43 protein-coding genes and 1 tRNA gene (2 of these 44 only partly in view) are annotated in these 57,671 nt (G+C 58.0%); 29 read left to right on the forward strand and 15 right to left on the reverse strand.

Annotated features, from left to right (window positions below; translation table 11 throughout):
* The 7 genes in view from NQ519_RS08095 to NQ519_RS08125 are tightly spaced (at most 31 nt apart) and all read left to right on the forward strand, a layout consistent with a single transcriptional unit that may run on beyond the window.
* Positions 1-442, forward strand: partial view of an AraC family transcriptional regulator gene (locus tag NQ519_RS08095; RefSeq protein ID WP_019151664.1) — the 3' portion only. It extends 452 nt beyond the left edge of the window; only the last 442 of its 894 coding nucleotides appear in the window; the start codon falls outside the window, past its left edge; the stop codon is at positions 440-442.
* A 31-nt stretch (positions 443-473) separates the two neighbouring features.
* A complete protein-coding gene (locus NQ519_RS08100) occupies positions 474-1,580 on the forward strand; it encodes a glycoside hydrolase family 26 protein (protein WP_026076710.1) in 1,107 nt (368 codons plus the stop codon).
* 26 nt (positions 1,581-1,606) lie between these two features.
* Positions 1,607-2,728, forward strand: a complete 1,122-nt coding sequence (locus NQ519_RS08105; RefSeq protein ID WP_019151662.1) for a glycoside hydrolase family 26 protein — start codon at positions 1,607-1,609, stop codon at positions 2,726-2,728.
* 12 nt (positions 2,729-2,740) lie between these two features.
* On the forward strand, positions 2,741-4,081 hold the full coding sequence (locus NQ519_RS08110) for a trehalase family glycosidase (protein ID WP_026076709.1): 1,341 nt from the start codon (positions 2,741-2,743) through the stop codon (positions 4,079-4,081).
* A 12-nt stretch (positions 4,082-4,093) separates the two neighbouring features.
* Complete coding sequence (locus NQ519_RS08115; RefSeq protein WP_019151660.1) at positions 4,094-7,165, forward strand: SusC/RagA family TonB-linked outer membrane protein; 3,072 nt, start codon at positions 4,094-4,096, stop codon at positions 7,163-7,165.
* A 10-nt stretch (positions 7,166-7,175) separates the two neighbouring features.
* Complete coding sequence (locus NQ519_RS08120; RefSeq protein WP_019151659.1) at positions 7,176-8,660, forward strand: RagB/SusD family nutrient uptake outer membrane protein; 1,485 nt, start codon at positions 7,176-7,178, stop codon at positions 8,658-8,660.
* Positions 8,661-8,664: 4 nt separating this feature from the next.
* Positions 8,665-9,573: a hypothetical protein gene (locus NQ519_RS08125; protein ID WP_019151658.1), complete on the forward strand. Its 909-nt coding sequence runs from the start codon at positions 8,665-8,667 to the stop codon at positions 9,571-9,573.
* 77 nt (positions 9,574-9,650) lie between these two features.
* On the opposite strand, the gene frr is transcribed toward NQ519_RS08125, so the two are convergent.
* The 3 genes from frr to pyrH are packed head-to-tail and all read right to left on the reverse strand — an operon-like array spanning position 9,651 to position 11,508.
* The gene (gene frr, locus NQ519_RS08130; protein ID WP_019151657.1) at positions 9,651-10,208 is read right to left on the reverse strand and encodes a ribosome recycling factor; all 558 of its coding nucleotides are present in this window, start codon (positions 10,206-10,208) and stop codon (positions 9,651-9,653) included.
* 12 nt (positions 10,209-10,220) lie between these two features.
* Positions 10,221-10,796 carry a TlpA family protein disulfide reductase gene (locus tag NQ519_RS08135; RefSeq protein ID WP_019151656.1) on the reverse strand — a complete coding sequence of 192 codons (576 nt, stop codon included), beginning with the start codon at positions 10,794-10,796 and terminating at the stop codon, positions 10,221-10,223.
* A gap of 4 nt (positions 10,797-10,800) precedes the next feature.
* Entirely contained in the window at positions 10,801-11,508 is a 708-nt protein-coding gene (gene pyrH, locus NQ519_RS08140) for a UMP kinase (protein WP_019151655.1), read from the reverse strand.
* A 261-nt stretch (positions 11,509-11,769) separates the two neighbouring features.
* On the opposite strand from pyrH, the gene dxs reads away from it, so the two are divergent.
* Positions 11,770-13,647, forward strand: a complete 1,878-nt coding sequence (gene dxs, locus NQ519_RS08145) for a 1-deoxy-D-xylulose-5-phosphate synthase (RefSeq protein WP_019151654.1) — start codon at positions 11,770-11,772, stop codon at positions 13,645-13,647.
* 86 nt (positions 13,648-13,733) lie between these two features.
* On the opposite strand, the gene NQ519_RS08150 is transcribed toward dxs, so the two are convergent.
* Together NQ519_RS08150 and NQ519_RS08155 are read right to left on the reverse strand one after the other, a co-directional pair.
* Complete coding sequence (locus NQ519_RS08150) at positions 13,734-14,495, reverse strand: YaaA family protein (protein ID WP_026076707.1); 762 nt, start codon at positions 14,493-14,495, stop codon at positions 13,734-13,736.
* A 4-nt stretch (positions 14,496-14,499) separates the two neighbouring features.
* Positions 14,500-15,273 carry a radical SAM protein gene (locus NQ519_RS08155; protein WP_019151652.1) on the reverse strand — a complete coding sequence of 258 codons (774 nt, stop codon included), beginning with the start codon at positions 15,271-15,273 and terminating at the stop codon, positions 14,500-14,502.
* A gap of 322 nt (positions 15,274-15,595) precedes the next feature.
* Between NQ519_RS08155 and NQ519_RS08160 the strand changes: the two genes are divergently transcribed.
* The 20 genes from NQ519_RS08160 (at position 15,596) to NQ519_RS08250 (ending at position 36,354) form a co-directional block, all read left to right on the forward strand.
* Entirely contained in the window at positions 15,596-16,867 is a 1,272-nt protein-coding gene (locus NQ519_RS08160) for an aminotransferase class I/II-fold pyridoxal phosphate-dependent enzyme (protein WP_019151651.1), read from the forward strand.
* Between the two features lie 180 nt (positions 16,868-17,047).
* A tRNA-Gly gene (locus tag NQ519_RS08165) sits at positions 17,048-17,120 on the forward strand.
* Positions 17,121-17,194: 74 nt separating this feature from the next.
* Positions 17,195-17,503: an alpha-L-rhamnosidase C-terminal domain-containing protein gene (locus NQ519_RS16255; RefSeq protein WP_227901164.1), complete on the forward strand. Its 309-nt coding sequence runs from the start codon at positions 17,195-17,197 to the stop codon at positions 17,501-17,503.
* Between the two features lie 409 nt (positions 17,504-17,912).
* Positions 17,913-18,458: a UpxY family transcription antiterminator gene (locus tag NQ519_RS08170; protein ID WP_026076706.1), complete on the forward strand. Its 546-nt coding sequence runs from the start codon at positions 17,913-17,915 to the stop codon at positions 18,456-18,458.
* A 303-nt stretch (positions 18,459-18,761) separates the two neighbouring features.
* On the forward strand, positions 18,762-19,883 hold the full coding sequence (locus tag NQ519_RS08175; RefSeq protein WP_257005806.1) for an MraY family glycosyltransferase: 1,122 nt from the start codon (positions 18,762-18,764) through the stop codon (positions 19,881-19,883).
* 47 nt (positions 19,884-19,930) lie between these two features.
* On the forward strand, positions 19,931-22,348 hold the full coding sequence (locus NQ519_RS08180; RefSeq protein WP_173390140.1) for an SLBB domain-containing protein: 2,418 nt from the start codon (positions 19,931-19,933) through the stop codon (positions 22,346-22,348).
* An 11-nt stretch (positions 22,349-22,359) separates the two neighbouring features.
* Entirely contained in the window at positions 22,360-23,478 is a 1,119-nt protein-coding gene (locus NQ519_RS08185) for a Wzz/FepE/Etk N-terminal domain-containing protein (protein WP_019151647.1), read from the forward strand.
* 7 nt (positions 23,479-23,485) lie between these two features.
* Positions 23,486-24,388, forward strand: coding sequence for a glucose-1-phosphate thymidylyltransferase RfbA (rfbA, locus tag NQ519_RS08190; protein ID WP_019151646.1), 903 nt, complete (start codon positions 23,486-23,488; stop codon positions 24,386-24,388).
* A gap of 15 nt (positions 24,389-24,403) precedes the next feature.
* Positions 24,404-24,979: a dTDP-4-dehydrorhamnose 3,5-epimerase gene (gene rfbC, locus NQ519_RS08195; RefSeq protein ID WP_019151645.1), complete on the forward strand. Its 576-nt coding sequence runs from the start codon at positions 24,404-24,406 to the stop codon at positions 24,977-24,979.
* Positions 24,976-25,860, forward strand: a complete 885-nt coding sequence (rfbD, locus tag NQ519_RS08200) for a dTDP-4-dehydrorhamnose reductase (protein WP_019151644.1) — start codon at positions 24,976-24,978, stop codon at positions 25,858-25,860. Before rfbC ends, rfbD begins: the two co-directional genes overlap by 4 nt.
* Positions 25,861-25,863: 3 nt before the next feature.
* Positions 25,864-27,009 (forward strand): dTDP-glucose 4,6-dehydratase, encoded by a 1,146-nt coding sequence (locus tag NQ519_RS08205; RefSeq protein WP_019151643.1) that lies wholly within the window; start codon positions 25,864-25,866, stop codon positions 27,007-27,009.
* A 36-nt stretch (positions 27,010-27,045) separates the two neighbouring features.
* Positions 27,046-28,590, forward strand: a complete 1,545-nt coding sequence (locus NQ519_RS08210) for a lipopolysaccharide biosynthesis protein (RefSeq protein ID WP_019151642.1) — start codon at positions 27,046-27,048, stop codon at positions 28,588-28,590.
* A gap of 31 nt (positions 28,591-28,621) precedes the next feature.
* Positions 28,622-29,704: a glycosyltransferase family 4 protein gene (locus NQ519_RS08215; protein WP_044118775.1), complete on the forward strand. Its 1,083-nt coding sequence runs from the start codon at positions 28,622-28,624 to the stop codon at positions 29,702-29,704.
* Positions 29,705-29,735: 31 nt separating this feature from the next.
* Positions 29,736-30,935, forward strand: a complete 1,200-nt coding sequence (gene wzy / locus NQ519_RS08220) for an oligosaccharide repeat unit polymerase (protein ID WP_147513232.1) — start codon at positions 29,736-29,738, stop codon at positions 30,933-30,935.
* A 17-nt stretch (positions 30,936-30,952) separates the two neighbouring features.
* Positions 30,953-31,819 (forward strand): glycosyltransferase family 2 protein, encoded by an 867-nt coding sequence (locus NQ519_RS08225; protein ID WP_019151638.1) that lies wholly within the window; start codon positions 30,953-30,955, stop codon positions 31,817-31,819.
* The gene (locus NQ519_RS08230; protein ID WP_019151637.1) at positions 31,816-32,562 is read left to right on the forward strand and encodes a glycosyltransferase family 32 protein; all 747 of its coding nucleotides are present in this window, start codon (positions 31,816-31,818) and stop codon (positions 32,560-32,562) included. The genes NQ519_RS08225 and NQ519_RS08230 overlap by 4 nt, the downstream gene beginning before the upstream one ends.
* Position 32,563: 1 nt before the next feature.
* Entirely contained in the window at positions 32,564-33,373 is an 810-nt protein-coding gene (locus NQ519_RS08235) for a glycosyltransferase (protein WP_019151636.1), read from the forward strand.
* A gap of 13 nt (positions 33,374-33,386) precedes the next feature.
* The gene (locus NQ519_RS08240) at positions 33,387-34,544 is read left to right on the forward strand and encodes a carboxylate--amine ligase (RefSeq protein ID WP_019151635.1); all 1,158 of its coding nucleotides are present in this window, start codon (positions 33,387-33,389) and stop codon (positions 34,542-34,544) included.
* Positions 34,545-34,549: 5 nt separating this feature from the next.
* Positions 34,550-35,500, forward strand: coding sequence for an acyltransferase family protein (locus NQ519_RS08245; RefSeq protein ID WP_019151634.1), 951 nt, complete (start codon positions 34,550-34,552; stop codon positions 35,498-35,500).
* 5 nt (positions 35,501-35,505) lie between these two features.
* Positions 35,506-36,354 carry a polysaccharide deacetylase family protein gene (locus tag NQ519_RS08250; protein WP_019151633.1) on the forward strand — a complete coding sequence of 283 codons (849 nt, stop codon included), beginning with the start codon at positions 35,506-35,508 and terminating at the stop codon, positions 36,352-36,354.
* A gap of 94 nt (positions 36,355-36,448) precedes the next feature.
* Here the strand turns inward: NQ519_RS08250 and NQ519_RS08255 are convergent, their stop codons facing one another.
* From NQ519_RS08255 to NQ519_RS08300, 10 genes are all read right to left on the reverse strand, one after another.
* Entirely contained in the window at positions 36,449-38,026 is a 1,578-nt protein-coding gene (locus NQ519_RS08255) for a beta-N-acetylhexosaminidase (protein WP_019151632.1), read from the reverse strand.
* A gap of 13 nt (positions 38,027-38,039) precedes the next feature.
* Positions 38,040-39,233, reverse strand: coding sequence for an SGNH/GDSL hydrolase family protein (locus NQ519_RS08260; RefSeq protein WP_019151631.1), 1,194 nt, complete (start codon positions 39,231-39,233; stop codon positions 38,040-38,042).
* 50 nt (positions 39,234-39,283) lie between these two features.
* Complete coding sequence (locus NQ519_RS08265) at positions 39,284-41,431, reverse strand: SusE domain-containing protein (protein WP_019151630.1); 2,148 nt, start codon at positions 41,429-41,431, stop codon at positions 39,284-39,286.
* An 11-nt stretch (positions 41,432-41,442) separates the two neighbouring features.
* Positions 41,443-43,140: a right-handed parallel beta-helix repeat-containing protein gene (locus NQ519_RS08270; RefSeq protein WP_259810561.1), complete on the reverse strand. Its 1,698-nt coding sequence runs from the start codon at positions 43,138-43,140 to the stop codon at positions 41,443-41,445.
* 26 nt (positions 43,141-43,166) lie between these two features.
* Positions 43,167-44,282, reverse strand: a complete 1,116-nt coding sequence (locus NQ519_RS08275; RefSeq protein WP_019151628.1) for an FISUMP domain-containing protein — start codon at positions 44,280-44,282, stop codon at positions 43,167-43,169.
* An 18-nt stretch (positions 44,283-44,300) separates the two neighbouring features.
* Positions 44,301-45,908 (reverse strand): RagB/SusD family nutrient uptake outer membrane protein, encoded by a 1,608-nt coding sequence (locus tag NQ519_RS08280; protein WP_019151627.1) that lies wholly within the window; start codon positions 45,906-45,908, stop codon positions 44,301-44,303.
* Between the two features lie 3 nt (positions 45,909-45,911).
* Positions 45,912-48,989: a SusC/RagA family TonB-linked outer membrane protein gene (locus tag NQ519_RS08285; protein WP_019151626.1), complete on the reverse strand. Its 3,078-nt coding sequence runs from the start codon at positions 48,987-48,989 to the stop codon at positions 45,912-45,914.
* A 61-nt stretch (positions 48,990-49,050) separates the two neighbouring features.
* Positions 49,051-50,163 carry a glycoside hydrolase family 43 protein gene (locus tag NQ519_RS08290; RefSeq protein WP_019151625.1) on the reverse strand — a complete coding sequence of 371 codons (1,113 nt, stop codon included), beginning with the start codon at positions 50,161-50,163 and terminating at the stop codon, positions 49,051-49,053.
* Between the two features lie 8 nt (positions 50,164-50,171).
* On the reverse strand, positions 50,172-52,031 hold the full coding sequence (locus NQ519_RS08295; protein ID WP_019151624.1) for an alpha-1,3-galactosidase-related protein: 1,860 nt from the start codon (positions 52,029-52,031) through the stop codon (positions 50,172-50,174).
* 10 nt (positions 52,032-52,041) lie between these two features.
* Positions 52,042-53,883, reverse strand: coding sequence for a hypothetical protein (locus NQ519_RS08300; protein WP_083871136.1), 1,842 nt, complete (start codon positions 53,881-53,883; stop codon positions 52,042-52,044).
* Positions 53,884-54,085: 202 nt separating this feature from the next.
* Here NQ519_RS08300 and NQ519_RS08305 point away from each other — a divergent pair, with 202 nt between their 5' ends.
* Positions 54,086-57,671: the 5' portion of a hybrid sensor histidine kinase/response regulator transcription factor gene (locus NQ519_RS08305; RefSeq protein WP_019151622.1), read on the forward strand. It continues 368 nt past the right edge of the window; only the first 3,586 of its 3,954 coding nucleotides appear in the window; it begins with the start codon at positions 54,086-54,088; the stop codon falls past the right edge of the window.

Consider the following 57,671-nt stretch of genomic DNA (forward strand, 5'->3'; position numbering starts at 1 on the left):
TTCGATTCTGATCTTCCTTTCGCTGCTCAACCAGCTGGCCCACGATCAGGCGTATACCGTGTTGTCGCATTCGCATTTCAGCAAACTGGAGGATACCTACGACAGCCGTCGGGTGCGGACCATCATGGATTATCTCAACAACAACTACCACCGTTCCGTGCGGCTTTCGGAGATGGCGGCGCTGGTCAACATGAGCGAACCGTCGTTCAGCCGTTTCATCAAGCGGCGCACGGGATACAATTTCATCGACTGTCTGAACAACATCCGCATCAGCGCCGCTTCCCGGCGGCTGATCGACGAACCGGCGAATACGATTGCGGAGATCGCTTTCAAATGCGGGTTCAACAACCTCTCGAATTTCAACCGGATTTTCAAGAAATACAAAGGTTATACGCCCCACGATTTCCGGGAATACTACGACAAGAAGAAGATCATCATCTGACGAACCGATTCGCTCTAACCTGTTTCAAACCATGAACAAACTGTTTTGCATAGTATGTATGGCCGTACTTTCGGCCGCCTGTTCGGGATCTTCGCCTTCTCCGGCCGATTCGCGGGCCACGCCTGAAGCGTGCGCACTATACCGCAACCTGTTTCGGGTAGCCGACGACGGGGTGATGTTCGGGCATCAGGACGACGCTCTTTACGGGCACGGCTGGAAGTATGAGGAGGGGCGCTCCGATGTCAGGGAGTGCTGCGGCGATTACCCCGCTGTCTTCGGGTGGGAACTCGGAGGTCTCGAAGCCGAGGCCGACCGGAGCATCGACGACGTTCCGTTCGCTGAAATCGCACGCCTGCTGTGTGCCGCCTATGGGCGCGGAGCCGTGAACACGGTCAGCTGGCATCCGCAGAATCCCGAATCCGGGGCCAGCGCCTGGGACTGTAAAACCACCACGGCCGTGAAATCCATTCTCCCCGGCGGCGCCAACCATGCCGAATACCGGTTGTGGCTCGACCGTCTGGCGGGATTCTTCGCCGGACTGAAAGCCGCTGACGGAACTCTGGCGCCGGTGCTGTTCCGTCCGTTCCACGAACATACGGGCAGCGGATTCTGGTGGGGCGAGGCGCAGTGTACTCCCGACGAATACCGGGCTTTGTGGCGGTTCACCGTGGAATATCTGCGCGATGTGAAAGGGGTGCACAACCTCCTTTACGTCTATTCTCCCGACCTGTACCGTGATGCGGAGCATTATATGGAACGTTATCCGGGCGACGAATGGGTCGATGTGCTCGGACTGGATGCCTATCACCGCCAGCAGGATTGGGATTTCCTGTCGGGCGGAGAGCGGATGCTTTCGACCTTGCAGCGGCTGGGACGCGAGCACGGCAAGCCGACGGCTTTTACCGAGACCGGGCTCGAAGGCATTCCCGATGCCGAATGGTGGACCCGATGGCTGCTGCCTGTCATCCGCGGCAAGGGGTTGAGCTATGTCTTGGTGTGGCGTAATGCCCACGACCGTCCGACGCACTTTTTCGGTCCCTGGCACGGGCATGTTTCGGAATCCGATTTCAGAAAATTCGCTGCCAACCGGGAACAGCCCGTTCTGTTCGAGAGCCGGTTGCCTGACATGTATCGCTGACAATTAACCTAAAATAACTGATAATTATGTGGAAACGAATTTTTTATCTGTCGTGTCTCGTCGTGGCCGGATGCAGTGATATTGCCGACCGCGAATATCCGGAACCACAGCCGGCTCCCGCGGCGACGACCGATTCGCAGGCTACGGTGCAGACCCGCAACCTGCTCGGTAACCTGCGCAGCATTGCCGAAAACGGCGGTACGCTTTTCGGACACCAGTGTTCGTCGCTCTACGGCGTCGGCTGGTCGGGCGATGCCGACCGTTCGGACGTGAAGAGTATCTGCGGCGACTATCCCGCGATGATGGGCTGGGACCTGGGCCAGATCGAACTTGGGCAGGAAGCCAATATCGACGGCGATAAGTTTGATGACATACGCAGCCGTATTCTCGAAGCCTATGCCCGCGGCGGTGTGACTACCATCGGTTGGCATACGACGAATCCCGTTACCGACGGTACGGCCTGGGACGTGACCTCGGCCGTGGGCCGGATCATTCCCGGCGGCGATCTTCACGAAAAATACTGCGGCTGGCTGGACAAGGTCGCTGCTTTCATGCTCTCGCTCAGGACTGTTGACGGGGAGTATGTCCCGGTGTTGTTCCGCCCGTTCCACGAGCACACCGGCAACGGATTCTGGTGGGGTAAGGGCAACTGCACCGCTGATCAGTACATCGCCTTGTGGCGTTTCACGCTCGAATACCTGCGCGATACGAAGGGCGTGCATAATCTGCTGTACGTCTATTCGCCCGACATTGTCAGTTCGCAGGACAACTACCTCGAATTCTGGCCGGGCGACGCCTATGTCGATGTGCTCGGTCTGGATGCTTACGACCGCAGCTCCTGGGCGATCGACACCAACGGCCTGCGGCTGATGCGCCTGCTCAAACATATCGCCTATCTGAAAAACAAACCGTTCGCTTTCACGGAGACCGGACTTGAAAACAACACGTCCCAACCGAAATGGTGGACCGAAAAACTTTCGAAAGCCATTGCGGGCATTCCTGTGGCTTATGTGCTGATCTGGCGGAACAAGGATACCAACCACTTTTTCGGCCCTTATCCGGGCTGCGTTTCGGAGGAGGATTTCAAAACCTTCGTCGCCGGAGAGCAGATCCTGATGGAGAAGGACATAGCCGGTATTTACGAATAATCCCTGCTTGAAATGAACGGAATCAGATCTTTTTTGGGATGTATCGCGGCATTGGCGGCCGTTTCCTGCGGGAGTCATTCGCCGGTTCCGCACGGGGAGATCGCCCGGGTGCGCGAGTTCATCCGCACGTCGTGGGATGCGTCGGTGCAGTATAATCCGGTCGATTCGCAGACCCTGATCGGACTGCCCCGTCCCTATACGGTTCCCAGCGTCAGCCAGACTTTTCAGGAACTCTATTATTGGGATACCTATTTCACCAACGAGGGGCTCGTGCGCGACGGCCGTCTCGATTTGGCGAAAAACAACATCGAGGACATGCTCTATCTGGTCGATCGTTACGGATATATGCCCAACGGCAGCCGGACATGGTATCTCAACCGCTCGCAGCCTCCTTTCCTGTGCATGATGGTCGATCGGGTGTTCGAAGGGACCGGGGACAGGAAGTGGCTGGCCGGAGCCTTCGCGACTTTGCAGAAGGAGTATGATTTCTGGATGACGCAGCGTATTACGCCCGTCGGACTGAATCGTTACTCTTCATCTGCGGACGACGATCTCAAACAGGAGTTCGTGACTACCGGGGGCCGGCGGCTCGGTACCGACTTCCGCGACCGGGGGCTTTCCGACGCGGAAATTCTGCGGCTGGGGGCGCATTTTGCCGCCGAGGCCGAGTCGGGCTGGGATTTCAATCCCCGTTTCGAGCGCCGCTGCGAGGATTTCTGCCCCGTGGATCTCAATGCCAATCTCTATTTCTACGAGACGCTCTTTGCCCGTTACGCTCTCTTGACGGGCGATTCTGCGGCTGCGGAGACTTGGAAAAAACGGGCTGAAAAACGCCGCGGTTTGATAAACCGCTACTGTCTCGGGGAAGACGGCGTTTATTACGACTACGATTTCGTCAACGGCCGCCGTTCGACGGTGGTTTCGGGCGCGGTGTTCAGTCTGCTTTATGCCGGTATTCCGGATGCGGAGCAGGCCCGGACTCTCGTGGAAAAGGCGCTCGGACGGTTGGAGTTCGAGTACGGGATCGCCGTTTGCGAGGACAAGCCCTATGAATACGATTACCAGTGGTCTTATCCCAATACCTGGCCCCCGGTCGTTTATCTGGCCATCCGCGGACTCGATACCTACGGCTACCGGCGGGATGCGCGGCGCATTGCGGAGAAATACGTCGCAATGGTCGTGAAGACCTTCGGCGAAACCCGTAACCTGTGGGAAAAGTACAATGTCCGGGAGGGAAATATCAATGTCAGCAATGAGTACGACATGCCCACGATGCTGGGGTGGAGCGCCGGGACGTTCATCTATGCCAGCGATTACCTCGACGGCAAAATTGACAATCAATCGAAACTCTAAAACTCAGACACCATGAATACAATAAATCTATGCCTGCGGGGCAGGTGGCTTCTGGCGCTTTTCGCCTCCCTGTTCCTCGCTGTCGGCGCATCCGCCCAGAATGAGGTCCGGGGCCGCGTGACGGCCGACGGACAGCCGCTCGTCGGTGCCAGCGTCATCATCAAGGGGACGACGACCGGAACCAGTACGGATACCTCGGGTAATTTTACGATCCGGGCCAAAAGCGGGGCCGTGCTCTCCGTCGGGTTCGTCGGTTACAGGACCCGTGAGATCGCCGTTACGGCCGGGGCGACCTTCCTCGACATCGTGCTCGAAGCCGAAGAGGCCCTGATCGACGATGTGGTCGTCATCGGTTACGGCTCGATGAAGAAGAGCGATTTGACCGGATCGGTCGTTTCCGTGAAGATGGACGCCATCAAGGATATTTCGGCTCCGTCGGTCGAGGGATTATTGCAGGGCCGTGCTGCGGGATTGCAGATCATGAATACTTCGCAGGACCCCGGGGCGGGGGCCGTGGTGCGCATTCGCGGCAACAGTTCGCTCAACGGTTCGAACACTCCGCTGATCGTGGTGGACGGATTTCCCATCGGCGATGCCGGCAACCTGTCGCAGATCAACCCCTCGGACATTGAGTCGATCGAGATTCTGAAAGACGCTTCCTCCTCGGCCATCTACGGTTCCCGCGGCGCCAACGGCGTGATTCTGATCCAGACCCGCACCGCCAAAGGCGGATCGACCCAGGTTTCGGTGAACCACCGGACCACCATCGGCCAATTCACCGATGAACTCAATGTCTGGCGCAATCCGCTGCAAATGGCGCAGATCGCCAACGAGGAGCTGACCAATGCCGGACTGCCGGCCCTCTATACGGGGCAGTACAATAACGGCACCTACTATCCGTCGCTCATCGAGATCCAGCAGGGCAAGTGGTCGAACACCGACTGGGCCGACCTCTGTATGCGCACGGCCGTGGTCAATAATACGACGGCCACGTTGTCCCACTCCACCGACAAGGCGTCGATCAATCTGAGCCTTAATTATTTCGACGACGAGGGCGTCTATAAGAAGGACAATTTCCGCAAAGGCAATGTCACGCTCAACGGTTCCTACAAGCTGGCCAAGAACTTCACGCTTCAGACTTCGAACATTTTTTCGATCCATAAGCGCCATGTGAACAACTCGCTCGAATACGGTCGCAACCCGTTGTGGCCCGTTTACGATGAGGACGGCAACTATTTCGTCGCTTCGGAAACCGACTTCGGCCATCCGCTCATCATCTCCGACAACGTCAAGAACGAGACGCAGGGCCGCGACCTCATTTCGTCGCTGGCCGCCGAGTGGGAGATCGTCGAGGGGCTGAAAATCCGCACGCAGCTCAACTACAACTATTCGACTACCGTGCAGGATGTCTATAACGCTTCGAACACCTCGCAGGAGGCGCACGACATGAACGGCATCGCCCAGATGAACAACACCCTGTCGCAGGACGTGCTGAGCGAGACCTACATCACCTTTCAGCGGACCTTTGCCGACCGGCACAACCTGTCGGTCATGGCGGGACACTCGTTCGACTACAATATGGGCCGCACGCTCAGCACCACGGCCTACGATTTCGTAAACGATGCCCTCGGCAACGAGAACATGGGTGCGGGAAATCCCCAGAAGAACGTGATCAACAACACCTATCAGAACAGCAAGCTGCTCTCGTTCTACGGCCGTCTGAACTATGTGCTCGACGACAAATACCTCTTTACGTTTACCATGCGCGCCGACGGGTCGTCGAAATTCGGCAAGAACAGCAAGTGGGGCTATTTCCCCTCGGGCGCCGTGAGCTGGAAACTCCACAACGAGCCGTGGATGCAGAAACTCAATGTTTTCGACGAGTTCAAGATCCGTGCGAGCTGGGGGCTTTCGGGTAATCAGGGTATCTCGCCTTACCAGACGCTCAACCGTTACGGTACGGAGAAATACTGGTTCGCGGACAAATGGCAGACGGCTATCGGTCCGGGTTATGAGGCCGGCCGCGAGGGTGCCAACGACCGCTATATCCTTTGGGGCGGCATTTCCAACCCCGACCTGAGGTGGGAATCGACCCGTCAGTGGAACCTGGGTGTCGATCTGGCCTTTTTCAAGCGCCGTCTGCGCGTGACGATGGATTATTACGACAAATATACCACCGACCTGCTGCGTGAGAAATATCTGCCGCTGTCGAGCGGTTACGACAAGATGTGGGTTAACGACGGCAACATCCGCAACCGAGGTTTCGAGTTCACGCTCGACGGCGACATCGTCAGCCGGAAGAACACCTCTCTCTCCGCGACGTTCATCTTCTCGCGCAACCGCAACAAGGTGACCGATTTGGGCAACGCCGTATCGAGCGGTCTGAGCACCGATTACCTGATGGGGATGCAGTACGAAGTCTGCGGCCAGTCGCTGTCGATGTTCAACGGCAATCCGAGCGTTTATGCCATCGGCTATCCGATGTATGTCTTCTACGGATACCGGGTGGACGGCATCATTCAGCAGGGCGAGGACCCCGGCTTCATGAGTTCCGACGGCAAGGATCTGCCCGGCGAGTTCAAGTATGTGGATCTGAACGGTGACTATGCCATCGACGATAAGGACCGCTGCATCATCGGCGACCCGAATCCCGATTTTACGGCCAGTCTCAATCTGGCGTTCCGTTACAAGAATCTCGACGTATCGGTATTTCTCAACGGTGTGTTCGGCAACGACATCATCTATAACGGCTATACCTACGATCCGCGCGTGAAGATCAAGCGCTGGACCCCCGACAACCCGACGAACAAATACCCGCGCCTGAATTCGACGCGAAGCTACCTGTTCTCGGACTATTTCGTCCATGACGGCTCGTTCGTTCGCTTGCAGAACATCAATATCGGCTATACGATCCCTGTCCGCAAAGCCTTTATCCGCAGCGTGCGTGTGTTCGCCAACATCGAGAACGCCTATACCTTTACCGAATTCGACGGTTACGATCCCGAGGTGGGGGTCGATGGTATCTATTGGGGCGGTTATCCCCGCCTGCGGAAATATACCATCGGTCTGGATCTGAAATTCTAAGCTGACGACTATGAAAAATTTGCTTTATATCATTTCGCTCTGCGGGCTGCTCACGGCGTGCGACCTGCAGGAGGAGCCGTACGGATTCTATTCCGACGACAATTTTTACAAGAATGAGACCGATGCCGAGTCGGGGCTGCTCTATGCCTATAATGCCTTGACGTTCCTCGAATATTCGCGCGGCATCTTCTACATCGGCGACATTCCGACCGAGACCATGTCGCCCAAGAGCGACGAGGCCGGCGATGTCTACCAGCTTGAGAACTGGATCGCGGGCCGCGAGACCGAGCAGTTGAAATACTATTTCAAATACTGCTACATTGCGATCAACCGCGCCAATACGGTGATCGACCATATTCAAAACAGTTCGGCGCTGAGTGAGACGGCCCGCCGCCGTATTCTGGGCGAAGCCTATTTCCTGCGTGCGTGGAACTATTTCAACCTGGTGCGCACGTTCGGTATCGTCCCCGTGCAAACGCAGATGGTGGCGGAACTGTCGCAGACGACGCCTCCGATGGCGACGGGTCTCGACCAGCTTTACGACCTGATCTTCGGCGACCTGACCCGGGCGGACGACCTGCTCGAAGTCAACAAGGTTTTCGGACGGGCGGACAAGGTGGCGGCGCAGTCGTTGATGGCCAAGGCTTACCTGACCGTCGCCTCGTCGAAGGAGCACAACGTTTACCGCTATACGGAGATGCGCCGCGAACCGCAGATCATGTACGACAGCGCCGCTTATTGGGCGGGAAAGGTCGTTCGTGATTATAGGGACTCGTACGATTTCGATACCGACCTGCGCGCCATCTACGATGTGGACAAGCCCACGGGACCCGAGCATATCTTCATCATGCCGATCGACCGCAGCGGTACGCAGGAGGGCAACTATTCCAAACTGCCTTTGCTTTTCCTGCCGTCGAACAACTCCGTGCCGTTTTACATCCGTTACGGCAACGGCGATTTGCAGCGGGCCAACGGCAACGGCTGGGGCGTTTTCCTCTGCAACGACGAGTTCGTCGAGACGCAGTTCAGCACCACCGACAAGCGCCGTACCGAGCTGATTCATCGTGATATATACGATGCCTCGGGCAATCCGATCGTGCCCAACCAGGTCAAGGGTTACTTTTCGAGCAAATATGTCGATCCCGATTTCATCGGCGAGCGTACCAGCGCCCGGCCTTATCTGATCCGGTTTTCGGATATTGCGCTGGTGTATGCCGAGGCTGCGGGACCCGAAGAGGGGTTGGCCTATGTGAACCGCATCCGCGAAAGAGCCGGTGTGACGCCGCTTCCGTCCGGAATGACGACGGATGAATTCCGCAAAGCCGTAATCAAGGAGCGTGCGCTCGAATTGGCATTCGAGGGCAACCGGCTTTACGATCTTCGTCGCACGGCCTCGGTTACGACCACCGACATCAGGGCTGCCGGACTGAGCGAGGCCGAAGCCGCCTATTATCCGATCCCGCAGCGTGAAATAGATTTGAATCCCAATTTGTAGCGTTATGAAAAATCTGAAATATATCGTATTGTTGCTTTCGTGCCTGACTGTGATTTCCTGCACGAAGGATATCGACGAGAAGGAGCCGAGCAACGAATGCTCGATTCTCGACATCAAACTGACGGGGCAGCTGGGCAAGGCCACCATCGAACGGGTGGACGACAATCAGGGAACCGTGATTCTCTATATTTTCGAACAGGCCGATTATCCGTGGGAAGCGGTAGGCGTCGAGGCGCTGGCCCTCTCGGCCTATGCCACGGCGGATGTCGCCGACGGCGGTACGCTCGATTTTCGGAATCCGGACCGCAAGGCGCGTATCATCGTGCGTTCCCAGACCGGGAAGCAGGTGCTGTGGACGGTTTATCTCAAACCCTACGACCCGTTCTATGTCGGCACGTGGTCCGTCAGCGACATCAAGATCTACGTGGATCAGAATATCAGCGGCAACGGTACCGGGAAATGGGATACTTCGATGGGCGGTTCCGAGTTCGGGACGTTTGCCTCTCCGGAGCTGGACAACGTCATCACGATTACGATGAATGAGGAGATGGTTGACGGGAAGTTCACAGGCAAGATCGTCAATGCCGCCGGGGCCGACGGGCTGTACGGGTCGTTCAAGGGCGTCTATCCGGGCGAGTACACCGAGGATGCTCCGCTGGATATGGACCCGCGTCTGCGGCATCTGATTCCTGCCGGGGAGTCCGACTGGGTGCTGGACCTCTCGACCAACGAGATGAAGATCTCGAAGAACAACATCACCTCGACGATGACTTTCAGCCAGGATACTTCGGGCAATCTTTTCTTTGATTTCGCTTTGCCGGATGCGTCGGGTGATACGCCGGGCAACAATTTCTATAATAATTTCTGGCGCAGTTCGTACAAGTTCTCGTACATCGTGCGGGCCGCCGAATAGGGCGGACATACTAACCTTAACGAAAAACCGGACCTGCCGTCGGCAGGTCCGGTTTTTCAGTTGTCGGAATGAACGGTCTATACCGTCATGATCTCCTTCTCCTTTTTGGCGAGGACCTCTTCGAGGACCTTGGAGAACTTTTCGAGCAGTTTCTGCGACTGCGTTTCACCGTCTTTCGACTCGTCCTCGGGCATGCCCTCCTTCTGGGCCTTCTTGAAGGCATCTACGGCGTCGCGGCGGGCGTTGCGCAGGCTGATGCGCGCCGTTTCGGCCTCCGAACGCACCTGCTTCACCAACTCCTTGCGGCGCTCCTCGGTGAGGGGCGGAATCGACAGGCGGATCTGCTCGCCGTTGTTCGAGGGCGTCAGGCCGATGTTCGAGTCGATGATCGCCTTCTCGATCGGCCGCAGCATGTTCTTGTCCCACGGCTGGATCAGGATGGTTTTGGCGTCGGGTACGGTGACGCTGGCGGCGCCCGAGACGGGAACCTGCGAGCCGAAATAATCGACCATCACGCCGTTCAGGGCGTTGGGCGACGCTTTGCCGGCGCGTACGTTCAGCAGTTCCTCTTCGAGGTGGTCGATGGCCTTCTGCATGCGGCCTGTGGCATCGTTGAGAATCGTTTGTGTATCCATGACGTTTGAGGTTTAATTTTCGAGTGTCTTTTCAATGGTGCGGATCAGGGCGTCGAACTCCTCGTCGTCGTAGCCCACCGTGGCGAGGATCACCTTGCCCTGCTTGTCGATGAGGAAGTTGCGCGGGATGTAGTCCGTCGCATAGCGGTCGTAGACGGTCCGTGCGGAGTCGAGGCCCATCGGGAACGTGTAGCCGGTCTTTTCTCGGAAAGCCTCCACCGTTTCGCGCTTCTCGCCGCGCGAGACGGGCAGGAAGACGAAGGGTTTGCCGGCGAAACGGTCGATGATCTCTTTCTGCACGCGAGTCAGCTCCTGGCGGCAGGGCGGGCACCACGTGGCCCAGAAATTGAGCAGCACGACCTTGCCGCGCAGCTCTTCGAGCGACAGACGGCTGCCGTCGGTCAGTTCGACCGTGAAGCCGGGAGCCGTCTCTCCGGCCCCGACGAGCGTGGTCGCTTCGGTCTTCGTCTCGGCGCTCTTCCGGGCGTTGCGGCTGCCGCATCCGGGGAGCAGCAGGATGACAGCGATGATGACGGTGATCAGCGCCAGCATCACCCACAGCGATTTGTTGCTTTTTTTCTTGGCCATAGCTTTACGGTTTTACGAGCGTTCCGATCGGTTCCCCGGCAAGTACCTTGCCCAAATTGCCTTCGGTGTCCATGTCGAAGACGATGATCTGCAAGCCGTTTTCGCGGCAGAGCGTGAAGGCCGTGAGGTCCATGACCTTCAGCCGGCGGTCGAGCACCTCCTCGAACGAGATTTCGTCGAATTTCACGGCCGCGGGGTCCTTCTCCGGATCGGCCGTGTAGACGCCGTCCACGCGGGTGCCTTTCAGCAGTACGTCGGCCTCGATCTCGATGCCGCGCAGGGCCGAGGCCGAGTCGGTCGTGAAATAGGGGTTCGAGGTGCCGCCTCCGACGATCACCACGTAGCCCGCTTCGAGATACTCGATGGCACGGGCCTTGGAGAAATACTCGCCGATCGGCTCCATGCGGATCGAGGTGAGCACCTTGCACTTGACCCCGTTGTCCTCGAGCGCCGATTGGAGCGCCAGCGAATTGATGATCGTGGCGAGCATACCCATCTGGTCGCCCTTCACGCGGTCGAAGCCCTTTTTGGCGCCCGAGAGGCCGCGGAAGATGTTGCCGCCGCCGATGACGATGCCGATCTGCACGCCCGTCGCCGCTGCCGCCTTGATCTGTTCGGCGTAGGATTGCAGCACCTCGGGCGAAAGCCCGTACTTTTGTGCGCCTTGCAGCGATTCGCCGCTCAGTTTCAGGAGTATCCGCTTGTATTTCATCTCTGATGCGTTTTATCGTAACGCGAAGATAGGTATTTTTTCGAGAAATTTGCATATTATTGTCTATCTTTGGTGTCGTTACGGCACTTTTGTCGGTCGGGGCGTTTTGCCGCACCGCATGCAATCCGGTTTTGGCGCCCTCCGTTCTTTTTCCTATCTTCGGAGGCGTAACGCCCCTTTTAGGAGTCGATAGGTTGTCCGGAGACCGGGCGTGATCCGGTTTTGGATTCGTTCGTTCTTTTTCCTATCTTTGCAATCCTTATGTCGTCGGAAGAATATAAACTGCTCGATACGATCTCGTCGCCGCGGGAGCTGAAAAAGCTCTCGGCGGAGGAGCTGCGCGTTTACTGCGACGAGCTGCGACGCTATATCATCGACGAGTGTTCGGTCAACCCGGGGCACCTGGCTTCGAGCCTCGGGGCCGTGGAGCTGGCCGCGGCGCTGCATTATGTCTTCGAAACCCCGGAGGACAAGATCGTCTGGGATGTCGGCCACCAGACCTACGCCCACAAGATCATCACCGGACGCCGCGAGGCGTTCCGGACCAAGCGCCGGCTGAACGGCATCAGCGGCTTTCCGCGCATGTCCGAGAGCGAATACGACGCTTTCGGGGGCGGCCACGCCTCGGTGTCGATCTCCGCGGCTTTCGGCATGGCCAAGGCGGCTGAACTGCGGGGCGAGAAGCGGCAGGTGGTGGCCGTCATCGGCGACGGTTCGATGACCGGCGGGCTGGCTTTCGAGGGGCTCAACAACGCCGGGGCCTCGAAGCGCACGAACCTGCTGGTGATCCTGAACGACAACAACATGGCCATCGATCAGGCCACCGGGGCGCTGAAAAACTACCTGCTGAAAATCTCGACTTCGGTCCACTACAACCGTTTCAAACAGCGGCTGTGGGGCATTCTGTCGCATACGCCGCGTCTGCTGAGGCTCTGCCAGAAGGCGGGCAACGCCGTGAAACAGGGCCTGCTGAACAAGAGCAACCTCTTCGAAAGTCTCAATTTCCGCTACTTCGGGCCCGTGGACGGCCACAACCTCAAAGAGCTGGTGCGGACGCTCCGTGCGCTGCGCGACATCGAGGGTCCCAAGCTGCTGCACGTTATGACCGTGAAGGGCAAAGGTTACCTTCCGGCCGAGCACAACCAGTCGGTCTGGCATGCTCCGGGGTGCTTCAATCCCGATACCGGCGAGCGGATTTCCGCTCCGGCCGATGCGGCGCGCTATCAGGATGTCTTCGGCGAAACGCTGTTGGAACTGGCTCGCAGGGATGCCCGCGTCGTGGGCGTCACGCCCGCCATGCCGTCGGGCTGTTCGATGAACATCCTCCTGCGCGAAATGCCGGAACGCTGTTTCGACGTCGGTATTGCCGAAGGGCATGCCGTGACCTTCTCGGCGGGACTCGCCGCGGCGGGGATGGTGCCTTTCTGCAACATCTATTCGACGTTTATGCAGCGGGCTTACGACAATGTGATCCACGACGTTGCGATACAGGGCCTTCCGGTGGTGATGTGCCTCGACCGCGGCGGATTGGTGGGCGAGGACGGCGTGACGCACCACGGGGTCTTCGACATGGCCGCTTTCGGGGCCGTGCCGGGACTGACTGTCGCCGCGCCGATGAACGAACCCGAACTCCGCAACATGATGTGGACCGGCTTGCAGGCCGGCGCACCCTTTATGATCCGCTATCCCCGCGGGCTCGGGGAGGGGCTGCCGTGGCGGGGCCTGCCGTTCGAGACGCTGCCCGTGGGCCGCGGACGCCGCCTGCGCGAGGGGCGCGACGTGGCGTTGGTGACCGTCGGGACCGTCGGCAATGCGGCGGCCCGGGCCGCGGAACGCGCTGCGGCGCAGGGGGTGGAGGCGGCTCATTATGATTTGCGCTGGGTGAAACCCCTCGACACGGAGTTGCTCGACGAGGTGGGGCGCACGTTCCGCCGCGTCATTACCGTCGAGGACGGCTGTCTGCGCGGAGGTGTCGGCGAGGCTGTCGCCGCCTATTTCAATGCCCGCGGTTACGATGCGCACGTCACGTGTCTGGGCATCGGCGATACCTGGGTCGAACACGGCACGCCCGAACAGCTTCACGCGCTCTGCGGCTACGACGAGGAGTCGATTCTCCGCGCCCTCACGCAGCCCGCTTGAGAAGCGGGTTTTAGGGGCGCAGGCGTAAGACGTCTGTATAGCGCGTCGTCCCGCTCTCCGTTCGCTTCTGCACTTCCTGTAATTTGTTACATGGTAAATGTCCAGTCGTCGCCGCGGCTGAGGGAGGGATCGAACCGGAAACCCTCCCATTCGAAGGCTTGAAGCGTCGCAGGGTCGGTGATCCGGTTTTTCAGTATGTGCCGCGTCATCTCGCCGCGGCACATTTTCGTGTAGATGACGATGGTTTTCAGCCGGTCGCCCTCGCGGATGCGGAACTCCGGGGTGATGACCCGCACTTCGCGGCACACGCGCTTCCAGTCGAAGAGCCGTTTCATCTCCCCGCTGGCCAGGTTGACCAGAATGCCGTCGTCGCGCCGGATTTTGTCCAGCAGGGCGTCGGTCAGCCGTTCGTGCCAGTAGGCGAAGAGCGTCTGTTCGTCGTGGCCGGGCAGCACGGCGTCGCCTTCGAGCCGGTAGGGGCGGATGGCGTCCAGCGGGCGGAGCACTCCGTAGAGGAACGACGTGATGTTGAGGTGTTCCTGGGCGTATTCGAGGTCGGCGGCGGAGAAGCTCGCCGGGTCGATGCGTTTGAAGACGATGCCCGTGTAGGCCGCGAGAGCCGGGAGCGCCGGGGTGTCGCTGTCGTGGAATCGGCGGTAGCGCAGGTGGTTTTCGGCGGCGATGCGGCGGTTGACGCGCAGCAGCCGCGCCAGTTCGTCGGTCGGGAGCGTCGCCAGCTCGGCGGCCAGCCGCCGGGCCTCTTCGAGATGGACCGGAACGGTCGTGCGGGGCGTTGCGACGGAGCTCCGCTCCGCCATCGTCTTGGCGCAGGAGAGGAGTATTTGCATGGCGTCAGGCTACGGAGCAGGGGATGCCGAGGGCCTCGACGCGCGCGGCGATGGCCTGCAACTCCTCTTTGGAAACTTTTTCGAGCGTTTGGCAGGGGGTGTCGCGGTCGAGCGAGTAGACCATCACCTGCCGCGGATGGATTTCGCCGACCAGCTTCAGCCACGCCGCAACCTCCTCTTCGGTGGTGTTGTCGATGGGCTGTCCGTCGCACGTTCCCCGCAGAAACATCGTTTGCAGGATCATTTTTCCTTCGAAGCGTTTCATCTCCTCGACGATGCCCCGGACCGTGTAGGCCGGGTTTTGCGGGTTGTTCATCCGCCGCACCGTCTCGTCGAACGCCGAGTCGAGTTTGAGAATGTTGTTGTCCACGCGCAGCAGGGCCCGGCGGACGCTGTCGCGGTGGATCTGCGTGGCGTTGGAGAGCACCGAGACTTTCGCCGCGGGGCACAGCGCGTCGCGCAGGGCCAGCGTGTCGCCGATGACGGCTTCGAATTCGGGGTGCAGGGTCGGTTCGCCGTTGCCGGCGAAGGTGATGACATCGGGTGGGGTGCCGTCGGCCACCATCTGCCGCAGGGTGGCTTCGAGTTGGATGCGGACCTCTTCGCGGGCGTTGAAACGGCGCGCTCCGGGGTGTTCGGCGTTCCAGCCGCATTCGCAGTAGATGCAGTCGAACGAGCAGAGTTTCGACGCCGTGGGCAGCAGGTTGACCCCCAGCGAGAGGCCCAGCCGCCGCGAGTGCACCGGGCCGAAGATGATGTCATGGAATAGCGATGTCATAGGGCAAAGATAGTGCAAGGTGAGCGGAGTGCCAAATTTATTTGAGCACTTCCGAACCGCCGCCTATCTAAGGCAACGCCAAAGATCGTGCAAGGCGGGCGCAAAAGCAAGTTTTACTTGCATTTTGCCGAACCGAATTGTCGGGCCGGGTCGCGCGTGCGGATTCTTGCTGCCCGGCGCGGCTGAAATCTCGGAAATAAGTATAAATGCGTATCCGTGCGGAATAAAAAACGGTTATTTTTGACTGCTGATTCTGTTTTATTTATACTTTTGTGCGTCCGAATCGAAAAAATCGTACATAACTTACTAATTACAAGATAAAATGGTTGATATTTTTTCACGCCTCGAAAAGAATGCGGGCGGACCGATCGGTCAGTATATGTCGTATGCCCACGGTTATTACGCTTTCCCCAAACTCGAAGGCGAAATCGGCCCCCATATGGTTTTCCGGGGCAAGAAGATGCTCAACTGGAGCCTGAACAACTACCTCGGACTGGCCAACCATCCCGAAGTGCGCAAGGCGGATGCCGAAGGCGCCGCCAAATTCGGAATGGCCGCCCCGATGGGTGCCCGCATGATGAGCGGACAGACCGTTTACCACGAACAGCTGGAGCGTGAGCTCGCCGAGTTCGTCGGCAAGGAGGATGCCTTCCTGCTCAACTTCGGCTACCAGGGCATGATCTCGATCATCGACTGCCTGCTGACCCCGCGCGACGTGGTCGTCTACGACGCTGAGGCGCACGCCTGCATCATCGACGGACTCCGCCTCCACAAGGGCAAGCGGTTCGTGTTCGGCCACAACGACATGGAGTCGCTGCGCCTGCAACTGCAACACGCTACGGATCTGGCCGAAGAGCAGAACGGCGGCGTGCTGGTGATCACCGAAGGCGTGTTCGGCATGAAGGGCGATCTGGGCAAGCTGGACGAGATCGTGGCGTTGAAGAAGGATTTCCAGTTCCGCCTGCTGGTGGACGACGCTCACGGCTTCGGTACGATGGGCCCGGGCGGCCGCGGTACGGCGGCGCATTTCGGCGTCGTCGATGGCGTGGACGTGCTTTTCAACACCTTCGCCAAGTCGATGGCCGGCATCGGCGCTTTCGTAAGCGGTCCCCGCTGGCTGATCAACCTGCTGCGCTATAACATGCGTTCGCAGCTTTACGCCAAATCGCTCCCGATGCCGATGGTGATCGGCGCGCTGAAGCGTCTGGATCTGATCCGCAACCACCCCGAATTCCAGGAGAAACTCTGGGAGAACGTCCGCGCGCTCCAGAGCAGCCTGAAAGAGAACGGTTTCGAGATCGGTGTGACCAATTCGCCGGTGACGCCCGTCTTCCTGAAAGGCGGCATTCCCGAAGCCACGAACCTGGTTGTGGACCTGCGTGAGAACCACGGCATTTTCTGCTCGATGGTGGTTTATCCCGTGATTCCGAAGGGCGAAATCATCCTGCGCATCATCCCGACGGCGGTGCATACGCTGGAGGACGTGAAAGTTACGATCGAGGCATTCAAGGCCGTTCGTGAGAAGCTCGAAAGCGGTTATTATGCTTCGCTGCCCATTCCGGTCCGCGCCGACGAGGGCTTCAAGGTACGTTAGTTTCCGGGCGGGAGTTTTCTCTCCGCCTGTCGTATGGGACAACCCCGGCTTCTGCGGAGCCGGGGTTGTTTCTTTAAGTGATAAAATTTGTCGGAAAATTTTGCAGAATAATTTTTTTCATTTTATATTTGCAGTCCCGAAACGCAGGGAACAGCGGTTTCCGAGGTGCGGGAATAGATTGCGGAAATAGCTCAGTTGGTAGAGCGCAACCTTGCCAAGGTTGAGGTCGCGGGTCCGAGTCCCGTTTTCCGCTCACGAGGTCCTTTTCGAAGGGCCTTTTTTGTTGGGCAAGATTGCGCGATGCGAAGCAAACAATTCTGTATATCAATGATATGCGGGATTGTTTCGTTTTTGTGCCGTAGCAAAAGACAGCAAGTAAAAGCACCTTCTCCGTGTGCCGAAGCGCTGTTTCGCGGTGGAAAAATCCCGGTGCCGACGGTCGCAGGCGACATCCGCGTGCCGTGGCGCCCCGTGAAGCGGGAATGCGAACTTCGGCTGGCAGTTCCCGGGGAAACGACTGCCTGCGTGTCCGTACCCGGAAAGGCTCCGTGCCGATTACGAAGCCGGAAAACACTCGAATGTCTATTGAACGGGGCCCCCGGCTCTTCTGTTCCGCCGCTGCGCCGGATGCAATGACGGGGATGTCGCCGCAATACCGGCTGGTTATGATCGTTATGTGCGATCGGAAAACACCTATCGTTATATAGATTCGATCTGACACACAATAAGGGTCTTTCGATACGTCAAATCGTAACTCGTTGATATTCAATGTGTAAATTTTTAGGGGGGGGGGGGATTTTTCGGCCGAAAACCGCCGGATAATTTGGCTGTTCAGGTAAAAGTAATTACATTTGTGCACTAAGTGCAATGGTTTCTGATACAGAGGTCGTGCATTGAGCTGCGGTTCTGTCTTAGATTTAGGAATGGAATCGGCGAATTGATTCAATGATCGGACTGAGAATCAACATGGTATCCTTCGTATGCTGCGTGACTGGAAGACTTGTTTCCGGACACGGGGGAATACAGGGAATGTCCGTACGTTAACATGACAACCGGCGCCGGATACATACATTGGTACGGGTTGAAAGTCTTTTTCAACAAAGTATTCGAAATAGAATCTTTGCTTTCTGCCGACGGGGTGGAGAGTTATATCCCTTGCGAAATGGTTACGGTGGAGGTTCGCGGCATCTGGAAACAGGTGCGGCGGACGGTCATTCCGTCGCTGATGTTCTTCCGCTCCACCGAGGAATATGCCAGAGAGCTGCAAACGTCCCCCCCCCTTCGGGGCCGCGTGATGCTGTATACCTATGTGAACGAAAAGTGGAAGAAGGTTCCCTTCCCGATTTCGGAATACGAGATGGATATGTTCAGACTCGTCACCTCGTCAGGGGCCGCCGGGCTCGATTATTTCGGGGACGACAGCATCGTTTACGGCATCGGGGACCGCGTCCGCGTCACGGGCGGGGTTTTCAAGGGCGCCGAGGGCTACATCAAGCGGATCAAGGGAAAGCGGAGGCTGATCGTCTCCATCACGGGCATTTGCGCCGTGGCCACCTCGTTCATCCCGAACTGCTTTTTGCAGAAGATCTGAGAGGTCGTTCAAGACCGCAGTTCCGGGGTTCCCGGATCGGTTAATCACGTATTTACAACATGACGGACTGCCGCTTCTGAAAACGACGGCCGGGGTCGTTGCGGACCGGATGTGCGTTTTGGAACGGGATATGGATATGCTCCCTCGTGGGGGAGAGTGATGGACGGGGTCCATCGGGGTGCGCCTCCTCCCGATGTCGCGTGACCTGAATGAAGAGGATTATCGAATGGTTTCTGGTAAAATTTCAATTTGCGAAGTATGACGCCTCAGTACTCTGTATTATTGTCTTTGATAATCTCGCTGATGGTTGTCAGCTGGATTCATCCGCGTTTGGTTAAGATCGCCCTGTTGAAAAATCTCGTGGACAATCCGGATGGCCGCAAGTTGCAGCGCCGGCCGGTTCCGGTTTTGGGCGGGATCGCCGTTTTCTTCGGCATCGTCATCGGATACGGGAGCGTTTGCGGCATGGTGAACTATGCCGGGATGCTGATCGTGATCATGGCCATGATGATCATGCTCTATATCGGGACGATGGACGACATTCTGAGTCTCTCTCCGGCATTGCGGTTCACGGTCGAATTCTTCGTCGCGTTGCTGCTTATCTTCAACGGGAATTATCTTCTCGACGATTTTCACGGTTTGTGGGGCGTCGGGATGTTGCCCGATTGGATGGCTGTTCCTTTGACGATCGTCGCCGTGGTCGGCATTATCAACGCCATCAACCTGATCGACGGCGTGAACGGCTTGTCATCGGGTTACTGCATCACGGCCTGTACGATGTTCGGGACGTTGTTCTACCTGTCGGGCGATATGAAAATGACGATTCTGGCCGCAGTTTCGGTCGGAGCCCTGATCCCGTTTTTCCTGCACAACGTTTTCGGCAAGACTTCGAAAATGTTCATCGGCGACGGCGGGACGTTGGTCATGGGAGTCGTCATAACGGTCTTCGTCATCGAGACGTTGCGCAGCGGTTCGTCGTGCGGGGCTTACGTGGAGCCTCGGGTCGGGTTGGTTCCCTTTTCGTTGGCCGTCCTGTGCATTCCGGTCTTCGATACGCTGCGGGTCATGTTCTCGCGTATTCTGCGCGGGGTGTCGCCGTTCCGGCCCGACAAAACCCACCTGCACCATATGTTTATCAATCTGGGGTGTTCGCATGCCGCCGTGACGCTGGCCATCGTCGCGTTGAACACGTCTGTCGTGTTGTGTTGGTGGGGGTTGACGAGATTGGGGGTTTCGATAGACGTGCAGCTTTATGCCGTTGTCGTCATGGGCTTTCTGGTCACGTTCGGGCTCTATCACTTCATGGAGTGGCATTTGCGCAGGAACACTTCTTTCCTGCGGGCTGTCCGCCGCCTCGGCTACCGGACCCATGTCAGCCGGCGGGGCGTTTTTCTGCGGATGCAGCACTTTCTCGACCGGCTTTAGAGATGCCGGGGTTTACGAACAATCATCATCAAAGAGAATAAATCGTTATGCACGGAATAGCTGAAAAAGTCCGTCTGTTTCTATTGTTTTTTTTGTTGGCCGCTCCTTTTGGGACCGCTTATTGTCAGATGAGCGACGAAGCGGTTGTCAAGTACGCTTTGGAGGGCCGGCAGTCCGGCAAGAGCGATCAGCAGATCGGCAAGGAGTTGTTGGCGCGCGGCGTCACGCCGGAGCAGGTTGAGCGCTTGAAGCAGAAATACGAGGATAGCCGGACATCCTCGGAGACTGTTGCTGCGGATCAGGTCATCTCGGGCCAGCGCCGGGAGCGGCCCCGTTCGTCGTCCGATACGCTTGCTGTCGAGATTCCTCCGGTTCCGGACCCGGCCGAAAGGGGTGCGGATTCCCGCGCTGTTTTCGGTCGCAACGTGTTCCGGAGCCGGGCTCTGACTTTCGAGCCGAACGAGAATCAGGCCACGCCGGAAAATTACAGGCTGGGCCCCGGCGACGAGGTCATTATCGACATCTGGGGCGAGAACGAGCGGAGCCTTCGGGAGGAGATCTCCCCGGAGGGAAATATCATGGTCGAGCAGGTGGGTCCGGTCTATCTGAACGGGCTTACGATCAAGGAGGCGAACGCGAAGTTGCGGGGCGTTTTCGGCCAGATCTACGCGGGAGTTTCGGGCGACAGCCCCGCGTCGGAGGTCCGCGTTACGCTGGGGCGTCTGCGGACGATTCAGGTGAACGTGATGGGCGAGGTCGAGATGCCGGGCACCTACCGGTTGTCGTCGTTCGCCACGGTGTTCCATGCCCTTTACCAGGCCGGGGGTGTCACGGACATCGGCACCCTGCGCAATATCCGGGTGCTTCGCAGCGGGCGTGAGGTCGCGTCCGTGGACATCTACAAATACCTTTTCCACGGGGATTCGAAAGACGACATCCGCTTGGAAGAGGGCGATATCGTGCTGGTCCCCTCGTACGATCTTCTGGTGGAGGTCACGGGGTGCGTCAAACGTCCGATGCGCTACGAGATGGAGGCCGGCGAGCCGTTGTCGCAGTTGTTGGCCTATGCCGGCGGGTTCACGGGCGACGCCTACGGGCGCGAGGTTCGCGTGGTGCGCACTATGGGGCGGGAGCACGAATTGTTCAACGTGGACAGCGTCGGTTATGGGACTTTCGCCCTGATGGACGGGGATTCCGTTGCCGTCGGGCGGGTGCTCGATCGTTATGCGAACCGGATCGAGGTTCAGGGTGCCGTCTATCGTCCCGGGATGTACGAACTGGGCGAGGGCACGCATACGGTCCGGGAGTTGATCGGACGTGCCGAAGGACTCCGGGAGGATGCTTTCCGGGGCCGGGCCTTGTTGTTCCGGGAGCGGGACGACCTTACTCCGGAGATCGTGGCCGTGGACCTGGAAGGGGTTCTTTCGGGGCGGTTGACGGATATTTCCCTGCGGCGCAACGACGTATTGGTCGTGTCGAGCGTCCATGATCTGGAGGACCGCGGGGGTTTCACGATCGGCGGCGAGGTGGCCCGCCCGGGAGTTTATCCCTATGCGGCGCATACGACGGTCGAGGACCTCATCGTGCAGGCCGGAGGACTTCTGGACGGTGCCTCTACGGTGAAGGTGGAGGTTTCCCGCCGGTTGAAGGACCCGAAGAGCACGACCCCCTCGAACGGAGTGGGCAAGGTCTATGCGTTTTCGTTGAAAGAGGGTCTGGTCGTGGACGGAGAGGCTGGTTTCGAACTGGCTCCGTTCGACGTGGTGGAGGTCCGGCGGAGCCCCGGCTACCAGCCCCAGCGGCAGGTCGTACTCGACGGGGAGGTCGTTTTTACGGGGAATTACACGCTGATCCGTAAGAACGAGCGTTTGTCGGACCTTGTCAAGCGCGCCGGCGGGATCACGGATGACGCCTATGTGCGCGGGGGCCGTCTGATCCGCCGCATGAACGAGGAGGAGCGTGCCGTACGGGATGCGGCGCTTCGCGCCGCACAGCAGAACCGCGGAGCCGATTCGGTTTCTTTGGAGAAACTGATGGCGGACGATTACTATGCGGTGGGCATCGAATTGGACAAGGCGCTGTCGAACCCCGGTTCGGACTACGATGTGGTGCTGCGCGAGGGGGACCGGCTGGTGGTTCCGGAGTATGTGAGCACGGTCAAGATCAACGGGGATGTCATGTACCCCAATACGACGGTCTATTTGAAGGACAAGCGGGTGAAATACTATATCGCTCAGGCGGGCGGCTACGGGGCGCGTGCCAAGCGGAACAAAGCCTATATCGTTTATATGAACGGCCGCGTCGCGCGCGTGAAGGGCCGTGCGAAGGTGGAGCCGGGCTGCGAGATCATCGTTCCGTCCAAGCGCGATCGCAAGCGGATGGGCATTGCGGAGATTCTGGGTCTGACGACCTCTGCGGCGTCGATCGGCACGATGGCGGCGTCGATTGCGAACATGACGAAATAACGGAACGGACGATGGAATCGAACAACATGCAGCAGCAGCCGGAGACTGCGGATCAGGAGATCGACCTGATCGAATTGGCGCAGAAGCTCTGGCAGGGTCGCCGGATGATCGTCCGGTGGTGTATCGCAGGGGCTTTGGCGGGACTCGTCATCGGGTTCAGCATCCCGAAGGAGTACACGGTGACGGTGAAGCTGGCCCCGGAGATCCAGGGCGGGAAGACCTCGCTGGGGGGCCTGGGTTCGCTGGCCTCGATAGCCGGCATCAACATGGGGAACATGAACTCTGCGGATGCGGTGTCTCCGGATCTGTATCCGGACATCGTGCAGTCGGTTCCGTTCATGACCGAGTTGTTCGGCGTGGAGGTCGCCGACGCGAAGGACCGGAAGACCATGCCCCTTTATGACTATGTTTCCGAGGAGTTGCGGGGCCCGTGGTGGGGTGCGGTGCTCGCGGCGCCTTTCAAGGCGCTGGGGTGGTTCGCGGGGTTGTTCCGCGCGGAGGAGCCGGAGGATGAAGGTCCCACAGACCCGTTCCGGCTGACCAAAGAAGAGAACGAGGTGGTCAGATCGCTCCAGGAGCGTATTTCGACGAGCGTGGACAAAAAGACGCAGGTGGTGTCGTTGTCGGTGACGATGCAGGACCCGTTGATCGCGGCGACGCTGACCGATACGGTGATGCTGAATTTGCAGAACCACATCACGCAGTACCGTACGGACAAGGCGCGGCACGATCTGGAGTTCACGCAGCGGCTGTTCGACGAGGCGCAGGGGAAGTATTATGCGGCTCAGCAGCGTTACGCGCAGTATGTGGACCAGAATCAGGCTCTCTCGCGCCGAAGCTTCCGCACGGAGGAGGAGCGTTTGCAGAACGAGATGTCGTTGGCTTACAGCCTCTACAACCAGACGGCGCAGCAGTTGCAGTTGGCCCGGGCGAAGGTCCAGGAATCGACTCCGGTCTACGCCGTGGTGCAGCCCGCGACGGTGCCTTTGAAGCCCTCGAAGCCTTCGAAGATGATGATTCTCGTCGGCTGCGTGTTCCTCGCCGGGGCCGCGGCCGCTGTGTGGTTACTTTTCGGAAAGGAGTTCATCGGGGCGTTCGGGAAACAGGAAAAAACCGACGATTCGATATAGCGCGGCGATGAAAGGCATCGTTTTGGCAGGCGGTTCGGGTACGCGCCTGTACCCGATCACCAAGGGGGTGAGCAAACAATTGCTTCCGGTCTACGACAAGCCGATGGTCTATTATCCGCTGTCGGTTCTGATGTTGGCGGGTATCCGGGATATTCTTCTGATCTCGACGCCGCAGGACCTTCCGGGCTTCCGGCGCCTGCTGGGCGACGGCTCGGATTATGGAATCCGTTTGAAGTATGCCGAACAGCCCTCCCCGGACGGTCTGGCTCAGGCATTCCTGATCGGTGAGGAGTTCATCGGCGGGGATTCGGTGTGCCTTGTCCTGGGCGACAATATCTTCCACGGAGCGGGTTTCTCGGGAATGCTCCGGGAGGCGGTCCGCACGGTCGAAGAGGATGGCAACGCTACGGTGTTCGGTTACTGGGTGGACGATCCGGAGCGTTATGGAGTGGCAGAATTCGACAAATCGGGAAACTGCCTTTCCATCGAGGAGAAGCCGCAGCATCCGAAATCGAACTACGCGGCCGTGGGCCTCTATTTCTATCCGAACAAGGTCGTGGAAGTGGCCAAAAGCATCGAGCCTTCCTCTCGCGGGGAACTGGAGATCACGGCGGTTAACCAGCGTTTCCTTTCGGACGGAGAGTTGAAGGTTCGGACCTTGGGCCGGGGTTTCGCGTGGCTGGATACGGGGACGCACGACTCGCTGAGCGAGGCTTCGACGTTCATCGAGGTTATCGAAAAACGTCAGGGACTGAAGATCGCCTGTCTGGAGGGCATTGCCTACCGGCAGGGATGGATCACGGCAGAGAAGCTGCGCGAGGTGGCGGCCCCGATGCGGAAGAACCAGTACGGGCAGTACTTGCTGAAAGTTATCGGGGAGCCGGAACGTACGGGCGAAGCGAACCTTTAATTCGCAGAATACGCTATGAATATCATACAGACATCTATCGAAGGAGTGGTTATCGTCGAGCCGCGCCTTTTCCGGGACGTGCGGGGATACTTTTTCGAGAGCTTCTCGCAGCGGGATTTCAGCGCAAAGGTCCGTGCGGCGGATTTCGTCCAGGACAACGAGTCGCGCTCGACTTATGGGGTGTTGCGGGGGCTTCATTTCCAACGGCCTCCTCATGCACAGTCGAAGTTGGTGCGGTGCGTGCGCGGGGCGGTTCTGGACGTTGCGGTGGACATCCGCCGCGGGAGTCCCACTTACGGACAACATGTCGCCGTCGAGCTTACGGAGGAGAATCACCTTCAGCTGTTCATTCCGCGGGGCTTCGCACACGGTTTCGCGGTGTTGAGCGAGGAGGCCGTTTTCCAGTACAAGTGCGACAACTACTACGCTCCGGAGGCGGACGGCGGCATCTCGATACGGGATGCGGAGCTGGGTATCGACTGGCGGATTCCGGCGGAGGGAGCCATCCTGAGCGAGAAAGATACGCGGCATCCGTTGCTGCGGGATTTCGTTTCGCCGTTTGAGTACACTGAAGACCTTTACAAGCTATGAATATATTGGTTACGGGCTCCGACGGACAGTTGGGGCGCGCTTTGCGGCGGGCTTCGGTCGCCTCGTCGGACCGCTACTTTTTTACGGACGTTGCGGGGGACGATACCCTGCGGCTCGACATCACGGATGCGGATGCCGTGGAAGGGTTCGTCCGCGAACACGGGATCGGCGTTATCGTGAATTGCGCGGCTTATACGAATGTGGACCGTGCCGAGGAAGATGCGGCACGTGCGGAACTGCTGAACGCCACGGCGGTGAAGCACCTGGCCCGTTCGATGAAAGGTGTCGGCGGGTTGCTGGTGCACGTCTCCACGGACTATGTTTTCGGCGGCGATCCCTACAACACGCCGTGCCGCGAGGAGCAGAAGGGCACGCCCACGGGCGTCTACGGAGTGACGAAACTGCATGGCGAGGAGGCCATCCGCAGCGTCGGATGCCGGCACGTGATTTTCCGCACGGCCTGGCTCTATTCGGAGGACGGGAAGAATTTCGTGAAGACGATGCTGCGTCTGACGGAGGAAAAAGAGGAGCTGAAGGTGGTTTTCGATCAGGCGGGCACTCCGACCTACGCCGGGGACCTCGCCGGAGCGATCTATACGATCCTCGAAGAACGTAAGTACGACGGTTGCGAAGGCACCTATCACTATTCGGACGAGGGCGTGTGCTCGTGGTACGACTTCGCGAAGGCGATCGCCGAATATGCGGGCCATCGTCGGTGCGATATTCAGCCGTGCCACAGCGACGAGTTTCCGTCGAAGGTGAAGCGGCCCTCCTACTCGGTGCTGGACAAGACGAAGTTCAAGAAGACCTTCGGGATTGCAATTCCCTACTGGACGGACAGCCTCCGCAAATGTATCGCAAATATCGCCAAAGAGAAATAGAAGATGGATTTCAAACGCAACATCATCGTCACGGGCGGCGCGGGCTTCATCGGAAGCCATGTGGTGCGCCTTTTCGTGAAGAAATACCCCGATTACCGGATCATCAACGTCGATAAGCTGACCTATGCGGGCAACCTTGCGAACCTTAGGGACGTGGAGCAGGCCCCGAACTATGTTTTTGTCAGGGCGGATATCTGCGATTACGAACGCATGTCGGCGCTGATGCGGGAATACGAAGCGGACGGAGTGATCCATCTTGCCGCAGAGAGCCATGTGGACCGCTCGATCCGCGATCCGTTCACGTTTGCGAAGACCAACGTGCTGGGTACGCTCTCGCTGCTGGAGGCCGCGCGGGTGTACTGGGAATCCCGCGGGGAGGGATACGACGGCAAATTGTTCTACCACATCTCGACCGACGAGGTGTACGGGGCTTTGGAGATGACCCGTCCTCAGGGCATCGAACCTCCGTTCACGACCACGGCATCGAGCGGCGAACATCATTCGGCTTACGGCGAGGAGTTCTTCACCGAGACCACCAAATATAACCCTCACTCGCCCTATTCGGCTTCGAAAGCGTCGTCGGACCACTTCGTCCGGGCCTACCACGATACGTACGGCATGCCGACGCTGGTGACCAACTGCTCGAACAACTACGGTCCCTACCAATTTCCGGAGAAGCTGATCCCGCTGTTCATCAACAATATCCGCCGCCGGAAATCCCTGCCTGTATATGGAAAAGGCGAGAACGTCCGCGACTGGCTCTATGTCGAGGATCATGCGCGGGCCATCGACACGATCTTCCACAGGGGCAAGGTCGCTGAAACCTACAACATCGGAGGCTTCAACGAGTGGAAGAACATCGACATCGTAAGGGTGCTCATCCGCACTGTGGACCGTCTGCTGGGAAATCCCGAAGGATATTCGGACGACCTGATCACCTATGTCACCGACCGCAAGGGGCATGACATGCGTTACGCCATCGACTCTCGAAAGCTCCAGCGAGAGCTGGGGTGGGAGCCTTCGCTTCAGTTCGAGGAGGGTATCGAGCGGACGGTGAGGTGGTATCTGGACAACCAGGCGTGGCTGGACAATATCACTTCCGGAGAGTATGTGAACTATTACGAGAGTATGTACGGAAACCGGTCGTAGGGTTTTCGAAACTTGCATTTGATTCGTCGATTGTCGATGGCAGCGGAATCGCGTACGGCAAAAAGCCTGAAAAACAGCGCTGTGGCGCTCGGGTTCTATTTCGTGAACCTGGTTCTGCAATTCTTTTCGCGCAAGATTTTCCTCGACCATCTGGGCGCGGAGGTGCTGGGATTGAACACCACGGCGACCAACCTGCTGCAATTTCTGAACCTCGCGGAGTTGGGAATCGGCACGGCGATCGCCTGCACGCTGTACAAGCCGCTGTTTGACCGGGATACCGCTGCGATCAACGAGATCGTATCGCTGCAAGGATGGATGTACCGCAGGATCGCCTGGGTGGTGATAGCCGGAGCTGTGGTGCTGATGTGCTTCTTCCCGTGGATTTTCAGGAAGATGCCGCTGCCGCTGTGGTACGCCTATGCGTCGTTCGGCGCGCTGCTCGTGAGCGCCCTGCTGAGCTATTTCGTCAATTACAAGCAGATCGTCCTCTCGGCCGACCAGAAAGAGTACAAGATCCAGTACAGTTACAAGGCGTCGATGCTGGTGAAGACGCTGTGCCAGATCGTAGCGATCAAATACCTCGACAATGGGTATGTCTGGTGGCTGGCGCTTGAAGTGGGCTTTGCCGTGGTGGCGTCGGCGGCATTGAATACGGTGATCCGAAGGACATATCCCTACCTGCGGACCGACCTGTCGGCCGGAAAAACGCTGAGCCGGAAATATCCCGATGTCATCACCAAAATCAAACAGTTGTTTTTCCATAAGATCGGAGGATTCGCCCTGATGCAGACCAGCCCGATCATCATTTACGCCTATGCTTCGCTGACATTGGTGGCGCTCTATGGAAACTACATGCTCATTATTCTGGGGATCAGCTCGTTGATGGGCGCCGTGTTCAACAGCATGAATGCCGGGGTGGGAAATCTGGTGGCCGAGGGGAATAAGGAGCGCATCATGTCGGTATTCGAAGAGTTGTTCTCGGTGCGGTTCCTGCTGAGCTGCACGGTATGTTTCGGAGTCTATATGCTCACGCCGGCCTTCATTACGCTTTGGATAGGCCCCGAATACGTGCTGGACAACCTGACGCTGGGTTTAATGGTCGCGACGCTGTATATCAGCCTTGCGCGGTCTACGGTGGATGCCTATATCAACGCCTACGGTTTGTTCAGCGATATTTGGGCTCCGGTGGTCGAGGCGTCGATCAATATCGGGATGTCGGTGTTGTTGGGCTGGTTCTTCGGCCTGCACGGAATTCTTGCGGGCGTATTGCTGAGCCTGCTGATCGTGGTATTCTGCTGGAAGCCCTATTTCCTGTTCCGGAGGGGTCTCAAAGAGAAATTGCGGACATATGTGAGCATGTATGCGAAACACTTATCGATATGTTTTTTTACAGTCTTGTTAGTCCGATTTATTATAAGCCATATTAATATTGTACCGGATGATTCTTTTTATGATTTCATATTGGTCGGAATAATATATGTTTCATTGTTTACATTGATGCTTTTTGTCGGTTTGTATTTAGTAACTCAAGGTATGAAGAGTTTTATTTACAGATTTCTTAAACTTTCTCGACGAGTTTAGAGCCAATAATGATAGCGAATTTCGTAATGTTATGAAAATATTGTTTGATTATCAAGCTTTTATTCAGCGGTATGGAGGTGTACCTAAATATTTCGTTGAAATGTTAAAATATTTTCCGAAAGAAAGCTTTGTATTGTCAGTTCCTTTTTCAGATAATCAATTTTTAATGGAGTCAGGGCTCGCTTCGCCATGGCATATTGCTTTTGATCGAGGGTTTAAAGGTAAGTATCGGTTGTATTCTCAACTGGGACAAATATATTCAAGTTATAAAATTTGTCAAGGAAGATATGACATATATCATCCGACATTATACCGAATCTATGGAACGAAATTTCTTCCTAAAGGTAAAAGATTGGTCGTAACGATACATGATTTGAATTATTCTAAGATTCCTAATTTATACCCCAATCCAATTGAGTATTTACCACAGAAAGAAATTGCCATACGTGCAGATCACATAATAGCAATTAGCCAGAATACAAAAAAAGATTTAATAGAGCAATGGAATATCCCGGAAAATAAAATAACTACAATTTATCATGGTATATCGGACAAATTGATGAATTTGAGTGAAAATAGGTTGCATTCACGTCGTTACATTCTTTATGTCGGGTATCGTGCTCCTTATAAGAATTGGAGGAATTGTTTAATCGCATATAGTCGTATTGCGCAGAAATATTCAGACGTGGATTTAATATGTACTGGATCGTTATTTAATAAAAATGAAGCTGTTCAGATTGCAAAATTAGGACTGAATAATCGGGTTATTGCTGTAAAAGCTTCGGAAGTCGAAATGGCCATACTATATCGGGATGCTGAACTATTTGTTTATCCTTCTTTTTATGAAGGTTTTGGCATGCCTATATTGGAAGCTATGGTATACGGTTGTCCTGTTGTATTATCTAATGCCAGTTGTTTCCCTGAAATTGCGGGGGATGCCGGTGCATATTTTAACCCGTATAAGGTGGAAGATATTCAATATAGCATGATGAAAGTATTGGATGATTTACATTATAGGAAGGAATTGGTAAAAAAAGGAGTAGATCGGATAAAAATGTTTTCGTGGAAAAAATGTGCTGAACAACATTGGGCCCTTTATAAATCGTTGCTTTAATTCTTTTTCTCAAATTAGAGTAGCAAAGAAAATGAAAATCATTCGAGATAGATATTATAAACATTTGAAGTTTATTGTGTTTATCTATATTTTGGCTTCTATTGTCAGCTATGGGTATACGATTGCAACGGGAACATACAATGGCGATTTTTCAGGATATGTTGTTTCGCTGAGTCCTATTGTTCTTGGTGGTATGTTGCTTTTTTCGTTATCTCCATTTATTTATTTATGGTCGCGGTATAGCTATTATAAGAAAAAGAAATCGAAATACTCTGTCCCGGTTCATATTCCTTTTGTAGAAGGAGTTGCAATATTTTTGATCATTATTCGATTGTTTTTATTCGGTATATGTATACAAAGGGGTGGTAAAGTATCTGATTTGGGTTGGTTATTAACAGTGCTGGAAAGTATTAGTCCTGTAATTTATATTTATATCTATTTTATTAGTTCGCGAAGAAAATATAAAATTATTGTTATTTTATTGTTTTTGGGAGAGGCGTTTTTTAAACGTTCGTTAAATATTGTATTTTCGGTTGGATGTCTTGTGTTATTTTGTTACTATGATCAAATTAAAAGTTTAATAAAGCGACATGTCGTTATTTGTTTTTTTTTGATTCTGAGTTTTCCAACGATTGTTGCTCAACTTTATATCTTACGAGGGGAGTTGAGAGGCAATAACTCAGTAGATTTTACAGAGAAATCTGGGAGTGAAGTTTTGTGCGATGTACTGGCAGGTCGTCTTTCGTCTTATGCTAATGCTTGTTTTATTATTGAAGACGCAGTTGGTTCGTATGTATATGCTCAAAGTCTTCCTGCTACTTTTTTTCAGTCTCGGATTTGTGAAATTTATGGAATCCATCTCGTTTCGTGGCCTGATTTTAAGCCTGAAAAATATTTGCATGTCCGTTATCAAAATGGAAATTATGAAGCCCAGGACTCTTCGACGTCCTTAATGCTTGGAATCCCGGGAATTCTTATCATGTCTTTTTTGAAGTCTCCTTGGGTTTTTCTACTGAATATTGGTACAATATTATTAATTATTGAGGTTTGTTTCCAATTGATTTCTCCTTTAAACGTTCCGTTTGCGAATGAAATACCAGTTTTGTTGTTGCTATATCCGGTATTATCAGGGGTAAGTATAGAATTATTTTTTGTTGTCATGCAATTGATCGGATTGCGTATTCTCCTTTATTTTAATAATAAATTTACTCAAAATACTATCCCTATTTAGGTTAGAATAGCGTTTTCATGGATGTATCTGTAATTATTGTTACATATAACACTTTGGCCTTGACCAGGGATTGTATTGATAGTATATTCCGGCATACGGCGAATATCCAGTTTGAAGTAATTATTGTCGATAACGCTTCCGAGGATGGCAGCTATGATTATTTTTCCAAAGACCGGAGAATTATCTATGTGCACAGTCGGGAGAACATGGGATTTGGACGAGCCAATAATTTAGGCTTGGAATATGCATCCGGGAAATATATTTTTCTATTGAATTCGGATACTTATCTGAAAAACAATGCTATAAAAATTTTTAAGGATGCAATGGACGTAGAACCTGAATCTGTTGTGTGTTTGGGGGCGATTTTGGAAGACTCTTCCGGAATGCCCGTTCGTTCGTATGGTCCGTTTTTATCGTTCGGTCAATTTTTTGTTCGGTCTTTGAGAAGTACGCCTCCTCGATCGGTTCCGGTCGATGGGTTTATAGTCCCGGTCGTCATTGGCGCTGATTTGTTTATTCGTAGGGACATTATCGAAAAAGAGGGCTTTTTTGATCCGGTTTTTTTCATGTATCATGAAGAAAACGATTTGCAGAGAAGGTATGCAGCTGCTGGTTGCTTCAGTAAGATCATAGCGGGGCCGCAGATTGTTCATTTGGAAGGCAAAAGCAGCAAATCCCGAATCAATATGCTGGCAATAGAGGGAGGCTTTATCTATATGAAAAAATGGACGGCTTATGGCGTGTATCTTTTGTATCGGATTTTGTATGCCATAACGCGATTTCCTAAAGTGTTTTTTGTCGAAGCTCCGTTTCGCCAGAAGATAAAATTTCTGTCCGTATTATTTTTCTATAAAGCTCCTGCAACACATTTGCGTCGTTTATGATTCCGAAAATCATTCATTTTTGTTGGTTAAGCGGAGAGCCGTATCCTCCGCTGATTGAACACTGTATCAATTCATGGCGAGAAAAACTGCCTGGATACCAGTTCGTATTGTGGGATAAAGCAAAGGCGGATGGTATAGCGTCGGAATGGGTGCAGGAGGCATATCGAAATCGGAAATATGCGTTTGCTGCGGATTATATCCGGTGTTATGCGCTGTATCATTTCGGAGGAATATACCTTGATGCCGATGTGGAGGTTCTCAAAAATATGGATGAACTGCTGGTTTGCAAATCGTTTCTCGGATACGATTCTACGGGTGCTTTAGAAGCTGCTATTATCGGTGCGGAACCTCGCTGCCCGTGGATCGGATGTGCGTTGGAATATTACGAAGGCAGACATTTCGTTCGGCCTGACGGAAAATTCGATGTTCGCCCTATTCCGGGAATGATTTACGAGAAGCTTCATCAGTTGTTTGATTTTAAGGACAGACCCGATCGGGTTCAGGAATTGCCGGAGATTACGTTGTTTCCGTCGGTTTATTTCTCTCCGAAAAATTATCAGACATTGAAAATCAAAATTTCTTCTGAGACGTATACGGTCCATCATTTCGATGGAAAATGGATTGATGCGACGTTGAAACACCGAATTAAAAAAGCCTTTCATAAAATATTGAGTTGCGGATTGGGAGAATCGGGACATAATAAAATGGTTTCTTTGATACGGGCCATAAAAAGGATGAGGTAATATGAATGAGTTTTCTGTTCTGATTTCGATCTACTGCAAGGAATCTCCGCTTTATTTCCGGGAAGCTTTGAACAGTGTGTTCGCACAAACGTTGCAGCCTGCGGAAATCGTTTTGGTGAAGGACGGGCCTCTGACCCCGGAATTGGATGCCGTTATCGAGGAGTATTCGACCCGTTATCCGATTTTCAAGATCGTGACGAATGAAACGAATCTCGGTCTCGGCCTGGCCTTGGCCAAGGGACTGTCGGCTTGTTCGTACGAGTATGTGGCGCGTATGGATACGGATGATTTGATCGCGCCGACCCGCTTCGAAAAGGAGATCCGGAAATTGGATGAAGGGTATGATGTCGTAAGCTGTTGGACAGGAATGTTTGAACTTGATAAGAATCAATTGCTTTGTATAAAACATCGGCCGGAGAAGCATGATGATATTATAAATTTAGCACATAGCAGATCTCCAATGTCGCATCCTGGTTGTGTATTTCGGAGGCAAGCGGTAATTGATGCCGGAAATTACCAAATTTGTTACCTTTATGAAGATTATCATTTGTGGGTTAGAATGATAATGAATGGAGCTCGGTTTTATAATATTCAAGAGGTTCTTTATTATGTTCGGACCTCACCTGCTTTGATTGCCCGACGGGGTGGTTGGAGGTATATGTGCAATGAGATCAAGACTTTTCGATTCTTTTATAATATTGGATTCTATTCTCGAAAAGATTTATTACGTAATATTATAACGCATTCTCCCGTGCGTATTTTGCCGGTGTGGATAAGACGGTCTATTCTTTTGTGGCTTTGGCGGCGTTAATTAAGATTCAATCATGAAGATTTTATTGTTGGATGGTCATACCATTCAGGCGTTGCCGATGATGAAGGCCTTGACCCGTTTGAATGCGGAGGTTACGATTTTTTGCGAAGACCGGATTTCTTACGGATATTTTTCCCGATATGCACGCCATCGCGTATTGTGCCCTGCTCCCAAGACGGACGAAACAGCCTATCTTGATTTTCTGCTTGAATACATCCGGATGAATCCTCAGGATCTGGTGATTCCGCTGTTCAATGATACGGCCGAATTCGCAAGTCGTCATAAGATGGAGATCGAAGCTTCGGGTTCCAAAGTAGATATTCCTGCGTGGGAGGTATTCATTCGGGGACACGATAAAGAGCTTTTGATGGAGACTTGCAAAACATTGGGGATTCCCCATCCCCGAACTGCGAATCCGGAAAAGATCGGATACGAAAAGGCGATCGGTTATGTCGGATATCCGTGCCTGATAAAACCCAATCTGGGCGCCGGAGCCAAAGGAATCAAAATAATTCATAGCCGGGAGAATTTCGAGCGGTATTACCAGACTACGGTGCAAAAATTCGGAGCAAGCTGCATCCAGGAATTCATTCCGCAGACTGGAACCCAATACAAAGTACAACTGTATCGCAGTGAGTCCGGGGCGATCGTGGCTTCGAGCGTTTACGAAAAGAGCCGTTATTATCCGCTGGACGGAGGAACGAGTACCTGTAATCTGACCATTGAACGTCCGGATTTGGTCGGATTGTATGCTCGGATTCTGGATTATCTGGATTGGGTGGGGATGGCTGATTTCGATTGTATCGAGGACCCTCGCGACGGCATTGTCAAATTGATGGAGATCAATCCGAGAGTTCCGGGAACGATTAAAGCGTCGTTTGTATCTGGGGTGAACTTTGCCGAGGTGATGGTGGACCGGGCGCTCGGGCGCGGCTATAAGTCGTATCGGTATATGCCGGGTAAGATATTGCGGAATTTTGCAACCGAATTACTGTGGTTTTATAAAAGCGGGGACCGTTTCCATACCCGGCCGAATTGGTTCCGGTTTTTCGGAAGGAACGTGTATTATGCCGACGGGGCGTGGAGCGATCCGTTGCCGATGATCGCCGGATTTTTAGGCGGTATCAAGAAACTGGCGAGTGCCGATTTCCGGAAAAGCAAACGTAAGTAGGTGTTATGCGGGACATGAAATATGATATCGCACGAAGTGTTGCGATGATTTGGGTCGTGGGAATTTATCATTTGTCTGAGTATCTGTTCTCTCCCCTGCATGAATTGCAATGGGCCCGGATGGTGACTTGGGGATGTCTGGGAACTTTCACTTTTATTTCCGCCTATTTCCTTGCCGGAAAGAACGAATTCAAGAATTGGACTCAGATTCGAGCTTTCTATGCAAAACGCCTGCTTCGGCTCTATCCGCTTTTCGTGCTGTCGGCTCTTACCTTGTTGTTGATTGGATTCAATGACTGGGAACAGACTTGGAAAGGTGTGCTCGGAGTTTCGACTTTTTTCGCTCCGCAGATCAATACGCTTTGGTATGTTTCCATGTTGATCGGTTTTTATTTGCTCACTCCTTTTTTGCAACGAGGCGGTGTCGTTCACAAATTGGTTGTATACAGCGGGATCATGGCGGGAGCCGCCTTGTTCAAAGTCGTGTTCCATACGGGGGTGGATAACCGGTTCTTCTATTATTTCACCGTCTATACGGCGGGGGTCCTTTTTGCACGGCATACCCCCCCCCGGACGCAGGCTCATTTATACGCATCGAAAGCTCTGTTAATAACCGGAGTTATTGCCTATTTGCTTTGTTTGGGATGGGTGCTGTACCGACCGAATGCGTTGGTGATGATGGTCGGCGGATTTATCGGAACTTTTTTATTGTTGTCGGGCTCGAACCGGTTGGCCGATTGTTCTTGCATCGGTAAACCGATCCGTTTTTTCAGTTACGGCAGTATGGCTGCTTATTTGTTCCATCGGCAGATATATTATTGCGGCCTGTTCGTATACAATCCTGAAAATGAGTGGTGGAAGGCTGTTTATCTCGTACTGGCCATTCTTCCCGTTATATTTTTCATATCTTATTGTATCCAACTCTGTTATGACCGGTTGATTTCTTCCGGTCGCTAAATGTCATGTACATACTTACGTTCGATGTCGAGGAGTGGTTCCATCTCCTCGACAATGACTCTACACGCTCCGAGGCGGAGTGGGTCCGCTATCCGGTCCGCATTTACGAGAATATGGAGCGCATTTTCCGGATTCTCGAAGATACGGATACGCGGGCGACGTTTTTCGTGATCGGATGGATCGCCCGGACTTATCCGGATCTTGTGCGGCGCATCGCCGAAAAATATGAAATCGGGAGCCATACGATGAACCACCAACTCGTATGGCAGCAGAACCGGAAGGCTTTCAAGGAGGATGTGAGCGCTTCGGTCAGTTTGTTGGAGGATATCACCGGAAAACCGGTGCGGTATTTCCGCGCACCGGGCTTTTCGATCCGCAGCAGCGAAGCCTGGGCTTTCGAGGTTATCCAGGAGTGCGGGATCGAGGTCGATTGTTCGGTGTTTCCGGCGCATCACGCGCACGGCGGCATCCCTTCCTACGGCCGTGCCGTGCCGAGTGTTATCAGCCATGAAGGTGTGAGGATCAAGGAGTTCCCGATATGTACCAAGGAGATCGGCGGACGGCACATCATCTTCTCCGGCGGCGGATATTTCCGGTTGTTTCCCTATTGGCTGATCCGCAAATGGGCTGAGGAGAAGTCCGAATACATGATTTCGTACATTCATCCGCGCGATCTCGATGCCGGGCAGCCCATGATCGGCGAATTGCCGTGGTCCCGGAAATTCAAATCCTATGTGGGGCTGAAGGGTGCCGACAGGAAATTGCGCCGGTTGCTTACGGATTTTCCCTTTACGGATTTGGCCGCGGCCGATAGGCTGGTCGATTGGACGGGCGCTCCCGTGGTCGAGCTTTGATCTGTTCCGGGATTTTGGGGCGGATCGTAAATTAGGGATTCTCCGGGTTGCAACTAAAACGGGAGACAATCGAAAGATTGTCTCCCGTTCGGTTTTATTCGTCTTTGCCGTCGAAAAAGTAGGTGGCGTAGTTGTATCCCGCGGCATCGTAGCATTTGCGGAAGGAGTTCATGCGGCGTTTGAAATCCGCGAAATCCTTGCGATCGTAGGCCCAGCCCACCTCGGCGATGGCCGCCAGACGCGGCAGCAGCATGTGTTTCAGATGCGTGGACGTGAAGATGTATTCCGTCCAGAGGTTCGCCTGAACGCCGAGTATGTAGGGCCGCTCCTCCGGTGCAAGCCCGTTGTAGGGGTCGAGCGCATAGGATTTGCTGACCGGGACGAATCCGCCGATGCCCAGCGGCTCCTTCATCGGATCTTTCGTCTGATAGTAGTCCAGGTAGCAGAAATCGTTCGGCGCCATGATGACATGGTTGCCGGCTTTGGCTGCGGCGATACCGCCTTTCGAACCGCGCCACGACATGACGGTGGCCGTCGGCGAAACCCCGCCTTCGAGGATTTCGTCCCAGCCGATGATCTTGCGGCCGTGTTCGCCGAGCCATTTCTCCATGCGGCGCACGGTGTAGCTTTGGAGTTCGAATTCATCTTTCAGCCCCTCGTCCTTGATGCGCTGCTGGCACATCGGGCAGGTTTTCCAGCTCTCTTTCGGACATTCGTCGCCGCCGATGTGGATATACTCCGAGGGAAACAGCGCCAGAACCTCCGTGAAAACGTCCTGCAAAAATCCGAACGTCGTTTCCTTGCCCGGACAGTAGACTTCGGGACTGATGCCCCAGCGCGTGCGGACCTCGTAGCCTTCGCCCCGGCAGCCCAGCCACGGATAGGAGGCCAGCGCCGCCACGGCATGCCCCGGCAGTTCGATTTCGGGGATCACCGTGATAAAGCGGTCGGCGGCGTATTGCACGATCTCGCGGATCTCTTTCTGGGTGTAGAATCCCCCGTAGGGCGTCCCGTCGTATTCGGTCGAATTGGCGTAGTGGCCCACGATCGTCTCCCGGCGCACCGACCCGACGCGGGTCAGTTCGGGGTATTTCTTGATTTCGATGCGCCAGCCCTGATCTTCGGTCAGGTGCCAGTGGAAACGGTTCATCTTGTGCAGGGCGAGGATGTCGATGAATTCTTTGACTTGGTCCGGGGTCCAGAAATAGCGGCCGGAGTCGAGCATGCCTCCGCGGTGTTCGAAGAACGGACGGTCTTTCACCGTCACGACGGGCAGGACGCCGTAGCCGTTCACGACGAGCTGGCGCAGGCTTTGCAGGCCGTAGAACACGCCCTGCGCCGTGCCGCCGCGGATTGCGACGCCCGACGTCGTGATTTCGAGCACATACGCTTCGGCGGCCAGCGTATCGTCTGTCGTCAGGTTGACGGCACCTCCGGCGGCGCTTTTCATGCGGCCTCCGAGCACCGGTTCGACGGCTTCGGCGAAGAGTTCGGCGACGTTCCGCAGTCGGGCGTCGCGGCCCGTGCCGATCACGGTCGAAGCGGTTAGGGTGAAGGTTCCTTCGCCGGGAACGACCGATGCGGGACGGGGGACGATATTCGCCTCGGGACCGGCTCCGAGCGCCGCGCCCGACAGCGAGCAGGCGCACAGCAGGAAAAACAGTTTTTTCATGTTCGTTCGGGTTTTATAGGTTCGTGTTTCGGTTGCCGAGATAGCGCCGCAGCCGCCCGGACCAGATCGCATAGCCTTGTTCCGTGAGGTGGGTGCCGTCGGTGGTGTATTCGCGTTTCAGCCCGTCGGCGTCCGCGAGGTCCGGGTTCAGGTCGAGCCAGTCGATCCCGTTCTCCGCACACCACTCCCGGAGCCGGGCGTTGAGCTCGCCGATCCGTGCGTTCAGCGCGGGGTTGCCGTGGACGAAGAGCACCGACTGGACGACGGGCCGGACGCCGCCTGCGATCAGACGGGTGGCGATCCGCCGCTGGTTGGCGAAGACGGTCGCGGGCGGGATGTCGTTGAAGAGGTCGTTGATGCCCGCCAGTACGAAGCAGATTTCGGGACGGGCAGCGATCACGCAGGTGTCCAGCATCCACAGCATCTGCCCGGTCAGATAGCCGCCCTGCCCGGCGTTCCGGATGTCGTTCCGCCCGAGCCGGGGATTCCAGTCCCTGCCGTTGGCCGTCAGCGAATCTCCGAGCAGGACGATCCGCACCTTTGCGGGCGATTCGGACAGGATGCGCCGGATCACCTCGCCGGCCAGGTTCGATCGGACGGAGGCCGGAAGGGGTTCTCCGTCCGGGAGCATCCCGCCGAGGAATTGCCGGACATTGGACGCGAACCGGGCGAGCCCGGCTTCGTCGAGCATCACTCCGTCGGCGGTGTACTCCGCAGAGAGGCAAGTCCCGTCGGTCAGACCTGCCGAGGGGTCGAAACAGGCGTAGCCCCGGCTTACGGCGAAGCCTTTCAGCGCTTCGTTGAGCCGGGCGATGCGGTCGTTCAGACCGGGATGTTCGCCGGATGCCGGGAGCGTTAGCAGGATCACTGGCCGGACTCCCGCCGCATCGAGCCGTTCGCAGATCGCCCGGTAGGCTTCCAGCGTGCGCGGCATCGGTTGCCCGAGCAGGATTTCGGGCAGTCCCGAATAGACCGCGCAGATCTCCGGACGGCGGTTCAGCAGCCGTTCGTCGAGGTTCCACAACTGTTGCGAGAGCAGGAAATTCTTGTCTCCGGCGTCCGCCACGTCGTATTCCGGCAGCTCCTTCCGCCAGTCGATGTTGCATCCTTCGCCGTTCGTGATGAACCCGACGACGGGCCGGGCGCAGCAGTTGGCGGCGGTGAGCAGGCCGGAAAGCAGCCATATGTAAAATAGAGTGCGTTTCATCGGACGGTTTTGTAAAATCCGGGCGGAGCATTCCGCCCGGATTCTTCGGTTTAGTCGCGGTCGCGGACGCAGCGCACGTTCACCAGCATCGAAGCCGTGCCGTCTCCCTCGCTCCACGGGCGCGAATTGAAATTCCAGGGAACGATCTCGTTGCTCCAGCCGAACACCTCGAACATCTGGGCCGTCGTGGCGTCGGTCTTGGTCGTCGTCCAGAAGCTGGCCTTGTCGTCGGCATTGTCCGGCGAGGGGACGTTGCCGTGCCAGAACTTGCCGGCCGGTACGATGTTCAGCCCCGTGTCATTCGTGCCCGTGCTGCCGGTCCAGTACTGCGCCGACTTGACCCGCGCGGCGCTGTAATCCGCGGCGGCCCGCACGGCTTTCCACTCCTGCATGGTGGAGACGTGCCATCCCTCGGGGCAGACGCCCTGCATGCGGGTGTCTTCGGCCTCGGTGGCCTCTTCGTAGGTCCGCAAGGCCGTCGGCCAGCTGTAATAGACGCCGCGCACTTTCGCATCGCCGATCAGGTCGTTGGCGAAGGTCTTGGCCGCGGGTTTTCCGTAGATCACATCGACGGTCGTGAATGCCGTTCCGTCGCTGTACGACAGGGCCCGGAGGTTCTCGGCCATCCAGATGTCTTCGCCGATCTTCACCACCGCATAGGTCTCCGGGCTGGCCGGGTCGCGCAGGTCGGTGTAGGGGCGCAGCATGCCCGTCAGCCGCAGGCTCCGGGTCTCGGACGGCGCGGTCTTGATACTGACCGTCGAGGTCACGCGCCAGTAGACCGTGCGGGTGAGGTAGGCGCCTCCCAGGTCGGAGAGCATGTCGTCGAGCAGCGAGTGGGTCAGCTCGGCGGATTTCTCGGCCGTCAGGGGCCGGGTTTTCGACGCGCTCATGTCGGCATTGAGGCTGTATTCGAGCGCATAGGTGACTCCGCGGGCGTTGCAGGTCCATGCCGCCGTGCTCAGCGTCTCGTCCTTGCGGGCATAGTCGAGGGCGTAGTCCGTTCCGTCGGCCGGGCCTGCGGTGAGAGTGATCGGATCGGCGGCGGTTACGGCTTCGAACCGTCGGATGTAGACGATCCGTTCGGTTTCGTCGGCTGCGGCGAACTCCGTGTCGCTCGGCGTCACGCTCCACGTGAATTTCTTCTTTTGCGAGGCGACCATGCCGAAAGTCTGTTCCAGCAGCAGGTCCAGATCACCCTGCGAAATCTCGTAGGAGGCCGTTTCGCCCGTGCTGAAGGTCGCGCTCTTGTCGAATTCGGCGTCGTGGAGCCGCAGGGTGTACGTGATTCCCGTCGTGTCGCAGGCCCACGCGAATTTCACCGCTTCGTCGGCCTTTTCCGCATCGAGCAGCAGTTCGGCGTCGGCCGCGGGCTCCGCGAGCGTCAGCGCCGCCGGGTCTTTCGTGAAGCGCCGGACGGTCGCCGTGCGCACGGCGCTGTTCTCGATCGGGTTGTTCAGATCGCCCGTGCCCGTCACCTGCCAGTAGATCGCGGTTTCGGCGTTCCGTTCGATCCCCTGCGCCGCCAGCCAGTCGTCCAGCTCCTGCATGGTGAAGGCGTGCGAGGTTTCCGACCGGCAGGGCACGGTCATCGTCCCTTCGCCGGAAAGTCCGGCGTCGAGACCGACATGCAACGTGTAGTCGGGAACGGTCGAGGGGCACTCCCATTCGAAGGCGACCCCGGCTTCGGGGCTCTTCTTGTCGAGGACGATCTTCGCCTCGCTTGCGGGGCTCTGAAGCAGGATCAGCCCCGTCGGGAGTTCGCAGCGTGTGACGGTCAGCCGCCGCACCTCGTCGCACCAGCCGACCTCGGGATCGACCACTTCGACCGTCCAGTAGAGCTTCACCGTGGCGCCGACGGCGACGTTCATGGAGCTCAGCACCGAATCGAGTTGCAGCGTGGACATCCGCCACGAGTCGCTCACGCCGGGATTCTGTTCGCAGGAGGTCGTGAATCGCTCGTCCAGACCGAAGCGCAGTTTGTAGTCGATGAAATGGCGGCGCGAATGCCATGCGAAGGTGTAGAGCGAGTCGGGATGTTCGTGATCGAGGACGATGACCGTGTCGATCGCCGGGCGGGTCAGCGTCACCGGCTGGCGCCCCACCTCGTAGAAATCGTTTTCCTTGTTGCAGCCGCCGATCCACAGGGGAGCGGCGAACAGGGCCGCCAGAGCGGTATTTCGGATGATGTTGTTCATGGCCTTTGGTTTTAATGGTTATACGCCCCGATGTTGCGTGCGTTGCCGATGCGCTCGCCCCAGAAGTCGGTCGTGAGCGGGAATACCGGTTCGTCGGCGATTCCGGCGCCCGCACCGATGCAGGGCGACCCCGCGGCCAGTTGCAGTCCGGCGAGGATCTGCTCCTTGTCGATCAGGTCGTTATCGGCGGTGAACTCCTCCACGAGGCGGACGAATTTCGGGTCGGCGAGGATCGTTCCGACGTTGTGGCCGCCCGTGCCGGGGATGGTTCCCTCCCGGTAGCCGCAGATGCAGTTGTTGCGCAGAATCAGCCCCCGGTCGTCGATGAACTCGCCCGTGCCGACCTTGACGAAGGGATTGGCCGTGCCGGTGGTGTTGTAGAAGATGTTGTTGGTGAAGACCAGCGACCCTTCGATGTTGGTGTAGCTGTCGAACGTGACGGCCGTGTTGTCGGCGTGCGTCGCGGCGGAACGGGTCTTGATGATGGTGTTGTTGTAGAAATGGCATCCGCCCACGCGGCCCACCACGTCGATCGTCGATGAAAGGGTCTGGCCGTTGCCCTTCACGTAGTCGCGCGTGCCGTCGTTGATGCTGACGTTGTAGCGCACCACCGTGCCCTCCTGCGAGACGAAATTGCGGTCGAACGCCACGTCGCTCGGGCAGAGCATCAGCCAGCCGCCCGTGTTGTTGTAGGAGATGTTGTACTCGAAGAGCGTGTTGCGGCAGTTCTGATCAACGTCGAACGCCTGTCCGTCCCACGTGGCCTTGTGGTCCTGCACGGTGTTGTAGCGGAAGATCGTGCCGTCGCTGTGGATGCACCACAGGGCTGCGGCGGCCTCCATGCGGTTGGGGACGCTCTCGTCGGCGAAATCGCCCGGCGCGCAGTTGCGCACGACGTTGTACTCCACGAGGGCGTCGTCGCAGCCGTTGACGATGATCTGGTCGCCGGGGATGCCCTCGAAGACGTTCCGGCGGAACACGAAGCCCGTGTTGGCCTTGCGCAGCGAGCGGTCGCCCGTCGAGAGATAGCCCGTCAGTCCGTCGCGCTGGCAGTCGGTCAGCCGGCAGTCCTCGACCACCAGGTCGTGGAACGACGACGGGTTCGAACCCCCGATGACGTTGTAGTAGAAGATGCCCGAGCCGCCGCCTTCGTTGTGGTGGGTCTTCGTGCCGTAGACATCGGCGATCTCGCAGCGGCGGATGTGGATGTGGTTCATCACGCCGCCCTCGATGTTGTCGGCCTCGATGCGGATGCCGGCGATCTTGGGCCGCGGGGCTTCGCCCTTGTTGGTGATCCGCAGGTCCTGCAACTCCCAGTACTGGACATTGCGGATCAGGATGGCTTCGTAGTTTCCGCCGCCCGCGATCTCGGGCAGGGGCAGGCTCTCGTCCCCGTAGGAGCCCAACACGATCGGCGCCTCGGCCGAACCGCTGCCACGCAGCGTGAGCGATCCGTTGTAGACCGTACCGCGCTTGATGAGGATCGTGTCGCCGGCCTTCCACGAACGCTCCAGGATGCGGTCGATGCTCTCCCACGCCTGCGAGGGGGAGTGCCCGGTGTTGTAGTAGGCCCCGTTTTCGGGGTCGATGTAGTAGCGGTGGGGATAGGCGGCCTCCTCCGGACCGTTTTGCGGGGTGCGGGGTTCGTCCTCCTTGCAGGCCGCGAGCTGGCAGGCGCCCAGCAGCGCGGCGAATATGATCAGGTGCATTTTCATGGCTTTTTCGCAGTTTGGGTTTACATCGGGTCCATCACGCAGCGGATGGGGTACATGTGGTTCTCGACCGACGGTACGATGCTGTACGACTGCATGTTCAGCGTCGAGGCGTCGTCGTAGATCGAGAGCAGGACGGCTTTCGTGGGATCGTCGGCCGAGGCGCTGTCGCCGTAGGCGAACTGCATGCCTCGCAGACGGGGCGTCGATGTCCAGAACCGCGCCGTGAAGGTCGGGTCGGTGAGGAACGTCAGCCCTTCGTGCCAGTAGAATCCCGATACCGCGACGTTCATCTTGGCGCTGTTCGTGATGCCGGCGGTTGTCGGCCAGTAGGAGGGGTCTTTCACGGCATTGGCACCGTCGGCCCCGAGGTATTCGCGCAGGGCGTTGAATTCGTCCATCGAGGGCAGGTGCCACCCCTCGGGGCAGACGCCCTGCACCGTTTGGCCCGCTTCGTAGGCGGCTTTGGCCTCGTCCCACGTCAGACGCGTGGCGACGGCCCACGAGTAGTAGCGGCCGACCTTCTGCACGTAGAGCGGGTCGTTGCAATAGCCGCCGCCCGCGGCCACCTTGGCTTCGACGGGCAGCGATTCGCCGTCGGCATAGACCGTGGCGCGCAGGTTCTCGGACATGATGGTCATCAGCGAACCGTCGTTGAGGATGAACTGGCAGGCTCCGTAGACCTCGCCGTCGCGGGCGTCGGTGAAGCTCTCGACCAGCGGAATGGCGCTGAAATAGCGCCACGAGGTGCGCACCTCGTGGCCGCGCGTCTGCTCGACGCGCCAGAAGAAGCGCTTGACGCCCGAGAAGTCGGGCCAGACGGTGCGCAGCATGTCGAGCATCTCCGAATTGGTCAGCACGAGCGAATCCTTTTGCCCCATGTCGTAGACGCAGGCGTTCTCGAAGTGCATGTCCACGTCGAAGGCGATCTTGTAGGTGGCTCCCGGACGTGCCTCCCAGGTGAAGACCTGCTTGTCGTCGGGTTTGAAGAAGTCGATCTTCAGGGTCGAGCCTTCGGCCGGGGAGACGGGGCGCGCCCACGTCGCATCGACGTAGTCGATCTGCTGTTCGCACGACAGGCTCAGCAGCGCGGCCAGAACGGCGGCCGCGGGAATCAGATATGCGGTGAAACGTTTCATTGTCAGTGGCATTGGGGGTTAATAACCGGGATTCTGGTCGTCGCGGATCAGCGGATTGGCGTTCAGCTCTTTGAGCGGAATCGGCCACAGATAGTCGCGGTCCTTGTTGAACGAACGCTTGTCGATGACGATCTCCTCGTACTGCCAGTAGGGCGACGTGGCGCCGCTCGAAGGGTAGTACTGCAATTTCGAAACGTCGAGGCCGTGGGCGTCGGTCATCACCTTCTCGGCAATCTTCCAGCGGCGGATGTCGTGCCAGCGCTGGCCCTCGTGGAAAAGCTCCACGCGGCGTTCGTTACGGATCAGCGCCCGCATGGTCTCCTTCGTGAGGTTGGGCAGCGATTCGGTGAGGGTGACCATCCCCACGCGGCGGCGCAGCCGGTCGATCATCTCGTAGGCGCCCTTGGGGCCGTTCTCCTCGTTCTCGGCCTCGGCCCACGCCAGCAGCACTTCGCCGTAGCGCATCAGGATCTTGTCGCCGCCGTCGTTGTTGAGGTTCCCGAGCGTCTCGTTGGCGCCCTTTTTGGCCGCGAAGCCGGTCTTGTTGTCCCAGTTGGCGGGCTGCCAGTGGACCTGATAGCGGGAGGTGCCGTCGCAGCGGTATTCGTCGCCGGGGCAGAGCACCGAGAGTTTCAGGCGCGGGTCGCGGTTCTCGAAGGGATAGTCCTTGTCGTAGGTCGGATCGGCCGGGATCGAGGCGCCGTTGTCGGCTTCGAGCGGCTTGACGGGCAGTCCGTTGGCCGTGAAGAAGCTGTTGACCATTTCGAGCGTCGTATTGAACGAGAACCAGTTGTACCACAGCTGGGTCATGTAGCTCGATCGCAGGTCCTCGGCGTAGTTGACCTTGAAGATCACCTCCTTGTTCGAGGGGTCGTTGATGCCTTCGTCGAGGAACAGCTTGCGGAAGTCGCCGTAGAGATCGTATCCGAGCTCCTTGATCGCCTTGGCGCAGGCGATGACCTCGGCGTTGTCGTATTCGTACTGCGCGATCTGCAATCGGAGCATGAGGGCCGCTCCGAGGCTGGCGACCTCGCCGCCCGGGATGTTGTCGAGATTCCCGACGGCATATTCCACGTCGCCCTTGATGAAGGCCATCACCTTGTCGAGTTCCTCGCGCGGGGCGTTCTCCTGCGGCGAGTTCTCGTCCACCAGCGGCACCCGGCCGTAGAAGCGCACCAGATCGAAATAGAACCATGCGCGCAGGAACCGCGCTTCGGCCAGGATTTTCCGGCTGTCCGCGGGGCCGATGCCCGTGGCGAGGGCCATCGACCGGATCAGGGAGTTTGCGCGCGAGATGGCCTGCCAGTCCTTGGTCCATTTCAGTTCGGCCCACCAGCTCGCGGCGGTCTGCGTTCCCGACGCGAATTCGGCGCTGAACTCCCAGGTGTGGTGGTTGTAGGAGTTGTCGCACATGTTTTCGTAGGTGTAGGGCGTGATGTAGGCCGGCGAATCGTCGTAGAAGCAGTAGTAGATGCCCGCCAACATGCTCTTGGCCTGCTCGACGCCCTTGAGGAAGGTGTTGGGCGAGGACTTGTCCACGGGAACGGTGTTCAGATAGTCGGCACAGCCGCTCGACCATCCCGCGAGCAGCAGGGCTGCGATGAAGAGTGTGGAAAACTTTTTCATGGCTCAGAAGGTTACGTTCAGGCCGGCCGTGAAGGTCCGGACCAGCGGGTAATCGTAGATGTTGGTGGCGTTGACGCCCGCACGCTCGGGGTCGAAACCCTTGTAGCGGGTGAGCGTAAAGAGGTTCTGGGCGCTGACGAAGACGCGGACGCCCGAAATCCCGATCTTGCCGACCAGCGATTTGGGGAGCGTGTAGCCCAGTTCGAGGTTTTTCATGCGCATGTAGGAGAGGTCCTCGACGTAATAGTCCGATTTGATCTTCGCGCGCTGGTTGTCGATGTAGACCCGCTGATAGGTGTTGTTGGGACGTTCGGGGGTCCAGCGTTCGGTCATCCAGGCCGCGGTGTTGTAGCCGTTGAAGAACGGGGAGACCAGTTCGCCCGTGCTCCATCCCTCGCCGCCGCAGACGCCCTGGAAGAAGGCCGTCAGGTCGAAGCCCTTCCAGCGGGCCCCGAGATTGAACGAGAAGAGGAAGTCGGGGTTGGGATCGCCCAGCGCCACCCGGTCGTGGTCCATGTCGATGATCCCGTCGCCGTTCTGGTCCTTGAAGCGGATGTCGCCCGGCGCGGCCACCAGTCCCGAGTAGGAGTTCACGGGGTTGCCGTTGCGGTCGAAGGTCGTCAGGTGGTTGTGGATCTCCTCGTCGCTCTGGTAGATGCCCTCCACCTCGTAGCCGTAGAGCGTGTTGATCGGCCGGCCCTCTTCGAGCAGGATGCCCGTCGTGGAGTTGAGGATCGGGCTCTGGCCCTTCAGGTCGAGAATCTTGTTGCGGTTGAAGGAGAGGTTGGCCCCGGCGCTGAACTCCCACTTGCGGAACGCCTTGAAGTAGGAGAGCGCGAATTCGCAGCCGGTGTTGCGCATGCGCCCGGCGTTTTTCCACGGGTCCTCGGTGAAGCCGAAGATGCCCGACACGGGCAGCTGCATCAGAATGTCGTCGGTCTCCTTCACGTAGAAGTCGCCCGTGAAGGTCAGCGAGCCGAACAGCCGCAGGTCCAGACCGATGTTGTACTGCGTGGTGGTCTCCCATGTGAGGCTTTTGTCGGCGATGTAGGAGGTTGCGGCTCCGGTGACCTGCTGGTTTTCCCAGATGTAGTTGCACGAACCGATCGAGAGGATGTCGATGCCGGCGTAGGAGCTCCATATCTTCTCGTTTCCGAGCTGGCCCCACGAGGCGCGCAGTTTCAGTTCGTCGATCCACCGCACGTTGCGCATGAACGCCTCCTGCGAGATGCGCCACCCGGCCGAGAACGACGGGAAGACGCCCCATTTGTGGTCTTCGGCGAATTTCGACGAGCCGTCGTAGCGGATGTTGGCCTCGACGAGGTATTTCTCCTTGTAGTCGTAGTTGAAACGCCCGAAGAGCGACATGCTCTTGACTTCGGTCTCCCAGCTCGAATTCTTCTGCGTCGAGGGGTCGCCCACTTCGAGTGACGGCAGGTTGGTGGTCAGGCGCGTGCGGGAAGCCTTGTAGTATTTGTTGTCCCACTGCCCCTGCTGCCATCCGGCCAGCACCTTGAAATGGTGGTGGTCGCCGGCCGTGGCCCAGTAGGAGAGGGTGACGTAGCTCGAAAGGTTGCCGTAGCGGTAGGTCGATTCGGTGATCGACGACTCGCGCGAGGTGCTTTTGCCGATGGTCTGCGTACCGTCGGCTCCCGTGAAGACCTTGTAGAGGTCCACGTTCGGGGCGTATATCTGCCCTGTTTCGGTCGTGCGGTCGTAGTTGACGGCGCCTTCCAGCCGCAGGTTCTTCAGCAGCGACAGTTGCAGGTTGAGGTTGCCGCTGAAATTCCCGGTCCTGGTCTTGTTGAAACCTCCGGCTTCGCGCACGGCGTCGTCGTAGAACCAGTCGGTCCAGCCGTAACCCTCCATCTTGGCGTTGACCATCGGGCTCATGGCCACGATCCGGTAGAGCGTGTTGCCCGTGCCGTCCACCAGGTCGTTCTTGACGCCCGAATACCCGGCGACGTTGGTCGAGATTTTCAGCCGGTCCTTGAGCAGCGAGCTGGTCGTGTTGATGCGGAAGTTATACTTGTCGTACTCCGTGCCTTCGAGGATGCCGTCCTGCCCCAGATAGCCCATCGACAGCGTGTAGGCCAGCTGGTCGGTGCCGCCGTTGAGCTTCACGTAGTGGTTGTGCAGGATCGCGGGCTTGAAGTAGAAGTCGGCCCAGTCGCGGTCGGGGTAGAGCGCCGGATCGTCGCCCTTGCGGAAATGCTCGATGTAGCTCTGGCTGTAACGGGGCTGCTGGCCCGAGTTGAGGCACGCCTCGTTGTAGAGGTTCATGTAATCGACCGATCCGAGCAGGTCAGGATAGCGGGTCACCTGCTGGACCGAGACGTATCCGTTGTACTCGACCTGCAAGCGGCCCGAACGGCCCTTCTTCGTGGTGATGAGGATGACGCCGTTGGCGGCCTTGTTGCCGTAGATGGCGGCCGAGGCGGCGTCTTTCAGGACCGACATCGACTCGATGTCCTTGGGGTCCACCTTGTCGAACGACGATTCGAATCCGTCGATGATGACCAGCGGCGACGAATCGTTGAGCGTGCCGATGCCGCGCACGGTGATCGTGCCGCCGTCGGCTCCGGGCTGGCCCGAGGTCTGGGTCACCTGCACGCCCGTGATCTTGCCTTGGAGGGCCAGCGATACGTCGGTGATCGGGCGGTTCTTGAAATCGGCGGTCGAGACCGTCGATACGGCGCCCGTGAGTTTCTCCTTGCTGGTCGTGCCGTAGCCGATGACCACGACGTCCTGCACGGCGAGGGCGTCCTCTTCGAGCGTGATGTCGGCGCGGGTCATGGCCTGCGTCACCTTGAGCTGCTGTTTCTTGTAGCCGAGATACGATATTTCGATCGTCTCGCCGACACGGGCCGTGATGGTGAACGTGCCGTCCGTGCCGGTCGTCGTTCCGGCCTGCCGGCCCAGGACAGCTACGACGACGCCCGTGATCGGGTTGTGCTGTTTGTCCGTGACCTTTCCTTGGATGCGGACCTCTGCGCCGGACTGCGCATGCACGGCCAGGAGGAAGAGCCCGGCCAGCGCCGTGAGCCACAGACGCAAATGGGTGCGATAGCTGTGTTTCATGTTCAACGTTTTTTAGGTTGGTAAGTTTGTTTCATATGCGGTAGGTTGGTTTTGCATTCAGTCACTCTTCCCAGCGCCAGCGGTCGCGCCATTCGACGCGGAATCCGTCCCCTTCGAACCGCACGGGCAGCCACACGTAGCGTCCGTCGGCGGCGTCGGCCGGGTTCCAGCGGTCGCCCATGTAGATATAGCGGTCGGTGCCCGCCACGGCGACGACGAAGGTGCTCTGCGAATCGTAGGTGGTCTCGGCTCCGGGGCCTTCGCAGGGGTTTCCGAGCTCCTGCCACGGGCCCCAGACCGATTCGGCGACGGCCGAGCGGGCGGCGTTGGGGGCCCAGCCCGTGCAGCCCGACATCATCAGGTAATAGCGCCCGCCGCGTTTGAAAAGCGCCGGGGCTTCCATGAACCGCCCGACGAAGAACCGCGCGTAGCGGCCGCTGTGGGCGAGGTAGTCGTCGGTCAGCTCCGAGATGTGGAGCGTGCTGTTCTCCTCCGAGGAGTAGACGTGGTAGGCGCGGCCGTCGTCATCGACGAAGAGCGTCATGTCCCGGGCCATCTGCCCCTGCGCGGCATCGCGTCCCACGAGGTTCAGCGAATCGGGGTGTTCGGGCAGGCTGCCGCCGTCGAAGCGCATCCCCGCGGCGCGGCTCTTGCCGAAATGCTGCGGCAGGGCGTTGACCGGATAGACCCCGGCGTCGGGGCGTTCGGCCCGCAGGAAGGTGTAGGGACCCGTTGCGCGGTCGCTGACCGCCACGCCGCTCAGGGCGCCCGTGTACCCGGCCCCTTTGGGTTCGAGGTGGAACCACATGACGTATTTGCCCGTGCGGGCGTTGCGGATCACCTTCGGGCGTTCGAGGATGCAGCCTTTTTCGATCGGGCTGCCCGAGCCTTCGGGAGCCACGGACAGGGCGATGCCTTCGTCGCGCCAGTCGTAGAGGTTCTCCGAGGAGTAGCAGTGTACGCCGACCTGCGCGAGGTTGCCCGCCTCGCCTGCGGTCTTGTGCTCGCCGAACCAGTAGTAGCGGCCTTCGTCGTAGAGGATGCCGCCTCCGTGAGCGTTGATGACGGCGCCGCCGGTGTCGGTCCAGACCGCTCCGGGCCGGAACTCCGGGCGGGTGCAGCCCGCGGCCGCAAGAATCAGCCACAGGGCTGTGAACAGGGTGGAAGTGCGCATGGGTGTCGTTATTGTTTGTAGTAGTAGGTGTTGGGTTTCTCGACCGTCGCGTCGGCGAATCCCGGCTGCCCGGGGGCCATCCGGACGCTGCCGCAGCCGACGGCGCTCACCTCGGCCGTGCGGTCGCCTTCGAAGCTGTTGCCCGAAATCTCGGCCTCCCGGCAGTGTTGCAGGTCGATGTACGACAGTCCGTCGAAGATCGGCGGATAGTCGCTCTGGATGAAGCGGTTGCCGCGGATTTCCACCCGGTCGGCGCTCAGGGCGTAGATCACCTGCGAGTCGAACGTGCGGACGGTGTTCTGTTCGAAGACGATGCGTCCGTGGTAGTGGAAGCCGCCGCCGCGGCCCGAGGCCGGAATCTCGGGTGAGATCTGCAATACCGACTGGGGATTTTCGCCGCCCGTGCCCATATTGACGAAGGTGTTGCGGCGGATGACGACATCGCCGACGCTGCCCGATTCGAACCACGAATTGGCGTCGCCGGCGATCAGCACGCCGGCCATCATCGACGAAAACCGGTTGTCCTCGACCGTCACGGGGCGCGGCGTCGAGATCAGGATGCTTCGCGCGCGGTTGTTGCGCACCGTGCAGCGGCGCATCTCGACGGCGGGCATGTTGCGGGGATTCTCGACGGCGAGGTGTTCCGACGGCGGAGTGGCGAGGGGCCCCGCCGCATGGATCGTCCACCGCTCGTCGCCGAGGGGCCGGGCTTCGGCCGCCACGAAGGTTTCCAGCGGGCGAAGGCTGATGCGGTCGATCAGCCGCAGAGTGTCGCCGGCGCGGGCGAAGTCGAATCCCTGCTGCTGGACGTGCCCGAAACGGGCGGTCAGCCGGTCGCCGGAAAGCGTGTCTACGGCCATGTAGGTTCCGTGGACGTTCGTGGCGTCGTCGAGCATGTTCTCGAACAGACAGCCGTCGAAGCGGATCGTACCTCGGCAGTTGACGAAGTGCGTGGCGTCGGCCGAGGCCGAAATGAAGCGTCCGGAGCCCTCCCGCAGACGGACATCGTATCGGTCGAGCGTCACGTCCTCGGTGTTCTCGCAGATCAGCGCCATGGCGCCCGAGGCGTGGACGGTCGTTTGCTCGATCCGCAGGTCCCGCGTGCGGTGCACGACGATGCCCGGACAGCGGCGGTTGTTGCGGAAGGGGCCTTTGTCGGCGTAGACCGAGCCCACGGGCGGCAGTTCCGGGGAGAGGAATCCCGTCAGCCGTACGGTGTCGGGGCCGAGCATCGCGGCCGTCAGTTTCCGCTGCCAGTAGGGATGGAGGAAGCGGGCCGTGTTGTAATAGGGGGCATGGGTAAGGGTGTCGAAGACGATGTTGTCGCCTTGGGTCTGCTCCCAGCCGTAGCCCGAGAAGATCAGCTCTCCGTCCTCGACCCGCACGGGGTTTCCGCTGGTGATTTTCAGGTCGATACTGCGTGTCGCGGCGTCCTGTGCGATCACGCGGCCTTCCAGCACGAACGGCACGTCGTAGTCGATCGTGACGCCCCGGAGGGTGATCTCCTCGCAGCTGTCGATGTAGAAGGGGATCAGCTCGCCGTGGAAACGGAACTCGGTGTCGTGCCCGCAGACGGTGACGCGGCGCATTCCCTCCATGCGGAAGGCGATGCGTTTGGTTCCGTTGTCGTTGTTCGACACGCGCAGAAACTGCTCTTCGGCCTGCTCGGGATAGAAGTCGTAGACGCCGGGTCCGAATTCCAGCGTGAACGCTCCTTCGGGGTGTGCGCGGAGGATCTCCCGCACGTGTGCAGTGTAGTCGGTCCGGCCGTCGAGCGGGACGCGGATGTGCGCGGGGCGCGTTTCGCAGCCCTGCGCGAAGAGCGCCAGCAGGCCGGCGAGGATCGGGGTCAGTCGTTTCGTATTCATTCGTCGGATGTTATTTGCAGATGATTTCGAGGGGCCGGCCGCCGCGCTGGACGATCTCCGAGGGGCGCATGTGCACGATGCCGATGTTGTGCCCCGGAAAGTCGGGGCCGAAGCTGTTGCCGGCGACCCGTACCTTGCGGCATCCGTCCAGAAAGAGGTTGTAAGGACGGTAGAACGGTTCGTAGGTCCGGGTGCGTTCGAGGCGGTTGCGGCTGAACTCCAGCCCCTCGGCCGAGCGGGCGAACAGAACGGCGCAGTCGAAATGGCGGAAGGTGTTCCCCACGATGCGGATATTGCGGTGGTATGCCTTCGTGTCGGCATCCTGCGGCCGGAAGGAGGGCGAGATCGAGATGACCCCTTCGCCCCAGCCCCAGGGGCCGTCGATGATGTTGTTGCCCGAGGTGTAGCAATCCTCGAAGAGATTGTTCTGGATCGTGATGTCGCATACGGCGCCCGATTCGAACCAGAGCTCCGTGTCGCCCTCGATGAGGACCGCGGCTCCGGCCGAGCGGAAATAGTTGTTTTCGATGAGGACTTTGGCCGGGGTGGTCACCAGAATCGAACGGCCGCGGTTCTGTTTCAGCATCCGGCAGTTGCGCACGGTGAGCCGGGAACAGAGCGTCGCGTTTTCCAGCATGTTTCCCGCCGCGATGCGTCCGGCGACCGGTTCCCGGAAATGCAGCACGTAGTCCCGCGATCCCGCGATGCGTTCCGTTCCGGCCGATGTCAGCGGACGGCCGCGCTGCATGGTCGCCGTATCGAGCGGCCATACCCGTTCGCCCGGGCGGAATCCCTGGTCGCGGCTCGTGGGCGCGATCCGCACGGAGCGTTCGCCGCAGACCTCCGCGACGGGGGCGTACATGCCGTGGACGTTGGTGAAATCGTCGCCCGAGCCGCTTACCGTGCAGCCGTCGAACAGGATGTCGCCCGTGCAGCCGATGAAGTGCGTGGCGTCGGCGATGGTGCTGAAAACGCGCCCCGACCGTTCGTCGGCCACGATGTCGAGGCCGACCATCGCAACGTCGTGCGAACGGACGCCGAAGATGCCGCAGCTCAGCGTGTGGTGGATCGTCACCTGTTCGATGCGGGTCTGCCGGCAGTCGGCGATTTCGATGCCGTTGGTGATGTAGCGTCCGTGGAAAAAGACGACGACGGTTCCCGGGGCGGGCTTCATGGCCGGGCGGTAGTGGAAACGCACCCGGTTGTTCCCGAGGTCGGTGACCCGGGCCCGGAACATGTCGCGGCCCAGCGGTACGTCGCGCGTCTGGTAGAGCAGTTCGTGCGTCGCGGCGTCGTAGAGGTTCGTATATTCGGGGACGATCCGTTGCAGTCCGTATTCGCCGACGAAGGCCAGGGAGTCGCCCGCCACGACGTAGGGATAGCGCCCGGCATCGATCTCCATATCTAAATAGGTGTCCGTCGCCGAAACGATCGTCGCCTGCGAGTTGTAGGGCTGCTGCCAGTCGATGCACACGTTGCGGAGCGTCGTGTTGCGGCACCCCGAGAGCCGCACGGGATTCATCAGTCCGTGGAAGATCCAGTCGCATCCGCCGCCGTCGATCTCCACGCCGTCCGTCTGCGTCAGGGCGAAGGCCGTGGTCGGTTTGCCGGCCGCCTGCCGTTCGGCGTCGGGGTAGAAGTCGTAACGCCCCTCGTCGAAACGAATCTGCAAGCCCCGGACACCCTTGTTTTCCTCGATGATCCGCCGGACGACCGGCAGGGCGTTCCGGCCGCTGCCGGGGTGCAGCCCGTAGTCGGACACCCGCACGGTGCGGCGTGCGGCGTTTGCGGCATATGGTACGGATGCGGCTGTGAGGAGCAGGAGGACGATAAGACGGGTGGGTCGATTCATGGGTCGTTGTTTCGGTTGCAACAAAAGTAAGCGAACTCGGCCACTTTCGGCTATCCCGATGTTAAGAAATCGTGCAGGCTGGGTTAACGGCGGTTCCGGCGGGACGATTTGAACGAATTTATAGGTTCTGTGAACAAATATGCAATTTCGGCGTGATGTAAATACAAATATATATTGTTAACTTTCGGAAAAATGAGGATGTATGAAACGACTTCTGACCCTGTTGTCATGGCTGTTGCTGCTGCAAACGCCCGTATCGGCCCAGCATGACGGCATCATCTGGAACTACGAGCATCTGAGCCGCAACGACGGGCTTTCGGGCAACCGCGTCACGGCGCTGTGCGACGATGCGTACGGCCGGATCTGGATCGGAACCTCGCAGGGGCTGAACATTTACGACGGACGGAGGTTGCAGAAGGTCGAGGAGTACAACGGGCTGGAAGTATGGTCGTTCCACGATACCGGCGACCGTATCCTGATCGGTACGCCGCGCTTCCTCGGGGTGTACGACTACGCCAGCGGCCGTTTCTCGCGCCTGACCTGCGAGGGCCGCGACGTGGGGTATGTGCGCACGATCGTGCGGGCCGGGGACGACCTGCTGCTCAAGACCCCGAAGCAGCTGTACCGCTGCGACGGCGACCGGCTGACGCTCGTGGCGAGGGAGACTCCCTACGAATATTTCTGTTGCGACAAATTCGGGCAGCTGTGGGGGCTTTCCAAGGAGCGCGTATTCCGCATCGGCGAGGATTTCAGCGTCGCGGCGACCTATGACCTGACCAGCGCCGACCGGTCGCCGCTGGTGGGGGTGAGCCTCTATGCCGATTCCAAGGGGTGCGTCTGGGTCGGAACGATCAAGGACGGGCTCTTCCGCTATAACCGGGCGGCCGACGAGTTCCGCCGCGAGCCCGTCGCCCGGCGGTTCCGTGTTCCGGAGATCGAGAACATCGCCAGCCTGAGCGAGGACCGTTACGACCGGTTGTGGATCGGCCACAACAACGGCGTTGCGGTCTACGACTATAACAACGATTTCTTCTGCAACTACGTCTGCGAACTCAATGACAATGCGGTGCTCAACACCGTGATCTGCATTTTCCGGACCCGCCGGCAGGACATGCTGCTGGGGACCTATTTTTCGGGGCTGTTCCGGGTCGGCAACCTCGATTCGGGCGTGGAGTACTACACGCTGGGCACCTCCGGGCCTTCGCTCCGCACCCGGAACGTCGCGGCCAACGGCATACAGCGCGATGCGCAGGGAAACTGGTGGGTCTCCACCAACAGCGCGGGGATCAATGTGCTCGATCCGTCGGGAGGTTTCCTGCGGCGCATATCGAGCCGCAATGCGGACATCAACGACAATATCCTCTCCCTCCAGCGCGATGTCCGCGGGAATTTGTGGGCGGGGTCTCTCGCCAGCGGCCTCTACTGCCTGGCCCCCGACGGCCGCATCCGCCACTACACCAGCCGTGCCGGCGACACCGCGTCCATTTCGAGCGGAAACGTCCTGCTGTTGTGTCCGCTCAACGCCGATACGCTCTTCGTGGCCACCGAAAAGGGGATCGACATCTACCGCTATGCGACCGATTCGTTCGGGCCGGTCTGCAAATGCGGCAAGGAGGAATTCGCCTTTTACGACGCGCAGATTCATGGCGACAAGGTCTGGTTCATCAATTTCTGTTCGGTGCTCTGTTACGACCGTCGGCAAAGGCGGATCGAGGAGTTCCAGCTTCCCGAGACCGATACGCGGCCCTACATCCAGTGCGGCTGGGTGGACGGCGGCGGCTGTCTGTGGCTGGGGACGACCAAGGGCGACATCTGGCGCTTCGAGGAGGGACGTTTTTCGCCTGCCGTGCAAAACCATCCGCAGATCAACGGCGGGATCGCCGGCATGCGCGGCGACGCCTCCGGCAATCTGTGGCTGGCGGCCGGAAACGACCTTTTCCGGCTCGACACGGCCCGGCGCCTGCGCCGGTTCAGTCTCGCCAAAGGCATGGGCATCAACGAATTCAACGTCCGCTCCGGATATGCGGGCCGTCAGGGCGAGATCTGCTTCGGAACGACGAACGGGCTGGTCTGCTTCTGGCCCGCGAAACTCGAAAACGACCTCCGGCAGCAGCCGACGCTTTTCATCTCCGGGCTGAAACTCTTCAACAAGCCCGTGGAGATCGGGGGCGGCGTGCTGAAACTCCCCGTCAACGACACGCAGGAAATCACGCTGGCCCACAAGCAGACCTTCCTGACCTTCGAGGTCTCCGTGATCGACTACGACATCTACCGCACGGCGCCCTATTCGTGCCGTTACCGGCTGGAGGGCTTCGACGACGACTGGTACGAACTGGGGCCGCAGGGCGAGATCACCTACACGGGGCTGCCCACCGGCCGTTACGGCCTGTCGGTGCGGCTGGTCGCGGACGACGGCGGGGTGCTGGCCGAAAAGCGGATCGCCCTCCGGGTCCGGCCGCCCGTGCTGCTCAGCGGATGGATGATCGCGCTCTATCTGTCGGTGCTGGGATTCGTCGTCTGGCAGTTCGTGCGGCTGGTGCGGCGGCAGCGGCATGCCCGGGAGCTGGTCGAGCAGGCCCGCCGCGAGCGCGAGACCCGCGACCGGATCAATGCCATGAAACTCGATTTTTTCAGCAGCATCTCCTACGAGTTCAAGACGCCGCTGTCGGTCATCTCGACCTTGCAGGACAGCGTGCTGCCGCCGCCGGACGGCGATGCCGGGAGCGATCCGGCGATTTTCCGCCGCAACATCGAACGGCTCGACTTCCTGGTCGATCAGCTGCTGGATTTCCGCAACATCGAGTCGCGGAATATCTCGGTTTCGATCCGCAAATACGATCTGGTGCCTTTCCTGCGCAATATCTACGAGACTTTCGTGCCCCTCTACAACCGCAAGCAGATCGCGCACGGGTTCCATGCCGGGGTGGAGTCGCTGCCGATGCTCTTCGACGCCGCCAAGATGGAGATGCTGGTGGGCAACCTGTTGGACAACTCCTTCAAATCGGTGCAGCCGGGCGGCGAGAGCTCGTTGAAACTCACCTTCGACGGGCGGCAGGCCGTCGTCGAGCTGTTCAACAGCGGCCCCTGCCTGACCGAGGAGCAGAAGAAAGCCATTTTCCAGCCCTACAATTCGGCGGGGCTGCCCAACGGCGGCATCGGACTGGCGTTGGTGAAGAGTATCGCCCGGCTGTTCGATATCCGCCTGTCGGTGGAGTCGCTGCCGCAGCGGGGCAACCTCTTCCGGATGGAGATGGCCGTCGGGCAGGATGACGGGGCCGAGCCCGAACGGCCCGACGCCGCGACGGGCATCGTCGGGAGGATCGTCGATAACACGAGCTATTTCGAGGATGTCTCCCAGCCCCGGTTCCTCGATGCCGAGGGGCACCGCAAATTCCGCATCCTGCTCGTCGAGAACGACGCCGATTCGAAACGGGTGCTGGAAAAACGGCTGCAAAAACACTTCCACGTGTCGAGCGCCGCGACGGGCGACGAAGCCCTGCTGCTGCTCAAATCCCAGAGCATCGACGTGGTTATCTGCGACATGCAGCTTGCCGACACGAACGGATTCGACTTGTGCGGGATGATCAAGAACTCGAACCGCACGCGCCATATCCCGGTGATCCTGGAGAGTTTCGAGCTCTCGGGCGAGAACCGCATCCGGGCGCTGCAATGCGGCGCCGACGCCATGTTCCAGAAGCCGATCAACTTGCAGGAACTGTTCCTGCGGCTGAATAACCTGCTGCGGACGAAAGACGTGCTGCGTGACTATTACATGGCGGCGGGCAGTG

It is taken from the genome of Alistipes senegalensis JC50, assembly GCF_025145645.1.
GTDB classification, from domain to species: Bacteria; Bacteroidota; Bacteroidia; order Bacteroidales; family Rikenellaceae; genus Alistipes; species Alistipes senegalensis.

Excerpts from the sequence above, each read along its gene's own strand:
- NQ519_RS08100 (WP_026076710.1), top strand. The coding sequence starts at position 474 with ATGAACAAACTGTTTTGCATAGTATGTATGGCCGTACTTTCGGCCGCC.
- NQ519_RS08105 (WP_019151662.1), top strand. The coding sequence starts at position 1,607 with ATGTGGAAACGAATTTTTTATCTGTCGTGTCTCGTCGTGGCCGGATGC.
- NQ519_RS08110 (WP_026076709.1), top strand. The coding sequence starts at position 2,741 with ATGAACGGAATCAGATCTTTTTTGGGATGTATCGCGGCATTGGCGGCC.
- NQ519_RS08115 (WP_019151660.1), top strand. The coding sequence starts at position 4,094 with ATGAATACAATAAATCTATGCCTGCGGGGCAGGTGGCTTCTGGCGCTT.
- NQ519_RS08120 (WP_019151659.1), top strand. The coding sequence starts at position 7,176 with ATGAAAAATTTGCTTTATATCATTTCGCTCTGCGGGCTGCTCACGGCG.
- NQ519_RS08125 (WP_019151658.1), top strand. The coding sequence starts at position 8,665 with ATGAAAAATCTGAAATATATCGTATTGTTGCTTTCGTGCCTGACTGTG.
- frr (WP_019151657.1), bottom strand. The coding sequence starts at position 10,208 with ATGGATACACAAACGATTCTCAACGATGCCACAGGCCGCATGCAGAAG.
- NQ519_RS08135 (WP_019151656.1), bottom strand. The coding sequence starts at position 10,796 with ATGGCCAAGAAAAAAAGCAACAAATCGCTGTGGGTGATGCTGGCGCTG.
- pyrH (WP_019151655.1), bottom strand. The coding sequence starts at position 11,508 with ATGAAATACAAGCGGATACTCCTGAAACTGAGCGGCGAATCGCTGCAA.
- dxs (WP_019151654.1), top strand. The coding sequence starts at position 11,770 with ATGTCGTCGGAAGAATATAAACTGCTCGATACGATCTCGTCGCCGCGG.
- NQ519_RS08150 (WP_026076707.1), bottom strand. The coding sequence starts at position 14,495 with ATGCAAATACTCCTCTCCTGCGCCAAGACGATGGCGGAGCGGAGCTCC.
- NQ519_RS08155 (WP_019151652.1), bottom strand. The coding sequence starts at position 15,273 with ATGACATCGCTATTCCATGACATCATCTTCGGCCCGGTGCACTCGCGG.
- NQ519_RS08160 (WP_019151651.1), top strand. The coding sequence starts at position 15,596 with ATGGTTGATATTTTTTCACGCCTCGAAAAGAATGCGGGCGGACCGATC.
- NQ519_RS16255 (WP_227901164.1), top strand. The coding sequence starts at position 17,195 with ATGATATGCGGGATTGTTTCGTTTTTGTGCCGTAGCAAAAGACAGCAA.
- NQ519_RS08170 (WP_026076706.1), top strand. The coding sequence starts at position 17,913 with ATGACAACCGGCGCCGGATACATACATTGGTACGGGTTGAAAGTCTTT.
- NQ519_RS08175 (WP_257005806.1), top strand. The coding sequence starts at position 18,762 with ATGGTTGTCAGCTGGATTCATCCGCGTTTGGTTAAGATCGCCCTGTTG.
- NQ519_RS08180 (WP_173390140.1), top strand. The coding sequence starts at position 19,931 with ATGCACGGAATAGCTGAAAAAGTCCGTCTGTTTCTATTGTTTTTTTTG.
- NQ519_RS08185 (WP_019151647.1), top strand. The coding sequence starts at position 22,360 with ATGGAATCGAACAACATGCAGCAGCAGCCGGAGACTGCGGATCAGGAG.
- rfbA (WP_019151646.1), top strand. The coding sequence starts at position 23,486 with ATGAAAGGCATCGTTTTGGCAGGCGGTTCGGGTACGCGCCTGTACCCG.
- rfbC (WP_019151645.1), top strand. The coding sequence starts at position 24,404 with ATGAATATCATACAGACATCTATCGAAGGAGTGGTTATCGTCGAGCCG.
- rfbD (WP_019151644.1), top strand. The coding sequence starts at position 24,976 with ATGAATATATTGGTTACGGGCTCCGACGGACAGTTGGGGCGCGCTTTG.
- NQ519_RS08205 (WP_019151643.1), top strand. The coding sequence starts at position 25,864 with ATGGATTTCAAACGCAACATCATCGTCACGGGCGGCGCGGGCTTCATC.
- NQ519_RS08210 (WP_019151642.1), top strand. The coding sequence starts at position 27,046 with ATGGCAGCGGAATCGCGTACGGCAAAAAGCCTGAAAAACAGCGCTGTG.
- NQ519_RS08215 (WP_044118775.1), top strand. The coding sequence starts at position 28,622 with ATGAAAATATTGTTTGATTATCAAGCTTTTATTCAGCGGTATGGAGGT.
- wzy (WP_147513232.1), top strand. The coding sequence starts at position 29,736 with ATGAAAATCATTCGAGATAGATATTATAAACATTTGAAGTTTATTGTG.
- NQ519_RS08225 (WP_019151638.1), top strand. The coding sequence starts at position 30,953 with ATGGATGTATCTGTAATTATTGTTACATATAACACTTTGGCCTTGACC.
- NQ519_RS08230 (WP_019151637.1), top strand. The coding sequence starts at position 31,816 with ATGATTCCGAAAATCATTCATTTTTGTTGGTTAAGCGGAGAGCCGTAT.
- NQ519_RS08235 (WP_019151636.1), top strand. The coding sequence starts at position 32,564 with ATGAATGAGTTTTCTGTTCTGATTTCGATCTACTGCAAGGAATCTCCG.
- NQ519_RS08240 (WP_019151635.1), top strand. The coding sequence starts at position 33,387 with ATGAAGATTTTATTGTTGGATGGTCATACCATTCAGGCGTTGCCGATG.
- NQ519_RS08245 (WP_019151634.1), top strand. The coding sequence starts at position 34,550 with ATGCGGGACATGAAATATGATATCGCACGAAGTGTTGCGATGATTTGG.
- NQ519_RS08250 (WP_019151633.1), top strand. The coding sequence starts at position 35,506 with ATGTACATACTTACGTTCGATGTCGAGGAGTGGTTCCATCTCCTCGAC.
- NQ519_RS08255 (WP_019151632.1), bottom strand. The coding sequence starts at position 38,026 with ATGAAAAAACTGTTTTTCCTGCTGTGCGCCTGCTCGCTGTCGGGCGCG.
- NQ519_RS08260 (WP_019151631.1), bottom strand. The coding sequence starts at position 39,233 with ATGAAACGCACTCTATTTTACATATGGCTGCTTTCCGGCCTGCTCACC.
- NQ519_RS08265 (WP_019151630.1), bottom strand. The coding sequence starts at position 41,431 with ATGAACAACATCATCCGAAATACCGCTCTGGCGGCCCTGTTCGCCGCT.
- NQ519_RS08270 (WP_259810561.1), bottom strand. The coding sequence starts at position 43,140 with ATGCACCTGATCATATTCGCCGCGCTGCTGGGCGCCTGCCAGCTCGCG.
- NQ519_RS08275 (WP_019151628.1), bottom strand. The coding sequence starts at position 44,282 with ATGAAACGTTTCACCGCATATCTGATTCCCGCGGCCGCCGTTCTGGCC.
- NQ519_RS08280 (WP_019151627.1), bottom strand. The coding sequence starts at position 45,908 with ATGAAAAAGTTTTCCACACTCTTCATCGCAGCCCTGCTGCTCGCGGGA.
- NQ519_RS08285 (WP_019151626.1), bottom strand. The coding sequence starts at position 48,989 with ATGAAACACAGCTATCGCACCCATTTGCGTCTGTGGCTCACGGCGCTG.
- NQ519_RS08290 (WP_019151625.1), bottom strand. The coding sequence starts at position 50,163 with ATGCGCACTTCCACCCTGTTCACAGCCCTGTGGCTGATTCTTGCGGCC.
- NQ519_RS08295 (WP_019151624.1), bottom strand. The coding sequence starts at position 52,031 with ATGAATACGAAACGACTGACCCCGATCCTCGCCGGCCTGCTGGCGCTC.
- NQ519_RS08300 (WP_083871136.1), bottom strand. The coding sequence starts at position 53,883 with ATGAATCGACCCACCCGTCTTATCGTCCTCCTGCTCCTCACAGCCGCA.